Raw genomic sequence first — 57,671 nt, 5'->3', positions numbered from 1 at the left:
GTGATAGTAGTTGCTTAATTACATGCAAAGAATTGACATGTTCAGAAAATAGAGAATACGTTCAAGTTAAGGATGAGCGAGGAGAAACTATTTTACTTCATACAGTTGATTTTTTAGTAGAAGGTTTTATTTGCGTTCAATTTATAAATAATAAAGGTGAAATTTGTTCTAAATATATTTTTCCATTTTCTGAAGTTGAAACTGTCCTTTTATGTGCCCCTCCCGATACAGAAATTAATTCTAGAATAATCGATGTTAATTGCAGAACTCATATTATTCCGTCATCTTCGTTTTATAACAACACAAATTGCATAGAGTTGGTTATAATGCTTTCGATTTGTCAAAGCATCTATTCCTATAATAAGGTCATCATTGAACTTATGGCCACTCTTTGTCAACCACGTAAAATTACTGATTTGCATTCAGAAGTTCAGGAAAATGTTCCACTACAATCTTTAATTTCCCCACCAATTATATAGGTAAAAGTTCTCCCAAAGGATTTCGAAGATATTTTCCGAAAACCTTTGGTTATTTGATGCTAATAACATATTTTCATAAAGTACTTTCCTCTAATTCCTCTTTGCTTCTAGTTTTGTGTTTGTGCGCATTCATCACGTCATACCTTTAATAGTTTTATCGAAATACATTATGTATGCTAACGTAAAAAACTTTATACGGACGAGATTATCTTTGAAATAGAAAATCCCTCTTGTTCAAACTAGTTGAGAAGAAGGATGAGTAATTGCTTAACAAATATTACGTTTTAAGAGGACTAATCCAATAGCTACGAAAGCCACAATGGAACATACAATAAACATAAAGGCATACGATGAATACTGTACGACCACTCCCATTGCCAAACTCCCAAATGAAAATCCTAAATCATAAGTTGCAAGATAAACCCCTAGTAAAATATGTTTTTTCTTTTCTGGAATGGCAAACGATATGTAGGTCACAATTGTAGGATATAACATGGCAGATGCTAAACCATTAAACATAGCAGAGAGATAAATGAAGTAGCCAAGCTGTTCCCCGAAAGCTAGCATTGTTGTTCCAATGGTGGATGACAAAAGTACAAGTATAATGAAATTGGGATGCCAATGTCCGTCAGAGGGGATTCGTTTTCGCAAAATAAAACGACTTCCTACTACAACAAGCGCTTGGATAAATAAATATATTGCTAGATTCCCAAGATTGAACTTTAACATATATAGAGGTAAAAACGTCGATATTGCACCAATTATTGTAGAACCTAATATCATTGTAATAGCTGCAATAACGAGTCCTTTACTACTTGTCGTTTTTTTGACTGCACCAAGCAATTCTCGAAATGAGAAAGCAAGAACTGTCTTTTGATCTTGTGGTAAAGGAGCACGAATAAATAAAAGTAACGGCAAAATTGCCAATACGATAATACAACCAATTAAGTATTTTGCATCTAATTGTTGCCAAAGTATTATAGCCAATAAAGGACCATAGAGAGAAGGCATAACTGTTGAAAGAGTATACATTGACATGCCTTGTCCACGATCTTTATTTCTTAGCAAGTCACTTATGCCTAGTTGCATCGACATTGAAAAAAAGGCGAGTACGATTCCCTGCAACACTCGCACAACGTAAAGGCTATGAATACCAAATAATATATAAAGCGTAAGTGTGACAGCATGCCCTATTAAAAGCCATTTCATCATTTTTTTCACACTATACTTCGCAATCATCTGGCCTGCCCACGGTCTTAAGATCATACATACAAACATAGTGATGCCCATTATAAAGCCTATTTCACCTTCAGAAATACCACTTTTCTCAGCTTGCAGTGGGAAAATAATTGTTAAAATTGAAGACGCTGTGAAAAATAACATAGACAATAAGTAGAGTTGAAGCATTGCTAAAGAAAGTGGTGTAAAAGTACTTTCCATTAAACTACTATTTTTACCTGTCATGATGTTACGCCTACCTTTTACTTTATAACCTCACATTACATTCTCTATCATTCGAATGAGAATCATTTTCATTTAACGATATAGTAGTCTATTCTCTTTTTTTCGTCAATAACTTTTAATAATTTTTCAGAAGAGAAAAATACACCTAACCCAAGGTCTTTAGAGGAAAATATTTTCTTTAGTTTCCTCCAGGATTTCTTTCTTATTTACTATTTTATAAGAAAAACAAAACAGATTTGCCTCGTTTCTTTTCAATTTACAAACAAAGATATATGTATATAAAATAGATAAAAAAGTAGTTATGGGGGTGGAGTAATGCATAAAAGCAATAGTTCATTCATTGTAGCGTCTACAAATATTATCATTATATCTTTAGCCCAAATTCTTTATTGGACATTCCTAGAAGACTCAATAAATATGATGATTTATCAATTTTTACTTTTCCCATTTACCTTAGTGTTGATTAATATAATTTTTTGGTTTAGCAAATTTAAACTACAGTTTTATCAACACGCACTTTTTGCCTACGCTGCGTTCTTTAGTTCGATTATTATGACGTTTATTGCAGTTCTATCAACTCCTGCTCAAGAATTGCCACCAGGCGAAATTGTATTATTTGCAGATGTGTTATTTGTTGTCATTACAATAACAATACAGATGATTATCTTGTTGTTATTAAATTCCATAATTTATGTGATTTATAGACTCTATCATTCTCGAAATAAAATTTTTAATTAAGGTTGATAATATGTCAATAATGTCCCTTTAGTATTAAAAGCATTAATACATAAAAAAAGCACCAAATGAAGCATGATATGCTCCCAGGTGTAGGCAAATAAAATTTTGAGAGCATATCAATTGTGATAGTGAGGTGCTTTCAAATTAGCTCCTCTTTACTTCCAAAAGGTATTTACTTTGTATTACATAGCAGTTGTATTTTTAATGGAGGACATCAGTATTATTTGTAATTACAATGTTTTCTTTACTAATATTTGCTTCCTCCGAATCTTGTTTGAAAACATTGATGATCCCATCTACTACGTTTTGAATAATTTGGTCATCAAATGTTGACTCCGTGCGTAGCACAACTGAACATGTTATTTCTTGATTCTTTGTATCGCCTATATTTGATTCAGAGGTTGCCGAAACTAGCACATCTTCACCTTTTAAACCTGTTTGTTCTGCTATGAGTGATTGTATATCTGCTTTTTTTTCGTCAAACCACTTCATTGTTTCTTCATCGACTTTTTCCATAATTGATACCTTCATTTCACCATTTGGCAATATCTCAGTCAATTCACTTGTAACCTCGGGTTTCGGTTTTGGTTGTCCAATAAGATAGTACGATACAGCAAAAGTCACAGGAAGCATAGAAAATAGTATTGTTTTTTTAGATTTGCTATTCATCGATATCACACCTTTTTAATTTACTTGATATGAATAGTTAACTACTAAAGTTCCACCGACAAGGCTTCCTAATGAAACATCATTGAAATTTATAGTTTTATCCGCTAGAAGAACACGTTTATATGAGATATATCCTCCCGTACTTACAATAATATTATTGTTATTTCTTATGTAGGTGTTATTATTTCCTACGCTATAGCCAGAAGGAGGTGTACCAATTATAGAAACATTATTTACCGTTATTCTATATACATCTTTTCCAGGAGCAATTGGACTACCGGTAGTATAATTCACAGTATATATAGTTACATCTCCAGAGCCTACTATGTTCGTAAGTCTTAAACTATAATTATAATTTGTATTTGCTTTAATAGAATCTCTACTACTACCAATTGCTCTTGTTCTTAAAACCTCTTGATTAGAAATTTCAGCATTTACAATAACCCCTTCTCCAACTGGAATATCATAAACTAATGAAGGTTGATTATTAAAATCTTGATTTGCATGTTCATTTAAGTAGTCAAATACAATTCCTATTCTTCTATCAATTTCTTCTTGATCAATATCAATATCATTTTCATTCCCATAATTGACTTCCGAGGAAATTGATTCTGCTAAAGCTTTATTTTCTCCTATACCTATTGAAACTAATAATAAAAGTAATACAAACATGAATTTTTTCATAAATTTTTCACTCCTATATTTTTACTTTAAGGATGTTTACGTTATTTCTTTACTTTTTATAGATTCTAGTAGAGAAATAGTATCACTAGGCAAATTTGTATTTTTCTAATGTACTCCGCTACACATCATTTGTGTAAAAGCGATAGAAGACAAACAACTAAAAAAATTCATTTACTTAAGTTTAACTACTATTAAATTTCAAATGAATCATCATACCTATTCAAACTCCTTTCAATTTTTTTAATAATTTATCAGAAATTTTTTGTTTTTTCAATTAATAATAGAGGGAAATTATTAAATTTTTTTCACTTTGATAAACTTAAGTTAAGTGCAACTCAGGAGCTGCATATACAATCGAAGATGATAATAACCGATTTTTCGATATTCTAATACAAACTAAAGATCTTACTTATACTACTGATTCAAACATGTAGTCCTCCACCTCCTCAAGATAAAATAGCAATACACACCACACCAACTCCTGGTCTATCAACATATAAAATCCATGTCATTATTACTCGGGGTATGCTATGGTAAATTATCGAAACAATTATATTAAAGGTGGATAATTATGTTAGAAGTAAGTGAAAGTAAGTTAGCACAATATGTTGTACATTATGTAAGCGAAACCCTTGTTTTAGGAGAGGAAGGATTTTCTCAACCTGAGGTCATGCTAGAAGCAGCGTTTACACAATTAGCATTTAACAAACTAGACTTTGAGCAGCAATATGAATTTTTTCATGAATCAAATATTGGATTAAATGAAGTGTATACGTACGTGAAAGCCATTTTTGATGAGGAAGCTAGTTTCCTTGAACAGTCCAAACATATTGCCACGCACTTACATAGTGCATCTGGTCATCCAAATATTAAAAGCGGCGAGTTATTTATTGGACTATTTGACAATTGTTTTATGTCGACAGAAGTAAAGAAAGTTATTGCCATTGTCAAAATTGAAGAAAAAGAAATGTTTTTAGATGTAAAAAATGAACAAAATAAAGTGACTGTCAATGGCATCGACGGCATTAATGTAAAGAAAATCAATAATATGGCCGTCATTGTAGATATGGGGGCAGACGAAGCGCCAGTTGTCTTTATGAAAACGAAAAAGAAAGAAGATGTCGTTTACTGGCAAGAACGTTTTTTGAAAGTTAAAGTAGCTGATGAACATTATCATAAAACAAACTTAGCATTAACTGAATGTAAAAAATATATTTTAAAAGAAGAGAGTTTTACCAATCCCGAAAAGTTAGGCCTTTTAAACAAAACGCTCGATTATTTCCGTAGTGAAGAAGAATTTCAAGTAAACGACTATATTGAAACTGTATTTGAATCAGCAGATTCAACGCAAAAAGATATTATTGTGAATTCAGTCAAGCCCTACGAAACTGTAATTTCCGAAAGTGCCATTGCAAAAGCTGAGAAAAGCTATAAACGTAAAATCAAACTGGATTCCGCGATTGAAATTCAAGTGAACGTCCGTGATATTGAGCAAATGGATGAGCTAATTGAAGTTGGCTTTGATGAGGAAACAAATCGCAAATTTTATAAAATCTATTTTAATGAAGAAGTATAATCCGAAATAAGAGTCTGAGACAAAAGAGAAAAAGTGTAAGATTGACTGCAATCAATCCTACACTTTTTGTATTGCTGTTGATTTCCGCTACAGCGGGTCTACTGGCGATTCACTGGCTTTTAGTGGCGATTTCTCCTGCCTTACCGGCGATTCACCAGCTTCTATCGGCGGTTTCTCCTGCTTTACCGGCGGTTCATGAACTTCTATCGGCGGGTTTCTCCTGCTTTACCGGCGTTTCATGAACTTCTATCGGCGGGTTTCTCCTGCCTTACCGGCGTTTCTTGAACTTCTATCGGCGGTTTCTCCTGCTTTACCGGCGTTTCATGAACTTCTATCGGCGGTTTCTCCTGCCTTACCGGCGATTCACGGACTTCTATCGGCGATTTCCCCTGCTTTACCGGCGTTTCATGAACTTCTATCGACGGTTTCTCCTGCTTTATCGGCGATTTACTTATCGCTGCCAGCTCTTTTGCATCTTCCGTATATACACAATTTGACCGATATGGTAGGCATTATGCGTTGTCACATTCCCCAATACTTGCCACCAATTTGCATTAAAATACCCTTTTACTTCGCTTTCAAGCTGTTGTTCTGATAATAATTCTTGCCAATATAAAAGGACTGTTAATAGCTGTTGCTGAAGTTCAACGAATGTTTTATTTTCTGAAATGGTAAATGTACTGTCATTACTCCCTACCGCCTGAACTGCATGTATACTATTTTCTTTATATCTCGTTTGCCACGTTTCATTCCAATAAAGTAAATGCTGTACAATTTCAGCAATACTATTACTTTCCTCACTTACCTTCCAAGAAGCTTCTTCCTCTGTCAGATTTTTAACAGCCTCTGTCAAAGGGACGTACCAGCTTGGATCGTTTGCATTCGCTAACAACTGATCGGATAAAACATCTTTTAGGTGAAACATTTACCCAACTCCTTCTTTTCCTTAATGTTAATCATTCGCTTTGAGATGGGAATCCCCTCTTTCTTAAGATGAACCTAAGTCAAAAAGATGCTCAAAAAGGATTTCCTCCCTTTTGAACATCTGTAATTTATTTTAATGGAATCTTCAATTCAATATTTTGACCAATAGGATTGAAGAAATAGTCTATTAATATTTTCGCTTTACCATCGTAATTTTTAAAGGTCTCCGTTGCGTATAGGTACTCATCATCATCTGAGTATGAGCCTCCTGCAAATTCTAACACCGTGCCATCTGCTTTTAGAGCACTCTCAAAGAACATATGGCGCTCGCGATTATCCCATTTCTTTGCTGCAGTTTTTAGGCTTTGTTGCTCTACAGATATATCCCAATCTAAATAATCTGGTTTTGAAATTATTTTCTGTGTAGCAAAATCAACTTCGATAAAATCCTCACCCTTTGGCACTGCTTGTACAGCACCAATTATAAGCTTCAATGACTCTGGATCATCGAAATAATTACTTTGCAAATATACCGTGAATTTTCCATTGGAATTATTTCTGTATATTGATGAGCGATTTCTATCTGTTTCTCTACGCTCACCACTTTCCGTCACGACTGCAATATCTTCCAGTGCTATTATTTGCATTGTATTTTCCTCGTCAACTTCAATATCGAGTGCCAATTTTAGTGGACTACGGCGAATTTGTTTAATCGTAAGTTTCTGACCTTGGACATCTACAGTACGATTCGCATTAAAAACTTTTTCCTGTGCGATTTCGTTTTGTAGTGAAAACGGTATTGTTATTTCAATGTTCCCTTTATCTTTATCATTAAAATGAAAAACAGCTTTAAAATCCTTTGAAGTATAGGCGATTGGCTCTGAAAAACTATATTCAACTGAAGAAGAGATCTTTGTTTGGTTACTTGCATTCTGCGTAAAGGAACAACCACATTCAATTTCATCATCTCCTTGGAACAATTGGACTTTCTCCAAAAATAATTCAAATGGAGCATCAGCGTCATAGTAAAGAACAAGACCCGAATGATCTGCAATTACGCCTTGCAATGTAAGCGATAGGTCATTTTTTGTCTGGGTCTCATTGATTTCTTCATAGTAATTATTATCCACTATATCCTTTATCCCTTTATCTCTTGCAACCGCAGATACAATCGCTTGAAAGCCAGGTATTTTTGCAATTTGACTTGCAATTGTTGGCGATACGCGAATTGAAAATAAAAGACTTAGACAACACAAAAATACGATTGCAACCGAAACGATGCGCTTCTTTTTTCTTTTTTCTCTCTTCACTTTACGAAATGTATCCATTCGGATTTGATGAAGTTTATCTTTTGGAACGTCAATCGGTAGTTTACTCATAGCCAGTCCTCCTTTTCTCTTGCGAAGGTTCTAAGTTTTTTTAGAATGTGATGAAGCTTAGACTTTACAGTACCCTCAGGAATATGATTGAGTTCGGCAATTTCTTTATTTTTTAGTTGCTGAAAATATTTCATATAGACGAGTTGCTGCTCTGATAAGGTTAATTGCTCTAACAATTTCTCAATATCTGAGTAAATGGCCCATTCAAATAAGTGATATTCTTCAATTTGAACGGTTTGTTGGCGTTTACGTAAATGATCTTTACAACAATTGATTAAGACACGCACGAGCCATGTTCTGGCATATTCGTGCTGTTGAACGGTATGCATTTTTTTAAGTGCCTTATAAACTAGCTCCTGCATTACGTCTAAAGCGTCTTGCTCATTTTTCATATATGTAAAAGCCATGCGATATAAAATATCTTCATCCATTTCAATAAGAGAAAGTATCGCTTGATGATCCCCACATATAGCACGCTGTGTGATTTCAAATTCCATCCTTTTCGCCTCCTTCCTTCATTAGACTGTAAAATACTTCACTTCGTTCAAATATTTTAAAATATTTATTATGTAAGAAGACATAAACTATTTGGTAAATAAAAAAATCCATTTCAAAAAGTCTTTAAAATGGATTCCTCTATAACTTAGCTATATTTTAATTTCCTAATATCCTCAATTAGTATTTCTACATCTTCCTTTTTAGTTGCCCAGCTAGTACAAAATCTTACAACACTTTGCGTAGCATCGAACTGTTCCCAAAAGGAAAATGAATAGTTCTTACCTAATTTAGTTAACACATCATTCGGTAAAATAGGAAACTGTTGATTTGTTTTCGAATCATATCTTAATGAATAACCTTCTTCAACAAATGCCTCTCGGATCATCATCGCCAGTTCCACAGCATGATTAGAAATCTCATAGTATAAGCCATCTTCAAACAATGTTTCAAACTGGATTCCTAACAGTCTCCCCTTAGCGAGCATTCCTCCATTTTGTTTGATAAAATAGCGAAAATCCTTTTTAAGACTATCATTTACGATGACAACTGCTTCCCCAAACATTGCACCTACTTTCGTTCCACCGATATAGAATACATCGCAAAGTTGAGCAATATCTTCTAAGGATAAATCGCTATCTTTGGACACAAGACCATATCCTAATCGAGCTCCATCCATAACCAATGGCAAACTACATTGTCGGCAAACTTTGCTTAACTCCTCTAATTCGGATTTACTGTAAGTCGTCCCATTCTCGCTAGGATGAGATATGTAAACTAAGCCTGGCTGAACCATATGTTCATGCGTGACATCATTCCAATGCGCATCATATAATTCTTTTACTTGTTGTGCTGTAATTTTGCCATCATCACTCGGTAAAGTAAGTACTTTATGACCTGTGGCTTCAATTGCGCCTGTTTCATGTACAGCAATATGACCTGTAATAGCAGCAACTGCACCTTGATGTGGACGCAAAATGGACGCGATAATTGTCGTATTCGTTTGAGTTCCTCCAACTAAGAAGTGCACATCTGCCTTGTCTGCACCACACGCTTTTCGAATGTAAGATCTGGCTTTATCACAATGTTCATCCATTCCATAACCAGGTGTCTGCTCTTCATTCGTTTCGATTAGTCGGTTCAGAATTTGCTTATGAGCACCTTCTGCATAATCACTTTCAAAACGTATCATTTTATATTTCCTCCAACATATTTAATTTCTTTAGAATCATTAACATAGAGGCATGTATTTCGTTAATCTCCATTGGTGACAAACCTTGCAGTAATTTCACGATTTGTTCATCAGATTTCTCATTGAGTTGATCAAATAAAGCAAGCCCTTTAGGTGTCAATCGAATCAATTTTGTTCTGTTATCCAGTATCGATGATTCTTTACTAATTAGTCCATCATTACTAAGCTTAGTAATGATTCTGCTCATGTAACTGCGATCAATATTTAGATTTTCAACTAAATTGTTTGAAATACACTGTTCCAACAAACCAATCTCAACAATTACTCGTGCCTCTGTAAAAGAATAACCTGTATCCAAAACATGTTTATCTAATAACCCAAGTAAATTCGTATAAAACCGATTGAATTGCCGTATATCAGCGATAATATTTTCATTTACGTTCATATTCGCATTCCTTTATTTGTGGACTATGTCAACAAATATTAATGAATTTAGTGGACTATGTCAACATTTTTTGAAGTAATAAGGTATCATTTGTTCAATAAAAAAAGAGCTGCTTATGCAACTCAATGATTTGCGTTTATAAAGTAGACTAGGTGATCAGTCCATTTGTCGTTCTCGTAGATGAAACCTTTCCTTGTACATTCATAGACCATTCCAACACTTTCTGCCAATTTTATAGACGGTATATTATCAATATTTATGTGAGCTTCTATTCGATGATAATTTAATTTTTCAAACGCTAAATCAATCGCTGCTTTTACAGCCTCTTTACCATAACCTTGTCTCCAAAATTGGTTATGGATTGTATAACCGAATCTAGCCCATTGAAATTCTCTCCTCATAATTGTCGAAAAGTCTATAAAGCCAATATGAGTATTATCGACTTTTCTAAACACACCAAATATATATACTTTGTCATCAACAGCCAGTTGAAAATGTTCTGTAACTAAATCATGAAACCATTCTTTCGTACAAATACTCATATCTATTTTACCTTCATCGTATTTATGCTGAGAAGGTAAACGATTTTAATATTGGGAAAGCCAAGTAGAATAATCTTCCTCTTCTATTAATCGAATAACTAATCTTTCTGTTTCGGTTTTTATCTTATTCAATCAAACACCTCACTCCTTATTTATAAAATTCTCCACTTTCCATAAATACCCTTCCTCCCAAACCTTCACCTGTTGTCGCCAAAAAATGGACCTCACGATAGTGAAGTCCATTAATATACTATTTAAAAACCGAATTTCATATAATAGTTATTTCTACGTTACTCCTTCTTTCGGCCAATTCTAGAAATAAGATCCACTGCCCCTAACAACGATGGTATTAAAATCGGCAACATTATAAAGCTTAGTAAGAAAAGACCGAGTATAACAGTCATGGCTACTTCTATTAGCGTAATGACCCCTGAAGGAATCAATGCCGCAAACGTACCGCCTAGAATAATAGCTGCTGAAATCACAACACCACCGATATGCCGTGCTGCATTGACAATCGCTTCTGTAGAATGACCTCCCGACTCTTTATAACGCATCATTAAGAAGATACTGTAGTCAACGCCTAACGCTACAATCATGATGAAACTAAAGAACGGTACATTCCATCCTAGCTCACTTACATTTAATAATTGGCCACTTATTAACTCACTCATTCCAAGTGAAGTAAAATATGCTAATACTAATGATGCTATAATAAAAATTGGTTTCAAAACTGAACGAGTAATGATGATTAGAATAATCCCAATCCCAATTAGCATAATAGTTGCTGTTCGGGTGAAATCCCCACTCGCAATCTCTTCAAGATCTACATTTTGAGATGTTTTTCCTCCGATTGCTACCTTCACATTACTTAGCTCACCGTTTTTGATAAAAGCCTGCACTTCGTTGTCTACTCGCTTAATAATTGTCATTGCTTCTTTTGAATATGGATTAACGTCTAATATGATACTGATTTTAGCAATTTTTCGATTATCAGACATATACATATTCAACGATTTTTGAAACTCATCACTTTCTAAAACTTCTTGCGGAATATAGAATTTCTCAGAAGCATTTGATTCACTAAGACCCGATAAATAATCTCGGGCATCGGTTAAACCTGTGCTAATTTCATTTAAGCCTTCCGTACTTTCTGTTAATCCCGACTGTAAAGATTGCATTTTATCTGCTAAATCAGTTAGTCCTGTAAGTAGTTGTTCTTGCCCCTCATTAATAGTCGTCAAACCTGACTCAAGGGCAGGTGTTTGACTTCCAATTTGTCTGGAACCGTCAGCAGCTGATTGCAATCCTTGCTTTAAGCTCGATGAACCTTCATATAGTTGATTCACACCAGTTTGTAATTGTGAGAAACCAGTGCTTACTTTGGCGAGTGAAGCATTTGCTTCTCCAAATGATTTCATTACCTCATTATGCTGTGCTCTCAATGCTTGTAGTTCCTCTGATAATTGTCCTAGCTGCCACTTTCCAGCTGAAGCAATCTCAAGTGTCGTTTGTACATTCACATCATTAGACAACTCTGGTTTTGATTGTACTAAAGCGTTCATTAACGCTTCAATTTGTTCATAGCCATTTTGTGCATTTTCAATGGTTTGACTAATATTTGAAAAATAGGTATTATATGAGGTTAAACCCTTTTCGATTTCCGTATAACCATTCAATACTTGTGACATCGACACCGATAAAATATTCATATTTTCTTTTACAGATGCTAAACCATTTTCTAAATCTTGAGCACCACTTGCGCCAGCACCTACACCGTTCGATAATTGATTTACGGCATTCCCTAAACTAGAAACACCTTTTTTCACTTCATTTGTTCCATTAATTAATTTTTGGATATTTTGTACACTACTTGTGTCTGTTTGGTTGAAATGTTGCTCGGCTGAGGCCAACCCAGTATTTATTTTATCAACACCGTCATTCGCATCGCCTAGACCATTATTTAATGCTTTTGTTTGCTCTGAAATATATAAGTCATCTATTTTTTCTCCTGTTGGACGAGTTACAGTCATTACTTCAGATACACCGTCGACCCGTGATATTTGTTCAGCCAGTTCATCTAATGCTTGTAATGATTTTGCATTATCCAATGCATCCTCGGACTGAATAACAAGGCTAGCTGGTGAAGAAAATCCAGAAGGATAGTGCGCTTCAATAACATTGATTCCTTGCTTAGAAGCAAAACTATCATCTACTTCCAACAAATCATTGTAATTTAGCGCATTACTATAATTAATGACAAATGGAACACACAGAATAGCTATAAAGACTAGAACTAGTAAAGGTCTTAAAACAGACGTCTTAGCTAAATATCCCCAGATTTTACTATCACTATGTCCATTAAACGTTTTAACCGGCCAAAACATCTTCTTCCCTAGTAATGCCATAAAAAATGGATTTAAGGTCATTAAAACTAGTACAAGTACAGCTACCCCTATCGCTACAGCTGAACTTGCTTGGTATAAACTAAATTCCGCTAAAAGAAGGGTCATAAAACCTATAAACACTGCAAGTGCACTATACAGGACAGTTTTTCCAGCAGTTTTATATGTTACTCGAACTGCTGTCCAAGTATCTTCTTGCTTCACCAGCTCTTCTTTGAATCGTGTGAATAGTAATATATTATAATCCGTTCCGATACCGAATAAGATTACGACTAAAAACACTTGCGTGAAATTAGAGAAAGGGTAATTAAACTGATTTACTAAGTGCGCAATGATTCCTAGCGATACTAAATAAGAGACTCCTACAGATATAAGGGAGATGAGCGGCACTATTGGAGATCGGAATACAAGAATGAGCACAGCAATAATAAAAATAATCGCGATTACTTCTGTTTTCTTAATGCCTTCTTGCGTTGATTGCACAAAATCTTCCATTACAAGACTGTTTCCCGTCAAATATGTGTCTACTTTCTTATTATCTACAATTTTATAAAGTTCCTTTGTTACCTCAGATATTTCCCTATCAATTTTCTCTACTGAAAGCTGTGCTAAGATAGTAGTTTTATCTTGAGAAATGAGTTGATTAGCTGTTTGTTCATTATCTAAATGCGTTACAATATCATTAATACCAAGCTGTAATCGTTTATTTTTTAATTCATCAATTATATTTCCTACATCTTCTTTTTGTTCCTCTGTAAATGCTTTATCATTACCACTATTAAAGACAACGATAATTTGATAACTTTCTCCATTACCTTCATCCATTTGATTAAGCATATCCTCCGCTAGATTACTTTGGGCACTTTCAGGAATCGTAATTTGTCCTTTTTCTCTTACCAATTGATCTAAATTCGGCATCGTCGCAACAATAATAACTGTAACTGCTATCCATATAACGAACGAAGCTAATCGCCAATTCACTACTTTCTTCATGATTATCTCTCTCACTTTCAGTTCACTAAATAAAGGTTTATTTTGTTTTTTTTAAGTCATCACAAAATCGTACAAGTGTATACTTTTGATTATAGATACAGTATACTTAGCCTCATAAATGGGAGCAATGTTCAATTTTCGCCTATATGTACAACTTTGAACATTTCCTTATAATAATGTTCAACTTTTAAAAAAATTTTAGGAGAGAAAATAAATGAGTGGGAAAGCAGAATACAAAAGCGCTATTCGATCAAGAAAAATGATTAGGCACGCATTTATTGAATTAGTGTTGGAAAAGGATTTTGAAAAGATAACTGTTAAAAATATTGTAGAAAAAGCTGAAATAAGTAGAGGGACATTTTATGCCCATTACGCGGATATCTTAGCTGTCATCGAAGAAATTGAAAATGAAATCATGGGGAAAATGTTGGAGTATCTCAATGATTTTAGAGCCATCGAATTAATTCAAAATCCTATGCCATTTTTACTTAAAATGAACGACTTTTTACAGCAAGATATTGAATTTTATCGAAAGTTAGTTTTTGTACAACAGGCACCTTGCTTTGTAGTGAAACTAAAAGACGTTCTTGTAGAGAAAATAATGAGTTATAAAGAAACAATTCAATCCGAACAAGAACGTCAAGAATTTATGTTACGTGTTCATTTTTTAGTAGGTGGGCAAATGTCGGTGTATCAGGACTGGTTAGCAGGAAAAATCGTCTGTTCTTTAAAAGAGCTAACAGAGTCTGTTAGCGAAATTATGATTCAGGGCTTTCAAACTTATACTTTGAAATAAAATGCTATACATATCAGGAAAGAAGCTGTGAGTGCAGCTTCTTTTAAGTTGTATTAGCAACTTGAGATTTATTTGGATTAAGTCCATTAAAGTCGTCGAATTTCCAATTTATGTTTATCTTTTGTAGTGGTAAGTCTCATTGGGTCATTTTTTCAAAGCGTTGCTAAAATTTCCTTTGCAATTTCATCAAGTTCTTCTGCAAGTTCATTTTCTGTAGGGTTTTGGGCTACCCTTATTAAGTACCCTTTAAACTTACCTCTTGACTCTAATGGCAATTCAATAACTAAAAAGTGAAGAATAAACCACTTCCAGTTATCATCATCTGAAGATAAAACAGCATGCACATGGGGGACAATTTCCTTAGGAAACGTTAATAGAATCTCCAATACGCCTGGTGCAACTGGCCAGTTCATATCCTGCGTAAATACGAGTAGCTCAGGCAATAAAGACACTAGTATATTGCTATCCAGTTTTTTAATTTCTTCAACCTTATCGATATCATGTTTATTTCTTGGGAGGAAAACTTCAAACTCTTCCAAATTCAGCACTCCTTCGGTTCTTGTACATAGCAATTATTATTGTACTCGGCTGCTCCGTTAACTGGGCGCTATAAACGCAGTTAATTAATCAACCATTTCCCAAAATTGAGATGCCGATTTGGAAACTTGTTGGCCCTTTAATTTAACTAATACAGGCTCTAGATGAAAATCAAATTGTTTCAATTCAAAAAGCGTTGTATGTTCTAAAAATGGTGATGTGTAATCCATTCTTGGAATAACGGATAATCCTAATCCTCTACTAACAAGTGCCTCAACCATCCTCAAATCTTTACACTCAATAATGATATTTGGCTTAACCTGATGTTCATCAAACACTTTGAAGAGGTCTTCATGAAAGGAGAGGCCTTCCATTGATCCTAGCATTATGAATGGAAACTGGGCAATCTGTTCAATCGTCACATGCTGTGCTGAAAAAGATGTTGCCCAACTTTTAGGGATAATCACAGCGGTTGGATGTTCTTTTAATTTTTTCATCTCATACTGTTCGTTATTGCCCAAGCGTAAAAGTAAGGCAACATCAATCTCTCTTTGCTCGAGTCTTTTTAATAATTCTTCTGAATTCCCTGTTACTATATTCATCTTAACATTCGGATAGTGTGTTCTAAACATACTGACATAGTCAATAAGCATGTTCGAACATGAAGATGATACACCAATGCTTACTGTTCCTCCTATACCTTGTTCAATTTCTTGAATTCTCTGCTTTACATCTTGCATTTGCATTAACATTTGATTGGCATATTGATATAGTATTTCACCTGTTTCTGTCAGCTCCCATTTTTGACGATACCGATGAATTAATGTTGTGCCTAAATCATTTTCAAGCTTTTTTAACAACTGACTAAGCGGGGGTTGCGATATGTAGCACTTCTGCTGCTTTCGAAATACTTCCTTGTTTCACAATTTCTTTGAAGTAATATAGTTGTCGAAAATCCATTTCATCTCTCCGTTATATGTTTTTTAATATGATTAGTTTATCATATATATATTTTTCATATCTTGAATTTGGCATTATAATTCTATATATAGTGCTTATATTAAATAGGAAGTGAGAGATATGATGAATCATCAGATTAAAACCTTGAAGCGTATCATTTTGTACGTGCTCGGGTTATTTTTTATGTCGATTGGTATTAGCCTGTCTATTCAAGCAGGATTTGGCGTATCGCCTGTATCATCTTTAGCATATGCAAGTACACTAACGACTGGTTTATCGGTTGGTGTGACAATGGCACTTGCAAATGTTTTGTACATTATTATTCAAGTAATAATAAGCAAACGAATGGCGTTAACTGAATTTGCAGGTCAATTCATAATTTCGTTTTTATTTGGGTTCTTAATGGATGCAGCGCTCTCTGTTGTACAACTTTTCCCTACACCTGAAACAATCTTTACTCGAATTGTATTTTTAATTATTAGCTTATTTGTTATAGCAGTCGGGTTAATGGGTTATACAACTGTCAAACTTCCATTAATGCCGTACGATGCGTTAACTTACGCAATTAGTGAAAAATTTAAAATAAAATTTGGTAGAGCAAAAATTTCTATCGATTTAATAAATATTTGTGTGGCTGGTGGAATCTGTGTAATTTTCATTCATTCATTAGGCTCAATTGGAATCGGTACACTTATTGCCGCCTATTTTATCGGTAAAATTTTAGGTTGGATACTACCAAAATATCAACTACCTCTTCAACAGTGGATATTTAAAGCAGAGAGGACTTCCCATGGATTTATACAGGAAAAGGAGAATGTGTAATTGTAGATGTACATTTAGTAAATAGGCATATTTTATTTCAATGCCAAGCCATTATGTAGCACAAAATCTACATTATAGAGGTTGAAAGGATGGATGCGGGAGGAAGGTCGATAAACTATGATGCCTTGAGCCCTTGTAATGTTCAGGCACCTATAGTTTGCATCTTCACCATTTGTTTCTTATTAATTTTGAACGGTTTGATTTGCGACTATATCTTTGGTCGTATCACTCTTTTTTGTATAGTATGAAAACAAAAAACATCCCCCTATTGCTATGAAACTCCCTATTCCTTGTATCCAGCTCATTTTTTCACCTAATAGTAGAAAAGCTAAAATGGCAGTAAATATTGGATTAAAATTTAGGAAAACGCCTGATGTTGTTGAACCTATATTGTAAACACACATATTCCAAAATAGCATACATACGACTGTTGCTAATACGCCTGTGTAAAGAATTCCACCAATGAAAGAAGTATCTATATGGGAAACAGTAAATCTAGGTATGCTTATTGGTAAAAGCATTATTAGTCCAAAAATAGCTGAGTATAAAGTAGACATTAAAGCCGAAGTTTTGGCCATAGCCCACTTACTACAAATTGTATAAATTCCCCATATACATACTGCAGCAAGCATCCACAAATCTCCTGTATTAAACTTCAATGATAACAAGTAGTCTATTTTCCCTTTTGATAGTACAAGAATGACACCACAAAAGGAAACACTCATTGCAACAATTTGTAGCATATTCAATTTCTCTTTCAAAAATATAGCGGAACAAGCAGCGATGGAAATCATATTTAAAGTAGATATTAAGCCAACATTTGTTGCAGTTGTCTGCTCTAATGCTAAAAACTGTAGAAGGTTAAATAGAACAACACCTGTTAACCCCATTAAAACTAAAGGAAGTATTGCATTTTTTGGAGGCAAAATCTTTTTTTCTTTCCACCATACAATAGGCACAAGACAAATGACGGCGATCATCCATCTCAAAGTCGTCAGGGTGATAGGTGAAGCATGTTCAACAAGCGTTTTACTAACAACAAAACTTCCTGCCCAAAATAAACAAGTTGAAAGCAACAAGACATAATACTTCTTCACCTTTTATTCCCCCTTCTTCCAAACAGATTTATTCTTCTACAGGTTCTTTAGGACCTTGCAACTCTAATTGATAAAAATCTAAATCTAGCCAACTATTAAATTTAAAACCTGCTTTTTTAATAGTACCTGAATAGACAAAGCCAAAGTTTTTATGCATATCAATGCTTTTCTCATTTTGAGCATCAATTCCAGCAATTAATGTCATGTATTCTCTTTCCGTTGCAATAGCTATTAATTCTTTAAGCAATGCCGTTCCAATTCCATTTTTTCTATAGTTTTTATCTACATAAATAGAATGCTCAATCGAATATTTATAAGCTGGCCACGCTCTAAAAGGACCAAATGTCGCAAAGCCTACCACTTTTTTATCTAGCTCATATACGAGTATGGGATTTCCCTCCTGCATCTTTTGGTCATACCAACTTTGTCGATTTTCCAGAGTTTGGGGTTTATATGTGTATACAGCAGTCGTATGGAGAATTGCATCATTATAAATGTTTAAAATGTCCATTAAGTCCTTTGGCGTTGCTTCTCTTATCATGTTTTTTCTCCCTTTCTTTTTCGCTTTATTTGTAATCCTCCTTTTATATTAAATCTCTTCATTCATAAGGTAAAATTGAACTTTTTATCCCCTTGCTATAGACTAAAGTTATAGCAAAAAAAAGAAGAGTGGGTGAGGAAATGACATTTCAGCAATTTCGTTATCTTGTAGAGATTGCCAAACATAATTCAATTAGTAAAGCCGCTTCAGCACTTTTCGTAACACAACCTAGTATTAGTAAATCAGTGCGTGATTTGGAAGCTGAGCTAGGGATTACAATTTTAGATCGAACGAACAAAGGGGTAGTGTTTACAAAGGAAGGAACTGAATTATTGTTTTATGCGAAAATGCTACTGGAACAAACGGAGGCTGTTAAACATCATTTTGATAAAGACAAGAAAATGGGCCTAACGAAGTTTTCTATTTCATCACAACATTATGGCTTTGCAATTGAAGCTGTTGCGAATTTAATGGAACATTTTAAAGAACGAAAATATGAGCTGGCAGTTCGTGAAGGTAAATCTACAGACGTTATTGATGACATCTATTCAAGCAGAAGTATTATTGGTATTTTATCTGTAAGCGAATTAAATAAACACTTTTTTGACCGTCATTTCATCTCCAAAGCTTTACTATTTACTCCACTGACTTCATTGAAGCAGCACGTCTTTTTACGCAAAGAACATCCTTTAGCTCATTTTCAAACGATTACATTTGAACAATTACGAGACTATCCTTATTTAAGCTACCAGCAGGATGATATGCTTTTACATTTTGCAGAAGAAACACTCCATGTCAATAATATTGAAAAGCTAGTCTATGTAACAGATCGTGGCACGATGAATAACCTATTGTCTAATACGAATGGATATAACCTTGGAACAGGTTGCATCGTGAATAATTATATGAATCCCAACGTCATCTCGATTCCATTAGAAGAAAGTCATCTAATTCAAGTAGGATATGTGAAGCGAAATGATGTATTTTTGCCAGAAGAGCTTCTAATATATCTCGACTTTGTAAAATTAGCATTGGAAAAATCGATGCCTAAAGAAAATTAAAACGCTCTTTCTTTTACTGAAAGAGCGCTATGATGCGTAGTAAAGCCCCAGTCAAACATTCATTAATCTAAAAAAAGAGCTGCACATGCAACTCAGTTTTTTTATAAGATAGTGCCCAGCTGATTGTATAAAAATATCAGTAGCTTGTTAAAAATACTTTTCCATTCGTTTTTTTAGTCGATTCAACAGCGTCAATCGCCTTGTTAAAATCCGACAAGTCATACTTCGAATCGACCATTTTTAAACGTAATTTTTTTCCTTCTATTAGCTTTATCAAATGATTAAAAGTTTCTTGCCATTTACTTGTTGAGACATTTTTATTCCAATGCCGTAAATGAAATATATTCGCATTCACTTTTGCTTGATTGACAATAGCTGCCCAATTTACTTGTATCCCAGATAAAAGACCAATAGTTAAAAATTGACCATTAGGGTGGACACTGAAAGCTAATTCATTGCCATCTGTACCTCCAATAGAATCGATTGCAGCATCTACACCCATTCCGTTTGTTAATTCCATAACGGTTTCAATTAGAGCACTTTTTGAGGTATCAATTACAGCAGAAGCTCCAAGTTGAAGTAATTCCTCTGTATAGTCATTATTTCTTGTCACTGCAATCAATTGAAAACCCAAAATATTAGCAAATTGCGCAATAACATGTCCAATAGCAGAACCACATGCATTCACTAATAAAACATCATTTGGTTTTAACTTTAAAACTTCCGAACAAACCACCCACGCAGTAACTGGATTGATATACATTTGGGCAGCTGTAAAATCATCAATAGAATCAGGTATAGGAACGACAAATTCTGCCGAAGTCTTTACAACCTCTTGCCATGTACCTTCCCCTCGTAAAGGTAATACTCGTTTACCAATAAGATTTTTCGAAACAAAAGGACCTACATCTTCTACAATCCCAACTCCTTCATAACCAGGTATGTTTGGTAATGAAATACGATGCGCATACGATCCTCTAATTGGAATTAAATCAGAAGGATTAATAGGTCGAACCAACATTCTTACAAGCACTTCATTATCTTTAGGTGGTTCAATCGTTTTATATTCAATTGTTAACACTTCTTTAGGACAGCCAAATTCGTTGAATTCAATATACTTTGCATCCATATTATTAAGGCTCCTTACATTTTGAAAAAGTTTGAGTACAATAGATTCTTTTACGACCAGTCTATTTTAGCAAGTTAAGCTTGTTTCGTAGACATCACTTTAAATCTCTGTAGTTTCATAAAGACGGGTTAGCCTCTTTTCTTTTCGTACTTCTAACACTTGTGGTATAAAAATACCTAATAAAATACAAACAATTCCAAGCCATTGCAAAGGAGAAACGACTTCATGAACAAGAGTAATAGACGCGATAACCGCTGTTGGTAGTTCGACAGCTCCTAAAATTGTTCCAAGGCCTGTCCCGACTTTTGGTATACCAGTGGAAAAACAAATGACTGGTATTACGACACCAAAGAAACCTAGGATTAATGCATATTTCCATAATCCAGCCTGCAGTGTACCATCAATCAAGTAAGTCGGGGGGAAAACTAAGCAAACAAATAGTGTTGCACTCGTTGTCATTAGAAAGCTTTTTGAATAGATTGGTACTTCGGTGGAAACACGTCCACTTGCAAATATATAGAGAGAAAAGGTTATAGCTGCTAGTAACCCAAATATTATTCCTTTAATAGATAATTGCTGCCCTAATCCTTCAAATACCCCTCCAGCAAACAACGTTCCTACAAATAAGATAATAATCGAAATGACCTTTTCACGACTTGGAACAGTTTTATTAGCAATTGCTTCAATTAGAACACCCATCCATGTGAATTGAAATAACAACACAATAGCAATAGATGCAGGTAGTTCTTTTACAGATAGCCCGTAAAAAATACTTGTTAAACTCATTGTTATCCCAACTGCTAACAGTGATAATATATTTTTAAAAGATACTTTATGACGTGAAAAACAAATAACGAGTAATAATAGTCCAAACCAGCCAAATACATACTGTCCACCTAAAAGTTCAGGAAAGGTAAATCCGTTTGAAAATCCAACTTTTAGAATGGAAGATAGGACCCCATAGCTACAGGCACCTAATAAAACCACTAAAGAAAACTTCAATTTTTCCAAAAAAAATCCCTCCAAAAAATAAAAAATCTCGTCGTCTATAAATAGACGACGAGCGAATGAAACAGAGTTAAAACTCTACAAAATTCCGCCACTCACGAACTCGTGAATGTTTGCTTATAAAATTAGGACAATTATATTCAAATATTTTCTAAGTGTCAACACTATTTGAGTTATTTTGCACAATAGCTTTAGAATAATAATTGATTAATAAGTTTCATTAAACTTTTATGATTAGTTAAAGGAACCACGTTTAACTAATCCACTTAAGTACATCCTTAGTACTAAAGAGACCAATAAAATGCGCCTTATGGCTTTGGGACCCCATTGGTGGAATAAGAAAAATTAGTCTTGATAGCAAGTCTCATAATCATCTTTCATTAACAAGCTTTTACAAGCCAACCCATTTTCATGATAAATTTCTTTTTCAACTTTTAATTCGATACTTCTATTTGAATTCGGAAAATTAGGTTCATCATTAAGAATGTACAGGGTATCTGTATCGAGCCACTTCATAGCAAAATTACTTTTTGCATCACTATAATAAATAATTTGTACTTTATCATTCTCAATATTATTTGTAATTTCCACCCATACATTAACACCACCTGCTGCACCACCAAATGGCTCGTAATAAGCATTAGCAGTATACTTTTCTGTAGGGGATATGACAGGTCCGGGTCCCTTTTGGACGAATTCTCTGTCTATTTCACTAAATGTAAAAAAATATGTTTCATATAGATAAATGGACGAAACTAAAGCAATCCCAGATAGCGTTGCCAACAGCATTTTTTTAGGAAAAGGTTTCTTTTTAATGAAGGCAATTATTATGTTAGTACATAAAATTAAAAATAAAATAATAGTTATAAATGCAATTAAGAGACCGAATAAAATTAAAATAATAATCCTCCTTTCTTAAGCTCAAACACAATCATTTCATATAATAATTCCTTCAATATCCCACCTTTTAACAACTCTTCTATTTACATTTCTCCATTTTCCCTTTTCAGCTAACTTGCCTCGTTAACACAAGAAGCGATTGCTCTAATTGAACAATCGCACTCCTTTAAATGAAATGTTACTTAAGTATTCAGTAACGTATTCCTGAGAGATCCTTACTAATTTATCTTATAAAATAGTTTTCAAAATCGTTAAGATAATGCCTATGAAAAATCCGCATACAGCTCCATTCACTCGTATCCATTGTAGATCCTTACCAATGTTATTTTCCATCATATTAATAAGTGTTTCGTTATCCAATTTTTCCAGATTTTCTTTCACAAGAACGCCTATTTTTGAATGGTTCTTATCAAGATAATATATAATTTGATTTTGAATCCAATTTTCAATACTTTCCATTTTCTTAGGTGTTTCTAGTATGTTATTTATAAAGCTTCGAATAAATGAAATGATATACCTTTCAATAAATTCTTCATCTTCAGCTAGAACTATCAACTTTTTCTGTAGTTGCTTTAAAATCTCAGTAATTTGATCTATCGAGCTCCAATTGTTTACTTGTGTATCCTTCCAATTATTAATTTCAACCATTAATTCTTCCTTATCAGGTAAGCCTTCTAACTCTTCGCGAATTCGGGAAAGAATCAAATGCCTATATGGGTTATCCTCTCTTTGTAAAAGAGTGATTCTTTTAAGAATAAATGGTTGAAGCATATTCCCTAACTTTTCCTCATTTACTAAATTGCGAAAAGAACTAATAGCCAACTTTAAAAAACCCTCTGCTTCGATATTATCAAGTAATTGTTTGGCTATTACTCCTATTTTTTGCTTTGTCTCTTCTTTTGACATCCACTTTTCGATTTCTGTCAAGCTATAGTTCAAAGCTTTTTCATCTAATTTTTCGTTTAGTGCTAGGGTAATCGTAGATTGAAGAATTTTTTCTACTTTTAAAGCGTGAAGATATTCCTTTACCTCTTTTTCAATAGACGGAGCTATTTTTTCTAAATTTGCAAAGCTGATTATCTCCTTAAGAATCGAACTAATTCTTCTTTTCAAAGTTGCTGCTGACAATTCTTTCTCAGCAATTTGTAGGAGTTTATCTGCAAATTGAATTTGTTTGATTTTCGCTATAATACTTTCTTTAGTCAGCCAATCTTTTTCAAGCATAGATATAAGAGCTGTAATCATTCTATCTCGGTTTTTTGGAAGCAATGCCGTATGTGGAATCGGGATACCCAGAGGATGTCGAAAAAGAGCTGTAACAGCAAACCAATCTGCCAGTCCACCAACTAATCCTGCCTCAAATCCACCTTGCAATAATCGACCCATAAAGGTCTCTTGAAAAGGAATCGTTATAAGAAAACCTGCACCCATAACGCCTAAAGAAATTTTCGCTAAATAATTTGATTTTTTTCCGTTTTTCATCAATGTAATCAACCTTTTAAATTATTCTTGATACAAATTTGTTTTAATTAAATTTTGAATTTTAGTATTTACATTTGTCGTTTTTCCTCTGTTTTTAAAAACCGCACTTACTTATGATATTGTTCACCGAAACTAATATTAAATTCTTTATAAAAATAAAATTTTATAACGTCAACTATTCAAAAGAGTATCTCTAGCCGAGTTCAAAAAAGCCTCGATGGCAGGCGAAATCCATTTCTCTTCATGCCAAAACATTTGGGTTGCAAATGATGTGGCTGTCAAATCCCACGGCAACGGGACCAATTCTCCCCTACTTACTTCTGCTGTCACGGCCATTTCAGGCAATATGGCAATGCCCATTCCTATTATCGCACATTGTTTAATCGCCTCGGCGCTGTTAAATTCTAATTCGGTAATTCCACCCATGCCTTTTTGCGAAAGACTTCGTTCAAAAAACGTGCGATAGGAGCATCCCTTCTCCGTCAACAAAAAGGTCTCACCATTAAAATCACCAATAACTAACTCAGTACGTGCAGCCAAAGGATGATCAGGTGATGCCAATAAATAAAAGGGCTCATCCAGCATTTTTTCTCCGCAAAATCCTATTTCACCCTTGTCCTCATCAAGCATAAAAATAATATCCGCGTCCCCTTCCCGCAAGCTCTGTTTAAGGTTCGAATGAGCAAGCGGCCGAAACATAAGTCGAATTCCTGGATAGCGTAAGCGAAAGCGGCGTAGTACTGCTGGAAGCCGATACGCGCACAATGTTTCATCCGCACTGATGATCACCGTACCCGTCACCTCGCCAGATTGCTTAACGGCATGCTGCGCTTCTTCAAGTTCACTCAATATGTCTGCTACATAGCCGAGAAAACGTCTCCCTGCATCTGTCAGAATCACTTTTTTACCTAGTCTGTCCACTAGCTTGACACCTAGTTCTTCCTCCAATGCCTTCATCTGCATCGTAACCGTTGAGGGGACATAGTTTTGCACTTCTGCAGCGCGGCTAAAATTGAGTGTGGAAGCAAGCGTATAAAAGGTCTTTAGTTGGCGTAATTCCATCTTACCTACCACCCCTTAGTTCAAAAATAATGAACGTTCTATTCAAAAACGTTTCTTTGACTTAACAATAGCACCATCGTACAGTTATCACAAGAAAGGCAATCCATCTTTAACTATGAAAAGGAGTTTTTTACATGAAAGATTATGAACTTTACGAACTAGGTGATATTTTGTTGCAATCTGGTGACACTCTGCCAAATGCCATTCTCGCCTACAAAACATACGGAACACTAAATGCAGAAAAAAATAATGTAATTGTTTATCCTACCTGGTTTGCAGGTCTACATACCGATAATGAATGGCTAATTGGAACTGGCAAGGCACTGGATCCAGAAAAGTATTTCATCATCATACCGAATATGCTTGGCAATGGATTATCCTCTTCACCAAGCAATACGCCACCACCTTATCATCAAGCGAATTTTCCACTAATTTCGATTTATGATAACGTGCGACTACAGCATCAATTGGTTACTCAAAAGTTTGGTATTACAAAAATTGCACTCGTTGTTGGCTGGTCACTAGGTGCTGTGCAGACCTTTCAATGGGGAGCAAGTTATCCCGATATGATCGAACGAATCGCTCCATTCGGTGGTACTGCCATGACCCGACCACATGCAAAGGTTGTATTTGAAGGAATGATTGCTGCCCTTCAGGCTGATTCTAACTGGAAGAATGGCTTTTACACACAGCAACCTACAGCAGGATTGGCAGCCATGGGGCGAGTCTATGCAGCTTGGGGCTTCTCGCAGGCTTATTATTTGGAACAGCTTTATCAGCAAGAAGGCTACCAAACACTCGAGAAATACCTTGTAGACTACTGGGATCAAGTGTTTTTGACCTTTGATGCCAATGACCTGATCACCATGTTACGTACCGGAATGACTGGCAATATTTGCGCAAATCCAGCATATGACGGCGATTTTGAACTTGCTTTAAGTAAGATTACAGCACGGGCGTTGGTCATGCCAGGAAGTACAGATCTTTTCTTTCCCCCCCAGGACAACAAATATGAGGTACAACAAATGCCAAATGCCCACTTTCTCCCGATTGAATCGAAGTGGGGGCATTGCGCAGGAATTGGACAGCATGATCCAGATTCCGTATTTATAGATAAAAACCTAAAAATGTTACTACTTGAATAAAATCTTCAAACACTTGATTTCCCTTGCATGGGAAGCTGTCTACTTCCATTATGTTATAGATTGAGAGTGATATTTTTTAAAAACCAGTAAGTTTACTAGGCTAAGTAAAGTATTCTTAAAAACATTCACTATTATGATCAGATTGGAACTTTGCTTGTACAGCCTGTGTTGCTTTAGCAAAATAGATTGTGAAAAATAACTATCAGATTTAGGAACGAACTTGGTAGAGAAATATATTTACCATTATCTACAACAGAAGAAGCACTATTACTGGAAATACAAATTCCAATTGCAAATAGATAACTAGAGGAGGGGTGGTTGAGCTGAAAAAAAATCTGATCATCTATGTGCTAGCACTTGCTGTTTTTCTCATCGGAACTGTTGAATACATTATTACAGGAGTAATTGAAATGACCGCCGTAGACTTTGGAGTATCTATTTCTGAAGCTGGGTTATTGGTGACTGTATTTGCTCTCGCAGCAGCCATTGTCGCTCCAATTTTAATCGCTCTTACGATAAATGTTGACCGCAAAAAGTTGCTTTTGGTTACTCTAAGTGTGTTCATTGCTAGCAATGGACTAATGTTTATAAGCCCTTCTTATGAAACAGCATTATTGATACGAATAATTCAAGGGGTTAGCGGAGGAATCGCTACAGTGGTAGCCATGGCAGTAGCTACTCGACTAGTGGAAAAAGAAAAAAGAGGCCGTACTATTGGTATTATTTTGATGGGCCTAAGCAGCTCACTCGTGCTAGGTGTTCCAATCGGCACATTTTTTAGCGAGATTTTTGGTTGGAGAGTTTTATTTGTTTTGATTGGTTTATTAACCATTCTTCCATTGCTTTTCATCTATAAAAAGGTTCCGGTAATCAAAGAGGAAGAAGCTGTTACCCTAAGGATGCAGCTTTCCATTTTAAAAGATTCAAAAATTTTAACTGCCTTGGCTATTACTTTATTTTATATTGGTGGATACGCTACACTATTTACTTATATTACGCCTTTCCTGCAAGCCACATCTACTCTTTCCATAACTGAAATTAGTGGCATTCTATTCCTGGCAGGAATCTGCAGCTTCATCGGATCAAGAGTGGGCGGGCAATTGGCAGATGCAAAAGGATCGAGATTCACAATTTGTCTCGGATTGCTTTTACAGGGACTAACGCTTATTGTATTCGCTATAGCTGGAGTCAATCTCTTTGTCTTGATCTTCGTTTTAATGATTTTTATGTTAGCAACATGGAGTATTTCCCCTGCCCAACAGCTTTTTCTATTCACTCTAGTGCCTCGAAATCCGGACATTGCCCTAAGCGTAAATACGTCCTTTATTCAATTTGGCTTTGCGCTTGGATCTGGATTAGGTGGGCTTGTCATCAGTCGTACCTCTATTCTAACTTTGAATTGGGTTGGTTTGGGTGCTGTAAGCATCGCTTTACTTCTTGCCATCTTGCTTTTTAAAAAAATGAATAGTGGAATTAAAACTACTATTCATCTCTAAAGAAAATGAAATAGCCCCAATATGCCTACACCCTTCCTTTATATTGAAATACCAGGTTAATCATCGGCATATTCAAATATAGGTAGGGTGTTTTTATAATAGCAGAAATTTTAATATTTCAATCTTCTGGCGGTCAATTTTTACACCACGCATTTCAATGTAAATGCAACTATGTACTTTTTCAATTAACACCCCCATTTTTGCACGAGCAATTATTGTTGCAACGATTGAATCTTAAAGATTTTTTGTGTAATAATATCTTTTACCCGTTAGCGGATAATCATGAAGTACAAATTCTTCTTTATAGCCTAGCTTGACGTAAAAATCAGGTGCTTGAAAACTAAACGTATTGAGGAAGGCGTATTTGCATCCTCTATTAATAGCAATCTTCTCAACTTTCCTCATCAATTCAGTACCAATATGCTGACCTCGCAGTTCTTCACTTACCCATAAATACTCTACTTCTAACCAATTTCCATGTGTCTCACCAATTAAACCTGCAACTCTATTTCCTTCTTCATCCTCTACAAATAGGCCAATATCTTTTACTAATTTATCTTCAATGTTCTCAAGATTGTATTTTAATAACTGTTGAAAAATATGTTCTTTTTCCTCTTTCGTAACCTTTTCTGATTCAATGTATTTCATTTTTTTCGCCTCCTATTTGTGATTCGTTAACTGTTTAAAGAAGAAACTTCTTTTTTAAAATACTCCTGCCGTTTTGCTGCTGTTACAGCCTTCAATGCTATTAACCCTAATAAGAAAAAGGCGATCGAGCCTATTAACCCTATAGGACGGATTGACGTTAATTCAGCAGCTAAACCTATTAAAACTGTTAAAGCAACAATGAAACCTGCTTCTATAACACTAAATATACTTCCGAATCTTCCCATCATCCCTACAGGAACATGATTTTGGTAGAACGTCAAATATCCTGTATTAGCAAACGTTACAGCAAATCCTATTAAAAATACACTAGGTGCTGCACTAAAAAAGCCGTTCGAACTATAAAGTACGAGATAACCTATTGATGTAAAAATGGTACCAATACCTATTAATAGATTAACTGCCAGTTGTTTCGAAAATACTGAATTAATAATTGATCCAATTATTATGCCAGCTCCAAAAATACTTAATAAAAACCCATAATTGGTGTCTGATATTAAAAGTACACCTTTAGCAAAGGCTGCCTCGAGAGAATCTATTGCAGTCATGAATATCGTAGTACCACTAAATAATAAATATATCTTTGTGATAAAGGTATTGCCCTTACTGAAATTAATAACAACCCGAAAATCATTTTTTATTAAATCCCACGTAAATCTTTGCACTTCTGTTTCTTTGAGTTTTGTTTCAACATTAGGTAGCATCATTATAATTAGTGCTGAAAAAAATAAAGCGACTGCATTGATATGGATGGCGGTATATGGGGTACCCATCCAAAATAAAATCCCAGCAATGGCAGGGCCTATTAGTGAACCACAAGAGTTGATAAAACTACGTAGTGCATTAAAACGTTGCCGATCTTTTTCTGGTATTAGTTTCGTCATGTAAACCATAGAGGTAGGTTGAAAAATAGCACTTCCCATATTAATGATAAACGCTAGTACATACACGTAAATAAATGAAGGTAAAAAAGGTATTAACGCAATACAGATTGCTCTGAAAATATCTAAACCCATCATTAGAAGCCGTGTATTAACCCGATCAATTAAGCTTCCTGCCCAAGCATTCGAACAAATCGTTGCAATGGGGCCGAGTATATATAAAAAAGCAATTGCAAGTGGGGAACCTGTTTCATTCAATAGAATTAAATTCAGTGCGATTAGGTAAACCCAAGCACCGACATTTGAAATACCTATTCCCCCTAATAGTATTAAAGGATATTTCCATCTGGACATCATCACCACTCCTATTTTATTTGTTGTTAAACAAAATAAAAAAACTCACCCCCAAGATTTTTATCTTGGGGGCGAGTCATATCGCGGTGCCACCCCAGTTCATTTCTACATTGCTGCAGAAGCCTTATCAAGTACAGCTGTGTGAATAAGTCACCAGCGATACTCTATCTCGTTAACGTGAGAAGACGTTGCATCATCATTGTTCCTACAAATCCAATGCACAGCTCCAAGGCTTGTTTCAACACATTTCCTATCCCTCTTTTTCAGCTTCCAGAGGTCTCTGTAGATAGTACGCATGTTTACTCTTCTTTTCATAGCTTTTTATATGTAATTTTGTAAATCTTATACTATTTTAAATCGAAATTCAATACAAAAACGGCTATTTATTATTAAAACCCAACTTATTTTTATTGAACTAATATGCTTCTTCCGTGTTAGTTCAATAAGAAACTATCCCATATTTTTTCATCAACCCTAAAAAAACCTTCGTGCGAACATGCTGCTAGTAGACATTGATCATCTTGATAAAACATTAAATCCTCTGGTAATTCCGGTGTAATCCACCCAAAAAGTGAGTCGCTACGTTGCTTTAGAAATTGTGTGGTAACGTTATTTAAATGAAAATAATAAATATATGCTGTACCTTCACCCAGCACTGTTGTCTCCCACTTTCGTTGAATTTTTCTTTCGATAATCTGGTCTTTAATTTCTGCTATTAATTCATCAACAAAGGCTAGTCTCAATTGTTCATCATCCATTAATTGTCTATTCTCTACGAACGCAAAACGGTTACATCTTGTTGCTAAAAACTCGATAAGATGTTGATATCGTTTTCCTTCAACTTTTTCTGTAATCATTATCAATTTTAAATCCCCCTCATTTTTTGATTGGCTATCACAATACCTTCTTTGCCATCAATAACCAAATTATAGCATTCACTCTAAAATACCATATTTTATAGTAGACTGTGAGCATTACATATTAAGTTGATTGGAGCGGAGGACGGGCGACTCCTGCTGGAACGCACAGTACGTAAGACGCAACAGACCGCGCGTTAGCGAGGGTTGGGCTTACGGTGTGCCCGCGGAAAGCCCCCGTTCGTAGCGAAAATCAACGGCAGGAGACATCACTTCAATATTAATTTTAAATAAAAAAGGACTGTAGACAAACTCGAAAATCTTCGAGTTTGTCTACAGTCTGAGCTTGGTAGTAAAACATACCAAGTTGTTTTCTTTATTGCGCATTTAGTGAACATAACAGTCGGCTATGAACAGCACCTTCAACGTGTGCGTTGCTCAAAATTTATTAGTACATTACTTTTGTGTACGTCTTCAGCACATTTTAAATACCTTTTCTCCTCACTTTAAGTGAATGTTCAATGATTAAGTCAAGTAGCTTATGATAAGGAATACCCGCTCCTTGTGCACTTTTTGGTAGCAAACTATTTTTCGTCATCCCTGGTAATGTATTAACTTCCATCACATAAGGGATACCATTTTGAATCATCATGTCGATTCGGGCGTAAACACTACATTTCAATGAATTATAGCAAGTCATAGCAGCTAAAGAGACACGTGCCTGTGTTTCGGGAGGGAGTTGAACTACCTCTTCAATCGTAGCCACATCATTATATTTGGAGGTATAATCAAAAAACTCTCCCTGATGACGAATCGAAATCACCGGTAAAAGCTTTCCATCCAAAATGGAACATGTAATTTCCTCTCCCATAATTAGCTTTTCAATTATCACTTCGGAATCCCATTTGAATACTTCTGCAATTGCTGGCTTTAGTGTTTCTTTATCATAAACAATTTTTACTCCCACACTTGAACCGCCTGAATTAGGTTTTACAACTAGCGGGAAACCCATATTGTCTAGTTCATCCTTAAGTTCTTCCATGTTCGTAAGGTGAATCCAATCCGGTGTTTGCACGCCTTCAAAGCGGATGATTTTTTTTGAGATATTTTTATCCATACATAAGCTGCTGGATAGGATGCTACTCCCTGTATATGGAACTCCCATAGTTTCAAGAGTACCTTGAATAGTGCCATCCTCACCGAATTTGCCATGCAGCGCCAGTAGTGCAATGTCAAGATTGTTTACCTTTTCCACTAATTCTTCTTTGTTCTCTATGTGAATCGGTACAATTTCATATTTATGTTTATCTAAATGTGCGATCATTTCTTCACCTGTCATAATCGAAACTTGTTTCTCAGAAGAAATTCCTCCCATAATTACGCCAACTCTCATTTTTCTAGCCCCCCATAATTATTTTTTAACGTTTCCCCAATGATTTTTAAGCCCTGAATAATCTCTCTTTCATTCAACCGAGAAAATCCTAATCGTAAAGTATGGTTTCCACTGCTGTCCGTATGAAAAACATTTCCTGGTATGAAAACAACGCCTCTTTGATAACATTTTTCTAAAAGCTTTCGTGAATCAATGTGGTCTTCAAGTTCTATAAAAATGTGAAGTCCTCCGTCACCCGTTATTCGTTTGAAAGGAATAAATTGCTTACAATAATGAACGGTTAATTCATACTTTTTCTTATAGACAGATTTAGCTTTTTTTATATACTTCTCAAAGTATCCATCAATCAAATATTGATATAACACAGCTTGATCTAATGTGGACGTATGAATTGTTCGAGCTCTTTTCATACTTTCTAAGTAATTAATTAAATCTTTATCTGCCAATATCCAGCCAATCCGTAAACCAGGAAAAAGAATTTTAGAGAAGCTGCTAATATAAATAACATTATTACCTTGTCCGGCAAAGGACGCCAATGATGCGAGATGTGACCCTGAATAACGTAATTCTTCATTAAATCCATTTTCAATGATAGGAAGCTGATATGCAGAAAACAAATCCATGATTTCTTTCCTTTTTTTTGAAGACGTTACGATTCCAGTGGGATTATGGTAGGACGGAATTAAGTACGCAAAATCATATTCTTTTTTTGATAGCATTGTTTCCAGTTGACTAATATTGACACCATCATTATCCATTTCGATTCCATCAATTTCGAAGCCATGTAATCGAAAGAGCTTAAGAGCAGAGTCATTGGTTGGATTTTCACAAATAACACGACCGCTCTTTTTATTTAAAGACGATAAAATGAGATCCAGACCTTCCGTGAACCCATTGGTAATTAAAATATCTTTATTTCGAGTGTCTACTCCTTTAATTTCCATGTAGCGAAGCAAGTATTCGATAAGTGGTTTATAGCCCTTTGCATATCCATAGTTAAGAACAATATCTCCTTCAATGGACATTCGATTTAAAAAAGCCCGTTTGAAATTTTCTATATCAAAAAGCTTTTCATCGGGTGCGATGCTATTAAACGAAATAATTTCCTTATTCCAGCGTACACCTTGCTTTTTTAGGTCCAATTCATCCGCCAAAAAGGTTTGCTCGTTAACTTTTTCAGTCCAATTTAACTGGATGGATGGGGATTTGATTATCTCAACATGACTGACAAAGTTTCCCTTTCCCTTTACCGCATAGATAAGCCCTTCTTGTTCCAGATCCGCATAAGCTGTTAGAACAGTATTTCGGCTAATTGATAATAAAGAACAGAGTTCACGAGTGGATGGAAGCTTTTGGTGCTCAAGTAAATGCCCGTTGGTTATCATTCTTTTTAAATATTCCTTAAGTTGTATATATACAGGACGGCCTTCCGTAATCTTAAAATCGTTAAACACTCCATTCATCTCCTTGCTAACATTTTTACATTCCTGCACTGATTTCAAAAGGTCCACCCAATATGTATTTTTACTGTCTTGTGGTAGCTGAGTGGAACTAACATGTTTTTAAATAGGCAATTATTCATTTCATTTTAATACAATATATAGAAACTTGAAATTTAAGTAATTATTATTACAGTGTTTCTAGTGAAATTGGAAAAACTTTAATATGCTATTCAGGTTGAACATGATAATAATTATGGAATTATATCTGACCTTATTCATGAAGAAAGAGCCTTTCCTTATCCAAGGAAAGCGCCCAATTGTGGAAGATTCAGATTAGTTTTTCCATAAACCGTTTGTGTCTAGGAAAGAATATCTTTTTCAATTCTCATTCTAAAATGGGTCAATAACTTCTTTTAGTTTTATAAATAAGAAAAGCTTTTCTAACAAATCCTTTGGGAGATCGTTTTCAACTTGGTATCCCTCGATGATTGCTTTTGTAATACAGCTTCCATATTCAATGATGTTCCCACCATCGACAAATGCATACTCTATCGCACTATATATTGGAACAGTTCTTAAAAATCAATCATTGACAGTTTTAAATGACACTAACTCCAACCACTCGATAGCCTCCCTATGTGTGTAGTGTATGAATCAACATACTGGTGCTGGTCTGTTAAATATGAAATAGGCTCGATTCCCATTTAGTGGAATCGAGCCCCTTTTTTTATATCATTTTTCAACTGTTGCTTTATTAAACTAAAGCACCTGAATGTTTATTACCTGAAGATAACGATATACCGTCCTCACATTTGGAAATCAGTGTATTGAAGATTGAATATTTCGTTCCTCACACTCGAAAGGTTCTTCGCATGAGAAAACTTCATGGAAAAATCCCTTATATGGTATATCTTCTTCGAGGCATTTTATGCTATATGACAACTCTTCATCACACGCCAGCTCTTCACCGCTGTTCCGCATAACCTCGAAAGCATCTATAATATTTTCCATAACAGTAACTTGAATAAATAAGGACAGATTATTCAACATCGAATCTTCGATTTTGGTTTCAGATGTGTATCCCTCGAGTACTGTTTTAAAATAATCATCCATAAAGTCTTTTCGTTTATCCGCATCTGGTTCGAATTGTATCCAGCCCAATCCAAGCATCCAGGCATTTGCCAAATCATACATATACCAACAGAAACAAGAGTTATCGAAATCAAATACAGTGATTTGCCCAGTATCAAAGTCAATCATATAATTACCATCATTGTAATCAAAATGTACCATACCGTATGACTCAGAGTTCTTGTCCAACCCTTCTAATGCTGTAAGGAGCTCAACCATCTTCTCCTTAAGCAGTGGTAACGTATCCGGTATCAGATTGTCAATATACTCGGCATTGTATTTATCAAAGAAACTATATCGGCGATGAACAGGAGCATAGCCTTTCGACAATTGGTGCAGCTTCCCGAGAACTTTGCCGCAGTTATAATAGTATTCCGTAATTGGAACTCCTTCGCGATACTGATAATGATTTTCGACAAGCATTTTTCCCCTAGCCTTTTCAAACAGGCAGACAAAAAAGGTGTGATTATTATGAGTAATCTCTTCCAGCAGATTCCCCTTCCGAGAGCTAATCACTTTCGAGACATTACCGCCATGCTCGAATAAATATTGAATATATTCAACTTCTCCCAGCAAATCCTCTCGGCTCCTGTCATTTAAAAAGGCGATTCTGAGTATTTTTGCACTAGCGCCTTCTTTCTCACAGTTATAAACGACATTCCGCCCTCCGTCATGAGCATTAATTAAACTTATTTCATAGCCTTCCAACTCGTACAACTCTGAAACTAGTGGACTTAAATAAGCTTCGTATATTTTAGCAACTTCATTATAGGTCATATATCTTCTCCCTTAGCTCTATATTAGTTAAAAACACTGTTAGTAATAATCTGAAGGATCTGCAACCTTTGTGCATCAGTTCAAAATTAACTAAATTCTGATTACAAAATTTTATAAGTTGATCTTTAAATATTCCAACATCCCCTTTTTCTATTAAAATAATTGACTAATTTAACTTTACTTACATTTCTCTACAATCCATCTTTAACATTAACACAAATACCATTTTTAGAAAAATATGTTTTTTAATAACCTGACCTTTTTACCGAAAAAGGCTCAATTCATCTTCAACAATCGCGCCTGATTGTGGGAAATTATAAGCATTTTCCTTGTTTAACTATAGCCCTCAGTTACTTCAATAAGTACATACTTTATTCAATAAAGGTAATAATACAATTTATTATGTAAAGACCTTAAAGAGGTGTATTTAGGAACATGAAAAAGATAATACTCGTTTTACTCCTATCCCTTGCACTAATTACATCTTTTCAAACAACAACTGTTTCATTGTCTGAACCGATGCAGGATTCTAACGAGCTAAGATTAGAGGATATGCTCATGCTCATGCTTACTCCTTATATTGAAAAAGATTTGAATAGCTATTATTATCCGAAGATTTTTAAGGATGTTTCACCACATGTTACTCCATGGAAAATTGAAGTTATTGAAACTAGAAGAGTAAATGATTTTCGTGGCTTTATATTGCAAATTACATTTGAAATTGAACCTACAGATGGTGGTCAGTATATCCCTCTGGGGAAGGACTGAATGACCTATGAAATATCTTATGGGCCTGATGTTAAACTGATAGATCACACTCACCTTAAGACGTATAAATATCCACCAGAATAATCTGGGGCATTGGAATAAAGTTTGATTAGAAAAACTTCACAAACCTATATTCAAAAATAAAAGACTCTCCTCTACACAAATGTCAGCAAAGGAAAGTCTTATTAAGTAATATCTATGTTGTTCAACCATCGCGCCCGATTGTGGAATATTAAGTCATTGATACTGCTCTTAACTAGTGTAAATACTTTTGTCTTTTAGTTAAGCAGATGTACCTCTTATTTTCCAGTAAAAACAAAGTCTCCGAACTAGAAGAACAAAGACTTTGTTTTAATTTTATTTTTTTAGTGTATCAATTAGTAACTTCAATGCTTCAATGATTGGTGTTACGGGACGTTGGAGTAAAGCCTCCAAATCATTACTTTCTATTTCTAAAACACCATCGCGAACCGAAGCTTTTGTTGCTGTTAACATAGGAATCATTACTTCTGGCATTCCCGCATTCTTTAAGAAAGCTGCGAATCCTGCATCATCAACGTGCTTTACTGCTACATCTTTCTCTATTACTTTGCCAATTTCTGTGGCTAAATCATCATAAGTCATTGGTTTCCCAGACAATTCGTATACTCTGTTCTCATGACCTTCTCCAGCTAATACGGCTGCAGCAGCATCAGCATAGTCGTTACGAAGAGCAAACCCCATTTTACCTTCACCTGCGTTAGTTACAATTGGAGCGCCTGCTAAACATGCTTTGATTGTACTTAATTCCGTTTCTAAGTATAAATTGTTGCGTAAAATACAATATGGTATGCCACTCTCCATAATTGCTTCTTCTGTTGCTTTATGCGCCAATCCCATAGCAAGTTTTGTCTCATCAGCTTTTGTTCCACTTGTATATGCTAAAAGTTTCACGTTTGCACGTTTTGCTGCGTTAATTGCATTTACATGTTGCGCAATTCGTTTTTCATTTACTGGCTCTGTTGTAGAAATAATTAATACGCGATCAATGCCCTCAAACGCTTTATTTAAAGAACCCGGTTCATTGAAATCTGCCTGTCTTACCTCAACGCCACAAGCACGCAAGTGTTCTGCCTTAGCTGTATCCCGAACACTCGCCACTATTTGATCTGCTGGTACATATTTTAATAATGTTTCAACAACTCTGTTACCCAATGCTCCTGTTGCACCTGTTACTAAAATCTTCATCTATTTATCCTCCTATTTATTGATCTTTGATATTTTCCCAACAAGTGTTGTAAAAATAGTGTACAACCTATTTTTAACAACGTACACCAACAAAATACACACTGTGTTGAAAAATCCAACAGAATGTAATTATTGATGGAAAAGTAGCACAAAAAAAGTAGATACGGTTAAATCGTATCTACTTTAAATTAATATTTATATGAGAATTAGGTTTTATAATGTTCATTAACTTAGGAACAGCCGAATGAAGGGATTCTTCCCCCTGAATACATGCTGTTGCAACTCCGTATATCCCCCAACTCCAAAAGGTAGCAGTGACAAAGTGATTAGGATGTTCTCCATATTGTTTAGTTAATAAAAGGTGAAGTGATTGAGTTAAATGTTTTTTTATTTCTGATTCAACTTTTGGTTTGAAAGCATCGTAGGCTCGTTGACAACTTAATGATAGTCCTGTTTGAGAATGGATTATTGCTTCAAGTATTATTATAATCGTTTTTTCATTAATACTTTCTTGTTCTTCAATTTCCTTAAAAACTTTATTGGTGATTACTTCTTTTTGTATAGCATCAATCAAATCAAATTTATCCGTAAAATGATAATAAAAAGTAGATCGATTAATTTTTGCTTCCTCTGCTATATCTCCAATGGAGATTTGTTCAAAGCTTTTTTGCTTTGCAAGTGCATAAAACGCATCAATAATGGACTGTCTAGTGTGCTGTAAACGGGGATCTTGTTTTTTCATAATTTCTCCTATTGCAATGTTTAAAAGTGAATTTTTATATTCATTCTATTATATACTTTTTCAACAATTGTTGTAATAATACGACGGCTGTAATGTTCAATATTAAATACTCGTTGCAGGCTAGACCTTATAACCATATAATCCTACCCAATTTATTCAACAATATGGCCCTTTAATGAAAACGAACACTGATCCTTATTACAGAATCGCGCTAGATAATTGAATAAGAATCATCTTCTATTTAGTTGGTTTTTAGTTCAACAGCAAACCTTTACTCCCGTCGTTCGCTCATCTTCTATTTTCGTATATATAACCCATTTTCTTCTATTATCTCATTGCACTTATCGAAACCTAATGTTGTTTTACAATAAATAGGAAAAGATAAATCCCAATTACCGATTATGACTGTATCAAGAAGAGGAAAGAAAAAATTTGTAAAATATAGCTCATTCGCGGAAAGTTTCGTTAAAAAGATTAGGGCTTCAACATCATCTATTTTGTAAATCCCCTTGTTGTTAGAAAATAACTTTCGAAAAAATTTTGCCTCTTCTCGATTTAAACAGCTTAATAAATACTTGAAATCTTCTTTTCTCATCCCTTTATTAATGATTACATACACCTGATTCTCTTGTAGATGAAAAAGATCAGTAAAGGCACTAACAAACTTTGGGCAGTACTTTACATTATGGCTTCTCCCTAATAACTCACTTGCCTCTTCTTCAGTAAGAACACGATTGAATACATCCATAATCCCAATATGACGGTAAAACTTACTTGGCTCTTCAAGATGATGAGTATTAAATTTTTTAAACTTCGAATGTAGCATATTGATTTCTTCATTTGTTGCCAATGTTAACTTCATAATCTTACCTCTATTTAATTTTCTTCCATTTTAACACCTTATTGCACTAACCTGCACCGTTAGTTGAACAAGCACTATATTAACTCACAGTACATTTCATATCTCCCTAAAAACTCCTGTATTTCTTTTATTATAGTTTGCATATCTCCATCCCCATCCACAGCCATTTCATAATCAGCGTCTAATCCATTTATTTTTGAAAATATATCATCTTCAATATTTCGTTGCCAAGCTAATCTATACATCAAAGTAACCACTTGCTGAATATCAATTTCTTTTTTCTCAAATGATTTGTATAGAAGACCTAAAATAACTTTCAATGCAGTTTCTACGCGATTTCCTCTTGTGATTTCACTTAAAAGAACTATAACGTCATCGATTTTTTTATTACTCGATAACGAAACTTCGTAAAATTGATAAGGTATTTCAGAAGAGTCCAATTGTAAAATCATTAAATCAACCCATTCAACTACTTTAGGAAGTTTAAATTACCCTATTCCCAAGCCAAGTTCATATACAGCCACTTTTTCCGATAGGTTCAACATATTTCACTTCACCACTCACAAAATAATTTGTTTTAATTTTAGCATATTTTACTTCAACTAAACTGCCCCGTTAGCTTAAGTACATTGTTTCACAAACTTACATCAAGATTAACATAAAATCTTATTTTTAATTTAGAAGTGTTATTTAATTAAATGGCCCTTTAATGCAAACGAGCGCTGATCCTTATTACAGAATCGCACCCGATTGCGGTATATTTCAGTTTACTTTTTAGCCAATTTTATAATCTCATTTGCAACTACTACTTCAGTGCCGGACAACCCTACAGAACAAAACAGTGTCATATCCCTGTTTGAGGTCCTACCGACTTTTTCCCTGTCACGACATCTGAAAGCTGTACAATATTATTTTCATACGGCGTATCAACTAAAAAATGAGGTGTTGAATAGGCATTTAACTGTTCAAGGGAATCAGTCGTAATCACGGAACTTTGGCTCGCTATCTCGATAGGAATCTCACTTCCGTTTATCGACTTCGGTCCAACGGTATTGATATGTACACCTTGCTTTAACCACTCTACTTCAAGTACTGGAGAAAGGCTATTTGTAGCACAAATAACAATATCAGCATTTTCAACACATTTTTTTGGTGAATCCACTGGAAAAACCTCAATGCCAAGTTTTTCAGTCATCTCCCCGGCAAATTTCATTCGACTTTGCTCATTTCGGCTATATACCTGAATCTGCTTAATATCGCGAATTGCTACGGCTGCTTCTAATTGGGTACGAGCTTGTGCGCCTGTTCCGATAACAGCCAACTGTGTCGCATCTGGACGAGACATGGCTTTAATAGCAACACCGCCAATTGCCCCTGTTCGAATAGCGCCAAGTGAATTACCTATAATTATTCCCTTGAATACTCCCGTTTCGGAATCGAATACGGAAACTAATTGTTCATGTCCTGGGTCATCATTTGAGTAGGTATCGTAAACTCGAAATCCTGTTACTTTTGAAATACCTGTAGCAGCTCCCGCAGTGAAAACCAAGTTTCCATTCTCTGTTTCTAAACTAAAATGTGGAGGGGAAACAAGGCTGCCATTTGCCTTCTCATAAAAAACACGTTCAATTGCGTAATAGACTCCATTTGTGTGAACTTTAAAACGTCTGAATCTGTTAAAACTTGATATGACATATCTCTCATCCCTTCACCTTCAAATAATATTATGTGAAATCGTTATGCGGCAAAATGGCCCGATTATGGTGCATTGCTATGCGACAAAAGCGCCCGATTGTTGAAGATCGTTTTTCTTATTGAACTAACGCTCTATTCGTTAAGTGTAACTCTTCACAATTACTTGATATTATATAGGTGAATAGAAAGATAAATTAAAATTAGTTTAGTAGTTGTAAAAGTAGGTTATTTATATTATTCTCTTATAATTTTTCGAAAAGGAGAGTTTATGAAAAAGATTATTGTTTTTGTATTAACGATATTTATATTATTCTCAGGATTCGCAACACAAAGTTATGCGTTGTCAGATTCGAAATCTGCGGCAATACAAGCGTTGCTAGATGATGCCTCTCGTATATCAGGTGTGCCGGGAATGTCAATCTCAATACTTGCTGATGATGAAGTGTTCTACTTTTCTTCAGGGTATGCAGACCGTGAAAAGGGGTTGTCTGCAAGTGAAAATACACTCTATGAGTTAGCTTCGGTCAGTAAAGCTTTTACCGGTATGGGTATTATGCTGTTGGAAGAACAAGGGCTGCTCTCAATGACTGACCCTGTCCAAAAATATTTACCTTGGTTTACGTTAAAGTATCAAGGGAAACCTGTTGATATGCAAAGCCTTACACTAAATAACTTTCTTCACCATACCAGTGGTCTAACAAATATTAGGCATACTCAAAATATTCCACAAGGCAATACACCGGATATGTTGCAAAAGACTGTGGAAATGCTCGTAGATGCTGAATTGGCGTTCCCTCCCGGTGAACAGTATAACTATGGAACCGTTAATTATGACGTATTGGGTTTGGTTATTGAGATTGTGTCGCGACAAAGCTATGAAGACTTTATGAGGGAACAGGTATTTCAGCCGTTAGGTCTTCACCAGACGTATGCTTATAAAGAAGATGCTCAAGCCACTGGACAGTTGGCACAGGGCTACCGTACTTCCTTTTTTATGACAACTCCATTTAAAGCTCCGGATTATGCGGGGAATAAACCCGCAGGCTACATCATTTCTAATACAAAAGATATGGCGCGTTGGATGGGTATACAGATGGGTATTGTGCAGGACATACCCGAAATATTTCACACGGTTATCGAAAAATCACATAGGGGTGATATGTCTGTTTCGGCTGTCAACGATATGCATTATGCGGCAGGCTGGTCGGTAAACGCCGACCAAACGATTATAGAACACACTGGGGGCAATCCAAATTTCAGAACCGAAGTAGCCATACTGCTAAATGAACGAACAGCCGTCTGCTTGCTGAGCAACGGTGCAAATACAAATATAAACCTGGTACTAAAAGTTAAAGATATATTAGACGGCAATCTAACTCAGTCATATGAAATAAGCGGCACACAGCTTTTGGATATCACTTTGTCGTCTATCACAATTATTCTTTGCCTATTGGCCGTTTTGTTATTTCTCTTAGGATTACGCAGAAGGAAAACGAATGAGCGGCAGCCAATGACAAAAAAGAGAATAATCGTAACAATTATTTTCCTGATCGCTACGATTGCCCTGGGTATACTGTGCTGTGCTTTAGATTGGTCAACGATACTTATTTGGCGAACATATAGTGTTCTTACAGCTTTGATTTCGTCAGCATTATTAACAGCAAGCATTACATGGTTTGTATACACTCACCGATAAAATACCTTGCTCCCAAGATAAGCAAAATGTTAAGTAATTAAATTTCAATTCAATTTATCGGTATGCTTAATTTGAAAAACATAAGACACTTCGGTGTCTTTTTTAATATCATCGACAATTTTCCCAGCCAAACCTAATTACTATTACTTCCACTAACTTGTTCGTTCGGAATAAGGATTTTTAAACAACTATATTATTTTTTAAATGACTTTATTGTAAATTAAACAACAATATTATTTTTGCACAAGCGTCGTTAGGTAACATTTCTTAAAAAGACTGTTATTCAACAATCTGGCCCGATTGTTGAATAAACTACTTTATTATTAATAGTACACCGTTTTATTGGATTACCTAAGATGAGAATATTCAACTATAAAATTTCTTAAAATAAAATAAAGCATAAACTTTCCATTTGGAAATTTATGCTTTACGGTACAATTTAACATAACCCCTTTGTTATAATTAATCCATTTTTCCATAACCCTTTCTACAGCACGATTTTGCCACTAAAACCAGATACAAAAACACTCACTTCAGTTACTATATATCCCAATTTTGTTGTTCATGTCCTTACATGTAAACAAGATCTTTTTACGACGACTGTAACAGAAGATAACTTTATTTTTATAGAATTCCATACCTATTCATTTCATGTAATTTTATTTTAATTATTTCCTTTTAAAATACAAAAAATCATTAAGGACTTTCTATCCTTAATGACTTTTCTAATTATCTAACTTCCAAATCCGCTTCTAAAATTTTATCTAATACGGTCCATATTTTAATATTTGTGCAATAATAACGGAAATAATCCCGATTCCATACTGTACTAAAATTAATGGCCATACCCACTTTGCCCAACGACTCCAAGGAATTTTAGCTAATGAAAGCGCTGCCATGAAATATCCCGATGTAGGGAAAATTATATTACCAATTCCATCTGCCATGGAAAAGGAAAGAACTGCTGTTTGTCGGGTTACTCCTAGTAAATCTGCAAGAGGTGCCATAATAGGCATAGTTAATGCAGCCTGGCCACTTCCTGATGGAACAACAAAGTGAATGAAGGATTGGAGAATAAACATTCCTGCTGAACTAAATACAGGTGGAACATGTTGAAGAGCAGATGATGTATGATATAAAATTGTATCAATAATATGCCCCTGCTCTAAGACAATTAGAGTAGCTCTTGATACCCCAATTACCAATGCTCCAGTAATTAAACCTGCTGCCCCATTCATAAAGGATTGAACTATTTGATCACTTGAAAGTTTCCCTAAAATCCCCATAATAATTCCTGACAAAATAAATAAACTAGCAATTTCAGTGATATACCATTGAAATTTAATAACACCAATAACTAAAACTACAAAGTTAAACAAAAAATATCCAAGAACCAATTTATGTTTTTTTTCAAGAACTATATTTGAGTCAATTATTTTTTCTAATCCTATAGTTTGATAGTCAGCAAAATATCCTAATGAACGTTCTCTTTTGACTTTCATTGCATGTCTATAGACAAACCCTACAGCAATAACATACATAAGAATAAACAGTATGATTCTATACATCATTCCTGAGAAAATTGGGAGTCCTGCAATTCCTTGAGCAATCCCCACAGTAAAAGGATTCATTATGGCAGTTGTAAAGCCAATTGAAGCTCCAATCAACACTATTGCTGCACCGGTAAGTACATCAAAACCTAGAGCAATTGCAAGAGGAATAAGGATTGGAATATAAACAAGCGTTTCTTCCGACATACCCATAAGAGATCCACCTAAAGCGAAAAATAACATCATTACTGGGATTAGCCATTTTTCTTTATTAGCCAACTTTCTTGATACAACTACCATTAAGGTTTCAATTGTACCTGTAGCTGTGAGTACACCAAATGCTCCTCCAATTATTAAAACAAAAAAGATAATATCTGCGGCACTAACCATCCCAGAATGTATTGCCTTGAAAAAATCGAAGAATGATGCTGGTGATTTATCAACATATTTAAATGAATCTGAATCTACTATCTCTCGACCATTAAAATCTATCCTTGCATACTCTCCTGCTGGAATAATATGCGTAAATACAGTAGCAACCAGCAAAACAATTAATAGAAGAACATATACATTAATTGTTCTTGATTTTTTTATTTCTTTTTTTGAAGTTTTTTGCTGAACGTGACTCATGATGATTCCTCCCCCTATACCATTAAAACTAAATTCTATTTACTGACTATTATTTATTTTCAGTAAATTATTTTTAAAAAAACACTGAACTCATACACTCCTAATGTTTTTTTATCAAATGAAGACGATATAGTTTTTGCTTTTAAGAAAATTTTAAAAAACTCCCTTAGTTATAATCACATTTAATAGATGTATATATAGAAAAAATATTAAATGAGAATTAGATTTTATTAAAATAAATCACCCCCTTACAGCCAATCTATAAACTAGATATTTCAACAAGAAATTCTAAAAAACTATTGAAGTGCAAATAATATTTCGAGGTACCCCCCCTTGTTTATGACCTGGTAAAATATATTTATCGATAGTTCTTTACAATATCAATTAACAATTGAATTGCAGTTGGAAAAACACCTTCATCAATATCGAAACGTGGATGGTGATGAGGATAATTACTCTTTTCACTACCCATCCCTACAAAAATAAAAGCCCCTGGTTTTTCTAATAAATAATGTGAGAAATCTTCACCAGCCATTACTGGATCGATAAGTTTGATGACTTCTTTACCAAATGAATCTTGAATAACTTTTTCAACAAACTTAGAATCATTTAGGTCATTCACCAGTGGTGGTGTCCCTAAGAAATAATTAACTTCTCCAGAAGCTCCAAAGGATTCACAGATCCCTGCCGTTAATTGAATAATTTGTTCCCTCATTATTTTTACTGTTTCAGGCGTTAAGGCTCGTACTGTGCCAAAAACTTTCGCAGAATCAGGTATAATATTAAACGTTGTTCCAGCTTCTATTTTTCCAATTGAAATTACACCAGGATGTACTGGATTTAAAGTTCTACTGATAATTGATTGCAATGCCTGAATTAAATATGTGGAAATATATATAGGATCAATAGTTTCATGAGGTGCAGCTCCATGTCCTCCTTTTCCTTTAATAATAATTTCAAATTCATCAGCAGAGGCCATCATTGAGCCATATGTAAAACCCATTTTCCCTCTTTCTTCTCCTTGCCATAAATGCAGACCAAATATTGAATCAACATTATTTAGAACACCTTGATCTATTAATGCTTTTGCTCCACTTGGAGTCATTTCTTCAGAAGACTGAAAGATAAAAATAACATTATGTTCAATTTTTTCTCTATTTGTTGAAAGCCATTCTGCTACCGCTAATAGAACAGCAACATGACCATCATGTCCACATGCATGCGCCACTCCAGGTACTTTTGAAATATAGGGCTTGTCCCCTTCTTCCATTATTGGTAGTGCATCAATATCAGCTCTTAATGCAATAGTTTTATCACCTTTTGAACCTTTTAAAAAACCTACAACACTAGGTTCATCAAAATCCAATAACTCAATATTAAATGTTAGTAGCTTTTCTTGAATAAATTTAGAAGTTTTATATTCTTGTCCTGATAATTCTGGGTATTGATGTAAATATCTCCTAGTTTCAATAGTCCGGGATATTAAATCATCACTTAAAACCGTGTTGTTCATGTAACATTCCTCCAAATTGAATAAGATTTACGAAAGTACTAATAATAGTTTTAAGAATCACTATGTTTAATTTTTATAAATAGTTATAATTAAAGAAGTATATTTTGTTATCTATAACTATTTTTCTATAGACTAGTAACCTAAAAACTATAAAAAGTATTTAGTTTAGTTGTATTTACAACTAAATTCTTTTTAAAAAAATATACTCCATACAAAAAAACCTATTTTAGTTGTATTTACAACGAAATCCTAATAAAAAAAATAATAATATCTTTAATAAAACCTGTGAAAATTTCTATTTAGTTGCATTTACAACTAAATAGTGATGAAAAAAAGAACTTTCTGAATTAATGAAAATTTCTTGAACACATTCATGAGTATAAGGGATTTTTTTTTAGTTGTAAATACAACATAACATTTTTTTTGAATTACATCAGGGGGAAAAAAATGATAGAGATACTTCGCGAAATTGGAATGATTGCTAGATGCTTGGATTCTATTAGTAATATAGAATTTAAAGAATTGCATTTATCTAAAGGACAATATTTATATCTTGTAAGAATTTGTGAGAATCCTGGTATTATTCAAGAGAAACTATCAGAAATGATTAAAGTTGATAAAACCACTGTTGCTCATGCAGTAAAAAAATTAGAAGCACAAGGATTTGTAGAAAAAAAGGACGATTTTGAAAATAAAAAAATTAAAAGGTTATACCCTACTAAGAAAGGTGAAGACATTTATCTTTTATTAAAACGAGAAGAAGAACATTCCGACATAGTTGCACATAGAGGGATTGATAAAGAAGAAGCACAAGCTGTTTTAAAAACATTAAAAAAAATAAGAAGAAATATAGAGATTGATTGGGAGTTACTAAAAAAAGGTGAAGAGAGAAAATATTAAAAAATTCACCAAGAGAAAACACATAGTAAAAAGCTAACTGATATTAATAATATATATTCATAAGAAAAATATTATTAATTTTATTTAACTTAGTACTTTGTACAATCCCCTTCTACCGTTTCATTTATTAATATTATTTAAAATATTATTGCTAAACTAAAAAATCTATGTTATTTTAATTTTTAAGTTATAAAACAAATAATATGATGCTTGTATTTTCCCCCGGGTTAATACATTTAAAGCACTGGATTTCACTCCGTTAGGGCCTTTTTAGGAGGAGTGAGATTCAGTGCTTTATTGTCTTTTTTAGGGTAAAAGCCACTTTGAATCTAAAAAAGAGGGATTTATAACTTATAAATTTTTAAAAAATAAAATTTCATGTACCTAGAAAGGGGCTAATTTAATGTTTGAAATTCGTATACTTAGTAAGGAAGATGTAAAAAAATTAATTTCAATCCAACAAGTTATAGAAGTTGTTGAAAGTGTCTATAAAGCAAAGAGTGATGGCTTAACAGATGTATGGCCAACAGTATTTTATGAATTCAACCGAGGTAAAGCAGATTTAGATATTAAATCAGGTTACTTAAAAAGTAAGCAACTTTTCGGGCATAAAACTGTCACATGGTTTGGAGATAATACCGAAAAAGGAATTCCAACACTAATTGGTATGATTGCTGTATTTGATGCAGAAACTGGTATGCCAATAGGTATGACAGATGCTGCTTATATTACTGGTATGAGAACTGGAGCAGCTGGTGCATTAGGTGCTAAATATTTGGCTAGAGAAGACGCAGAAAACTTATTAATTGTGGGTGCTGGAAATCAAGCTATCTTCCAAATTGCGGCTACATTGACAACAATACCTACGATTAAAAAAGTACGAGTAGCTTCACAGCAACTAGCCAATGCAAATAGTTTTGTTGAAGGAATTTCTCAACAACTTAAACATCAATTCGGAATTAACGTTGATAATATTGAATTCGAAGCTGTAGATGATTTAGAACAAGCTGTAAATAATAGTCATATTATCATTACAGTTACCCCTTCAAGAAACCCAATCATCAGAAAAGAATGGTTGCAAAAAGGAACTCACATTTCTTGTATTGGAGCTGATATGGAAGGAAAGCAAGAAATAGATCCTGAAATACTGCCTTCTTCCTTAATTTTTGTAGACGATATGACGCATTGCAAAGAGGTTGGTGAAATAGAAATTCCTCTTAAGCAAGGCATTATAAATGAAACAAAAATCATCGGAGAATTAGGCGATTTAATAGTTGGTAAAGTTAAGGGAAGAACAAGTAACGATCAAATAACAATTTTTGATGCTACCGGCATGGCACTTTTAGATATTGCTACAGCTGATTTGGCACTAAAGGAAGCAGAAAAAAATAAACTTGGTTCAAAAACTAATATTTAAAAGGAGATAAAATTATGAGTTTACAATTTAAAGAAATCCAAGAAGCTTACACACGTATTAAGAAGTATGTACCCACTACACCCTTAGAAGAATCTTATTATTTAGGGAATCAAAATCAACGCTATTTCTTTAAACTTGAATCATTTCAAAGAGCAAAAAGTTTTAAAATTCGTGGTGCATTAAATAAAATGATGACTCTAACCACAGAAGAAAAAGAACGTGGTATTGGAACTATTTCTTCTGGAAATCACGGAAGCTCTGTTAGTTATGCAGCTTCAATCCTTGGTATCAAAAATGCAAAAGTTATTGTTCCTAAAAATACACCTCAAAGTAAAATAGATAAAATTAAATATTTTGGTGCTGATGTTATGCTGATGGGAAATAGTTATGATGAGGCACATGCTCTCGGAATGACTTATATAGAAGAAAATGGTCTTACATTTATAGATGCATATTATAGCGATCCCAAAATATATGCTGGTCAAGGAACAGTTGCTATAGAAATTTTAGAACAAAAGCCTGATATAGATACGATTGTTGTACCAATTGGTGGTGGTGGCTTGATAACAGGCATTGCAGTTGCCGCTAAATCAATTAAGCCAGATATACGTATTATTGGTGTGCAAACAGAAGCATGCCCAGCAATGATAAATTCTTATAGAGATAAAACCTTTTACGAAGAATACCCAAGTGAAGAGTCAATCTGTGATGCTTTAATTGGAGGTATAGGAAAGTTAAGTTATGAAATAGCTAAAGATTATGTTGATGAATTTCTTATGGTTTCAGAAGAGTCAATTGCCAAAGCTGTTAGTTTTATGGCAAAGGAAGAAAAGTATATTGCAGAAGCTGCAAGTTCTACGACTGTAGCTGCAATAATGGAACACAGAGAAAAAATTGGTGGTCAAAATATAGCACTTGTTATATCAGGTGGAAATATTGATGGAAAACTCTTAACGTCTATTATGGCGAAGTATTAATAAATATAAAGAAACCTCTCCAGACAGGATATAAATTTTCACTGATTTAACTCGTTTGATTTTACTTTAAAAAAAGGAAAATATTAGATATTTTCTTTTGATTCAAGCTAGAAGGATACCAAGTATTATCATATTTTTATTAAATAAAAATATAACGGATTTGGAAACATTCTATTTTCTAAATCTATAATATTAAAATGACACTAAACCAAATAAACTTTTGTGTTTAGTGTCGTTTGATCGTATAATTTTTCAGAAAATTCTATTAAGTTTAATCTTAATTTAAATACTAATTAACGACCATTACGGTTAATGGTCCCTACTTTGCAGCTGGCTTAAAAAAATAATCTTAAAAGAATAAAGGGCATTCCCTTAGTAAAAACAGGTACTGTCCCTTTATATCAATTTATTCTTTTTGTGCGATTTTGACATAAAACATCGATAAAAACACTAGAGTTACTTGAAGAATAAAATTATTTGTAAATTCGCTTTTTTCTGACGGTGCCCTACTTTTGTCTTTCTAGATAATTTAAACTAATTCGTTAGTTCATTAACTTCAACACACTAATATGTGTTTTACTTTCCTCAACAATCTGGCCCTATAACAGAAAAGACAACCACTTTTACATGGGTGTCTTGAATTACTAAGGGTTTGATTTCAAAAGTATTTACTGTAATAGTCTTGTCTTATTTTTCCGCTTAACTGAGCATATATCTTTGTAGTCTCACTCTTTTCATGCCCAAGTAAACTTTGGATAACATCTATTGGCGCACCGTTATTAATCATATGAGTTGCAAAGCTGTGTCGTAATTGATGCGGGTGTATACTCTTTTTTATTCCAGCCCGATTTGATACGCGCTTAATAATATATCTTAAATTATCAATGCTCATACGCCTTTTAGGCTTTCTGTCCGTAATAAACAAACAAGGAACTTCATCCTCCCGTTCATCTAAATACCTTTTTAACCAAATGGAGCAGCGAGTATTAAAGTATACTTCTCTTTCTTTATCACCTTTCCCTTGTACAATGACGGAATTTGTTCGAAAATCAATATCATCACTCACGATCTAATTTTACTACCTCCCCAATACGGCAGCCGGTTGAATACATAAACTCAAATAGCGCATTTTCCATCGTTGATTGACAAGCTTCCCTTAGATGTTCGATCTCTAATTCCGAGAGAAACTTAGGAATTCTTTTACCTAATTTCGGCTCTTTCAATTTAGCAGCAGGATTTTTTAGAATATATCCCTCTTCATGTGACCATCTAAATAGTGATTTAACACAACGAATCCTATGCCCTAAACTGGATGGCTTTAAGTGTTCTCCTGACTGTATTAAGTAATCTTTTAATTTTTCTGTACTAAATCCGTTCATATCAATATCACCAAAAAATCGCAATAAAAGATTGTATTGAAAATAATATGTTTTTAATGTAAGTGTTGAATACCCCTCTATTTTTTTATCTTGTTGGTATTATTTCCACGCTTCGGATAATAACATTTATCTTTCACTCCACTCTCCTACTAAGTTAAATCTAGTATTCTATATTCTATTATGTTCAGAGAGAGGCTGTTTCATACAGTGATTATTCAATAAGCTAATATATTGATAATTTCCAAAGCATTTTTAACCAGAAAATAGAAAATGGGGCCTTCCCCTATTTCTAGGAAAGCGCAAGACACGCTACTGGCCTTGGACTCTCCATTGTAAAAATCCTTGTGGAGCAAATGAATGGGCATGTATCTGCCGCCTATGTTAACAATAAGTTAACGATCGAATTGACGTTTCCTCTTAAGGATGTACATCCACAATAAACAGCTTAATATGTACGGCAAAGGCACGGCTCGATTTGAGTCGTGTTTTTATTATCTTCTGTTACTATAGACAAACCAAAAATGCACAAACCCGTTAAGGCTTGTGCGTTTTCATTTCATCAATAAATGTTCATGCAACACTGACTAAATACGTACCAGGAGGGGCATATGATTGCCTCTCAAAGCATTGATACCACTGTTTTTTAATTTAGGTTGTGTAGGAACTTTCATAAAAGATTGTTATTAAATAATATGGCCCTTTAATAAAAACGAGCGCTGATTCTTGTTACAGAATCGCGCCCGATTGTTGAACAACGAATATAAAGCCTTTTTACCACATAGCCTCGATATTTAACTTTGATACGGTTCGCCGAGATGTGGCTAAGTGAGGTTTTTTACTTTAAATCTATAATTGTGCATTTGCGAATTTCATATAGCCGCAACTTCACTTTGACTCAACAAAACGAATACTATTGTGGTAGCTATCTACTACAAGAAGGGATCCTTCAGGTAATACTAAAATGTCCGTTGGGTAGTATAGTGGACTTTTACTGCCGCTAGTTCCTCCGACAACGGTTGTTACTTTGCCATTCGACAAGTAGCGAATGGCATGATTTAAAGTATCTGTAATTAAAAGTCCACCGTCATTTGTAATCGCTAAACCTTTTGGAAAATTAAATTGAGCGGATAACGCTAAGCCATTTTTGTAATCTCCATCAGCATACAAATTAGTAGATTTGGAAATTGTGCTACTTTTAGTAACGTTCCCAGCAACAGTTGAAACTGTATTAGAAGCAAAATCAATATACCGAATAAGCTGATTCCCACTATCGCTTACATACAAGTTCCCTTTTTTGTCTATCACAAGGGCAGAGGGTTCATTAAATTTTGCGTCCACTAGTTTTCCATCTGCAAAATCTCCAGCTAATTCTATTTCTCCTTCTTCTATTTGTGCCACTCTATCGGAATAAGCATTTAACGTGCTAACTTTTCCATTTGTATCAATCTTTCGGATAACGTGGTTTAATGTATCCGCCACATACAACGTTCCATCCTTTGCAACTGCAACATCTTGAGGATTATTAAACCTCGCTTGCATGCCATCTTGATTGCCGATAAAACCATCCCCTGCAACTGTTGCCACGTTACCATCTTTCGTAATCTTACGAATAACATTGTTGTTGGCATCAGCAATGAAAATCGTATCATTTTTATCTACTGCCATTCCCATAGGATTGTTAAATACCGACATTTCTTTCTTGTCATCATGCCAGCCACCTAGAGGGTTACCATGCGTATCGGTATCAAATGTTATGCCCGCATAAGTAGAGACAACGTTACTTTTGATCATTCGTATTGTTTGATTTTTACTATCTGCAACTAAAATAGAACCGTCTGATAGTGAAACAATACTATTTGGCTTACGGAATGAAGTAGCTTCTGCTTTGCCATTTGCACTACTATATTCCCCATTACCTGCAAAATTAGAGACAGAAACGCCATCCTTCAAATAAGCCGGCAAAACTAATTCATCCTGCCTCGAACTACTTGCAAATACAGTAATTGATGAGAATAATAAAGCCGCCGTTATTGCGGGGGAAACAAATAATTTCATACACTTATTCTTCACTAGATATCCCTTTCTTTCATCATGGAGTAGGAACTAAATCTTCTATAGGATTCTCTGTTTGAAAGTTGATCGTTTTATTGGCTAGAACATTCGAACTTTCATCTAATGCTAAAATTTCTAGTATATAAGACTTTCCTGACTGTAACTCATCGTCAGTAAAATTATAGACATCCATTATTTCATCGTACGTTTTTACTAATTCTCCATTTAAGTAAACTTCATATATAGTAGCATTAACATAATGAGCCCAGTGTACTTTTATATAATTAGTACCAACACTTAATTCCTCTATAACTAGTTCTGAAACGATAGGTATTTCAACTAGTCGCTCAACAGCATTTTTTATCGCTTCTGTTTTTTCTACTTTTTCACTATCATTTGTTTCATTCATAGCTAGTGCCGCTACTAATCTTTCCCAAGTATCCGGGGTATAGCGTATTGAATTTGTTGGGATGCTAGACTTGGCAATCATTAAATTATGGTCAATAACCGTTATTAATCCAGCTACAGCTAATTTAATAGCTTCTGTTTTCTCTATTTTTTCACTGTTACTTGTCTCTCTCAGTCCTAATGCAAATACTATTCGGCTCCAACTTTCCTCGGTATAACGCTCCGAAGATATGGGAACTGTTGCTTTTACTTTTGCAAGATTAGTATCTATATCTGATGTAACTGGACCAGGGTTTTCACTTGGTTGTGATGGTGATGTAGGAACAGGAGCTTCTGCTTCTGCTTTTGATTTAGAATCTGATGCCGCTTCTTCTTGTTTCTTCTTTTCTAATTCCAATGCTTTTAATCTTTCTTCTAATGCCTTTCTTTTTTCTTCATCCAGCTTTAGTTGTAGATTTTCTAGTGCTTTTTTTCGCGCAGCTTCTTCCACTGCTTTCTTCTGCTCTTCTTGCTTCCTAAGCTGTTCTTGTAGCTTATTTAAAATATCTTGGTTCTGTTGCTTTAATTGTTCTTGCTTTTGTTTTTCTTCCTCTTGTTTTTTCTTTCTTTCCTCTTCAAGCTTTTGAAGGAGTGCCATTTTTTCTTTTTCTGCATCCGTTAACTGTAGTGGTAGTGTTTTATCCAAATCGAGGTCAAAGTTTATATTGTATTGTTCCTTTAGTTTTTTTATTAATTTTTCAATTTCCTGTTGGCTTATTTTTTTCTGTTGAATAGCTTCATTTACTATATTACCGACAAGGTTTTGTAAGTTTTGGTTAAGTCGATTTATTTCTTCTTTATTTAATTGTTGCCCCTGTTGAAGTTCTGCTATATATTGTTCATTCTCTTTATCTATGGCCGCTTTACTCCGAAGTATCGCTTCTATTAAAGTCGGGTCCATATTTCTTATAAGACTATATAAATCAACGATATTCACATCTCCGCTATTATTTAATAATTGTTGACTTGGAAACACAAAAGTACTATCTCCACTTCCCTGATTATTTGGGCTCACATTAACAATTCCTGATCCAACAAAAACTGAAGAATTACCTGTATTTGGATCAACGCCTACAAAAAAGTTTGTCCCTTTCACATTCATTGTAGAAGAGGGCGTTCCTATTTCAAATTTATCTTTTGAATGTTTTAAAGGTGTTACTTTTGCCCAAATGGAACCGTTCCACATTGTTAGCTTAGTGCGTTTATTTTCTTTAGCTTCATCTAAATTAACTATAGAAAATTCCGTATTTTCACTAACAGTAATTTCATCATTCGTATCTGGAATAATTAATCTCAAACTAGCATACGGATTTGTTGAAATTCGATCTCCTTGTTGCAATGTCATGCCCTCATATGCCCGTATTAACTTAACACCAGCACTTTTTTGAATCATAACAGTTCCGCGGACTTCCTCAATTTTAATACTTCTATTGGTTGCCGCTTCCGCATCAATAACGCAATATTTAGAAAAAATAACACACAACATGATGATAGGAATAAACAGAATAAATAGTTTTTTACTATACGATTTTATTTGCATACTTTCCTCCTTAGAAATAATTTTTACTAAATAAAATAGTTTTCCATTAATTTTAACTAATTTCCCCTAACTACAATACTAACAAATGTTAATGTTTGTTAAATAAATTTGATTAACATAAAAGCATTTATATTAAAGTTTATATTTTAACTAAATTAAATAGCCCTACTAAAGACAAATTTCTATACTCATTCAATGCCCTAAATCGCTCTAGTGGATTTACGAAGTATGCTGTAACTTCTGACAATGATATTAAAATATTTTATTCATATTGCTGAAGAAAACTTTACAATGGAATCTAAAAAAAGTCTTAGTTAAAATGATTATCGTATTCCGCTCAAGATGCGTTTCCGAAACTTATGTAATTTCAATGGGCTTAACAGAACCACCTAGAACACTAACGTTCTAGGTGGTCATATTAACTTAAATATTGAGTCCATTTATGTTCCGGTTCGTGCAGTTTTATATAGTAGAAACCCTCTCGTTTAGCACAAATACTGATCAAAACAAGTGGGTTTCGTTTTGTTTGAGCAAAATTTTTATAAAAGAGATTGATTAACACGCTTCGTTTTTGTAAAACTGCTTCTACAGGTAGGAATGTTCCCAATTAAAAACTACACATGTTGCGGCGTTATCCTTGCAAGCCATACATGTGTAGTTTCTATTTATTTATTGACTATTCTTTCGGTTGCAGCCGACTCGATTTCTCCAATAGCCCAATGGGTAGAAGGGACATCACTAAATGTAGACATTGGGATGTCTTCTAAAACTGGACGTTCGAATAATTGGTTAAGTACTTTCACAGCTTGTGCACGTGTTAAGGAACCGTTTGGATTAAATGTCGTTTCACTATTACCCGTCATAATTCCCGATTCACTCACTTGTTCGATTGCACTTGCGGCCCAGTGGGTTGATGAAACGTCTGTATAGGATTTGGCTTTTCCAGAGACATGGCAGATTATTTTTGATGGCTCCTTTACACATCCAGTTTCGAGCCAATGAGTTACTACAGTGGCCATTTGTGCACGTGTAATTGTGCCGTTTGGATTAAATGTCGTTTCCGTTGTGCCATTAAATAAACCTGTTTGCTTCACTACTTCAATCGCATCTTTTGAATGGTGGTAGATTGTATCTTTAAAAGAACTATTCATAGTTGTTGGGATGTCTCCGTTGGTTAAAAAACGCGCTAACATCGTTGCCATTTGTGCACGTGTCACAGGGGCATTTGGTTTGAATGAGCCATCAGGGTACCCCTGGATGTAGGGTGCTAATCGGTTCACTTCTTCATCTTGCGCTTCTGAAGTATAAAGTAGACTAAATGTTGAGAAGTGATCTACTTCAAACTGGAACCCTTTCACACCTGGTTCAAATTCAACAATACGTCCTCGTTTTACTTCTGCTGTTCCGTTACTATGCTCAATATAAACGACTAATGATGCTATTTGCTCCTCTGTCGCATCAGCTGGGATTGGTAAAGTGACTATTACTGGTCTACTTTGCAGATTCGTTTTTATTGCGACTGTATCCCCTAATAGGTTAACGGACATTTTATTTGTTATAAAATCTTGTACTTTCTGATTTTGAGCAGCGTTTTCTTCGATTACTTTCCGTTCTGTTTGCTCAATAGGAGCGATTCGGAAAAATAGATTGTCTGTAAAATCATTTAATGATGTATGTGGAACACGTATTGTGGCGTTTGCTAATTGAATGAACAAGTCTACTTTCTGTTTTGCCAAATATTCAACGGCAGCACGTTGCACTGTCAGTGTTGTATCGACATTAGCTGCTTCTGCTGGGAAAATAACACCGACAACTCGCTCTTTCTCGCTCGTCAATTGCTGAATAATCGCCTGTACATTTTCTAAGGTTACGTTACCCAGATAGCTTATTTCGCCATTTTCCACAACACGCTGTATCAAAATTTGATGCGATGGCGATGGCGATGGCGGTGACGGGTTCAGGCCTGATGTACCTGCTGGCAATAGTGTGTAACTCTCACTCATAATAGGACTGTTGGGAATACCTACTTTTATCGCAATCGCTTTAATTGTCATATCACTTGTTACACTGATAGGCGATGTATAAGGAGTAGAAGTATTACTTGGCGTACTACCATCTGTTGTGTAATAGATTGTTGCTCCCACTGTAGCGGTTGATAACGTTATAGTTGTACCGGACGTTACAGTTCCGCCACGTATATTCGCAGTAGGTGTTTCTGCTGGCATTATCGTGTAGCTCTCGCTCATAACTTGGCTGTCTGGAGTGCCTGCCTTGACTGCGATTGCCTTGATTGTTATATTGCTCGTTACGCTAATTGGCGATGTGTAAGGTATAGAAGCATTACTTGGCGTACTACCATCTGTTGTGTAATAGATTGTTGCCCCCACTGTAGCGGTTGATAACGTTATAGTTGTACCGGACGTTACAGTTCCGCCACGTATATTCGCAGTAGGTGTTTCCGCTGGTATTATCGTGTAGCTCTCGCTCATAACTTGGCTATCTGGAGTGCCTGCCTTGACTGCGATTGCCTTGATTGTTATATTGCTCGTTACGCTAATTGGTGATGTGTAAGGTATAGAAGCATTACTTGGCGTACTACCATCTGTTGTGTAATAGATTGTTGCTCCCACTGTAGAGGTCGATAACTCTACAGTTGTGCCGGACGTTACAGTTCCGCCACGTATATTCGCAGTAGGTGTTTCCGCTGGTATTATCGTGTAGCTCTCGCTCATAACTTGGCTATCTGGAGTGCCT

General features: G+C 34.7%; 46 protein-coding genes, 5 pseudogenes and 1 other annotated feature (1 of these 52 running past the window's edge). Of the genes and pseudogenes, 13 read left to right on the top strand and 38 right to left on the bottom strand.

The features are described from left to right. On the top strand, positions 1-479 hold the final stretch of the coding sequence (locus tag ACIQXW_RS01890; RefSeq protein WP_402759576.1) for a BMQ_0737 family morphogenetic spore coat protein. It extends 493 nt beyond the left edge of the window; only the last 479 of its 972 coding nucleotides appear in the window; the start codon falls outside the window, past its left edge; it ends in the stop codon at positions 477-479. 267 nt (positions 480-746) lie between these two features. Here the strand turns inward: ACIQXW_RS01890 and cntE are convergent, their stop codons facing one another. Continuing rightward, positions 747-1,943: a staphylopine family metallophore export MFS transporter CntE gene (gene cntE / locus ACIQXW_RS01885; RefSeq protein ID WP_402759574.1), complete on the bottom strand. Its 1,197-nt coding sequence runs from the start codon at positions 1,941-1,943 to the stop codon at positions 747-749. Positions 1,944-2,258: 315 nt separating this feature from the next. Between cntE and ACIQXW_RS01880 the strand changes: the two genes are divergently transcribed. Then, positions 2,259-2,681 (top strand): hypothetical protein, encoded by a 423-nt coding sequence (locus ACIQXW_RS01880; protein ID WP_402759572.1) that lies wholly within the window; start codon positions 2,259-2,261, stop codon positions 2,679-2,681. A gap of 201 nt (positions 2,682-2,882) precedes the next feature. On the opposite strand, the gene ACIQXW_RS01875 is transcribed toward ACIQXW_RS01880, so the two are convergent. Both ACIQXW_RS01875 and ACIQXW_RS01870 read right to left on the bottom strand, forming a co-directional pair. Beyond that, the gene (locus tag ACIQXW_RS01875) at positions 2,883-3,350 is read right to left on the bottom strand and encodes a hypothetical protein (RefSeq protein ID WP_401019034.1); all 468 of its coding nucleotides are present in this window, start codon (positions 3,348-3,350) and stop codon (positions 2,883-2,885) included. A gap of 15 nt (positions 3,351-3,365) precedes the next feature. Then, on the bottom strand, positions 3,366-4,034 hold the full coding sequence (locus tag ACIQXW_RS01870; protein WP_401019035.1) for a hypothetical protein: 669 nt from the start codon (positions 4,032-4,034) through the stop codon (positions 3,366-3,368). Positions 4,035-4,605: 571 nt separating this feature from the next. Here ACIQXW_RS01870 and ACIQXW_RS01865 point away from each other — a divergent pair. Next, positions 4,606-5,610 carry a nucleoid-associated protein gene (locus ACIQXW_RS01865; protein WP_402759570.1) on the top strand — a complete coding sequence of 335 codons (1,005 nt, stop codon included), beginning with the start codon at positions 4,606-4,608 and terminating at the stop codon, positions 5,608-5,610. A 451-nt stretch (positions 5,611-6,061) separates the two neighbouring features. Here ACIQXW_RS01865 and ACIQXW_RS01860 read toward each other — a convergent pair whose 3' ends face one another. From ACIQXW_RS01860 to ACIQXW_RS01830, 7 genes and pseudogenes are all read right to left on the bottom strand, one after another. After that, the gene (locus ACIQXW_RS01860; protein WP_402759568.1) at positions 6,062-6,535 is read right to left on the bottom strand and encodes a DinB family protein; all 474 of its coding nucleotides are present in this window, start codon (positions 6,533-6,535) and stop codon (positions 6,062-6,064) included. 127 nt (positions 6,536-6,662) lie between these two features. Beyond that, on the bottom strand, positions 6,663-7,913 hold the full coding sequence (locus ACIQXW_RS01855; protein ID WP_402759566.1) for a DUF4179 domain-containing protein: 1,251 nt from the start codon (positions 7,911-7,913) through the stop codon (positions 6,663-6,665). Then, the gene (locus tag ACIQXW_RS01850; RefSeq protein ID WP_402759564.1) at positions 7,910-8,410 is read right to left on the bottom strand and encodes a sigma-70 family RNA polymerase sigma factor; all 501 of its coding nucleotides are present in this window, start codon (positions 8,408-8,410) and stop codon (positions 7,910-7,912) included. Before ACIQXW_RS01850 ends, ACIQXW_RS01855 begins: the two co-directional genes overlap by 4 nt. A gap of 146 nt (positions 8,411-8,556) precedes the next feature. After that, positions 8,557-9,600, bottom strand: a complete 1,044-nt coding sequence (locus ACIQXW_RS01845; RefSeq protein WP_402759562.1) for a threonine aldolase family protein — start codon at positions 9,598-9,600, stop codon at positions 8,557-8,559. A 1-nt stretch (position 9,601) separates the two neighbouring features. Then, positions 9,602-10,045, bottom strand: a complete 444-nt coding sequence (locus ACIQXW_RS01840; RefSeq protein WP_402759560.1) for a MarR family winged helix-turn-helix transcriptional regulator — start codon at positions 10,043-10,045, stop codon at positions 9,602-9,604. Positions 10,046-10,167: 122 nt separating this feature from the next. Next, positions 10,168-10,719: pseudogene (locus ACIQXW_RS01835) on the bottom strand (GNAT family N-acetyltransferase). 158 nt (positions 10,720-10,877) lie between these two features. Next, positions 10,878-13,985, bottom strand: coding sequence for an MMPL family transporter (locus tag ACIQXW_RS01830; RefSeq protein WP_402759558.1), 3,108 nt, complete (start codon positions 13,983-13,985; stop codon positions 10,878-10,880). Positions 13,986-14,199: 214 nt separating this feature from the next. Here ACIQXW_RS01830 and ACIQXW_RS01825 point away from each other — a divergent pair, with 214 nt between their 5' ends. Next, entirely contained in the window at positions 14,200-14,781 is a 582-nt protein-coding gene (locus tag ACIQXW_RS01825) for a TetR/AcrR family transcriptional regulator (RefSeq protein WP_401019049.1), read from the top strand. Positions 14,782-14,933: 152 nt separating this feature from the next. Here ACIQXW_RS01825 and ACIQXW_RS01820 read toward each other — a convergent pair whose 3' ends face one another. The 3 genes and pseudogenes from ACIQXW_RS01820 to ACIQXW_RS01810 all read right to left on the bottom strand — a co-directional run. After that, on the bottom strand, positions 14,934-15,329 hold the full coding sequence (locus ACIQXW_RS01820; protein ID WP_402759556.1) for a DUF5071 domain-containing protein: 396 nt from the start codon (positions 15,327-15,329) through the stop codon (positions 14,934-14,936). 75 nt (positions 15,330-15,404) lie between these two features. Further along, positions 15,405-15,971: a LysR family transcriptional regulator substrate-binding protein gene (locus tag ACIQXW_RS01815; RefSeq protein WP_402762417.1), complete on the bottom strand. Its 567-nt coding sequence runs from the start codon at positions 15,969-15,971 to the stop codon at positions 15,405-15,407. A 183-nt stretch (positions 15,972-16,154) separates the two neighbouring features. Next, positions 16,155-16,212: pseudogene (locus tag ACIQXW_RS01810) on the bottom strand (hypothetical protein); the annotation flags it as partial. 189 nt (positions 16,213-16,401) lie between these two features. Between ACIQXW_RS01810 and ACIQXW_RS01805 the strand changes: the two are divergent. Next, positions 16,402-17,100: a YczE/YyaS/YitT family protein gene (locus ACIQXW_RS01805; protein WP_402762414.1), complete on the top strand. Its 699-nt coding sequence runs from the start codon at positions 16,402-16,404 to the stop codon at positions 17,098-17,100. Between the two features lie 182 nt (positions 17,101-17,282). On the opposite strand, the gene ACIQXW_RS01800 is transcribed toward ACIQXW_RS01805, so the two are convergent. Next, on the bottom strand, positions 17,283-18,197 hold the full coding sequence (locus ACIQXW_RS01800) for a DMT family transporter (RefSeq protein WP_402759554.1): 915 nt from the start codon (positions 18,195-18,197) through the stop codon (positions 17,283-17,285). Between the two features lie 28 nt (positions 18,198-18,225). After that, complete coding sequence (locus ACIQXW_RS01795; protein ID WP_402759552.1) at positions 18,226-18,738, bottom strand: GNAT family N-acetyltransferase; 513 nt, start codon at positions 18,736-18,738, stop codon at positions 18,226-18,228. Between the two features lie 140 nt (positions 18,739-18,878). On the opposite strand from ACIQXW_RS01795, the gene ACIQXW_RS01790 reads away from it, so the two are divergent. Continuing rightward, positions 18,879-19,799, top strand: coding sequence for a LysR family transcriptional regulator (locus ACIQXW_RS01790; RefSeq protein ID WP_340825644.1), 921 nt, complete (start codon positions 18,879-18,881; stop codon positions 19,797-19,799). A gap of 136 nt (positions 19,800-19,935) precedes the next feature. Here the strand turns inward: ACIQXW_RS01790 and ACIQXW_RS01785 are convergent, their stop codons facing one another. The 5 genes from ACIQXW_RS01785 to ACIQXW_RS01765 all read right to left on the bottom strand — a co-directional run bounded on the left by ACIQXW_RS01785 (position 19,936) and on the right by ACIQXW_RS01765 (position 25,380). Next, positions 19,936-20,928 carry a zinc-dependent alcohol dehydrogenase family protein gene (locus tag ACIQXW_RS01785; RefSeq protein WP_402759550.1) on the bottom strand — a complete coding sequence of 331 codons (993 nt, stop codon included), beginning with the start codon at positions 20,926-20,928 and terminating at the stop codon, positions 19,936-19,938. Positions 20,929-21,027: 99 nt separating this feature from the next. Then, positions 21,028-21,939 (bottom strand): EamA family transporter, encoded by a 912-nt coding sequence (locus ACIQXW_RS01780; RefSeq protein WP_401019057.1) that lies wholly within the window; start codon positions 21,937-21,939, stop codon positions 21,028-21,030. Between the two features lie 342 nt (positions 21,940-22,281). After that, positions 22,282-22,719 (bottom strand): DUF5412 family protein, encoded by a 438-nt coding sequence (locus ACIQXW_RS01775; protein WP_340825650.1) that lies wholly within the window; start codon positions 22,717-22,719, stop codon positions 22,282-22,284. Between the two features lie 345 nt (positions 22,720-23,064). Further along, positions 23,065-24,318, bottom strand: coding sequence for a DUF445 domain-containing protein (locus tag ACIQXW_RS01770; protein WP_402759548.1), 1,254 nt, complete (start codon positions 24,316-24,318; stop codon positions 23,065-23,067). Between the two features lie 171 nt (positions 24,319-24,489). Continuing rightward, positions 24,490-25,380 carry a LysR family transcriptional regulator gene (locus ACIQXW_RS01765; protein ID WP_402759546.1) on the bottom strand — a complete coding sequence of 297 codons (891 nt, stop codon included), beginning with the start codon at positions 25,378-25,380 and terminating at the stop codon, positions 24,490-24,492. Positions 25,381-25,514: 134 nt separating this feature from the next. On the opposite strand from ACIQXW_RS01765, the gene ACIQXW_RS01760 reads away from it, so the two are divergent. Together ACIQXW_RS01760 and ACIQXW_RS01755 are read left to right on the top strand one after the other, a co-directional pair. Further along, on the top strand, positions 25,515-26,525 hold the full coding sequence (locus tag ACIQXW_RS01760; protein ID WP_402759545.1) for an alpha/beta fold hydrolase: 1,011 nt from the start codon (positions 25,515-25,517) through the stop codon (positions 26,523-26,525). A gap of 323 nt (positions 26,526-26,848) precedes the next feature. Then, positions 26,849-28,021, top strand: coding sequence for an MFS transporter (locus tag ACIQXW_RS01755; protein WP_402762411.1), 1,173 nt, complete (start codon positions 26,849-26,851; stop codon positions 28,019-28,021). A gap of 234 nt (positions 28,022-28,255) precedes the next feature. Here the strand turns inward: ACIQXW_RS01755 and ACIQXW_RS01750 are convergent, their stop codons facing one another. From ACIQXW_RS01750 to ACIQXW_RS01720, 7 genes and pseudogenes are all read right to left on the bottom strand, one after another. Next, positions 28,256-28,669 carry a GNAT family N-acetyltransferase gene (locus tag ACIQXW_RS01750; protein ID WP_340825655.1) on the bottom strand — a complete coding sequence of 138 codons (414 nt, stop codon included), beginning with the start codon at positions 28,667-28,669 and terminating at the stop codon, positions 28,256-28,258. Between the two features lie 26 nt (positions 28,670-28,695). Next, positions 28,696-29,922, bottom strand: a complete 1,227-nt coding sequence (locus ACIQXW_RS01745; protein WP_402759543.1) for an MFS transporter — start codon at positions 29,920-29,922, stop codon at positions 28,696-28,698. A 64-nt stretch (positions 29,923-29,986) separates the two neighbouring features. Then, positions 29,987-30,246, bottom strand: a binding site (T-box leader). A gap of 110 nt (positions 30,247-30,356) precedes the next feature. Next, on the bottom strand, positions 30,357-30,779 hold the full coding sequence (locus tag ACIQXW_RS01740; RefSeq protein ID WP_402762408.1) for a stage III sporulation protein AH: 423 nt from the start codon (positions 30,777-30,779) through the stop codon (positions 30,357-30,359). 484 nt (positions 30,780-31,263) lie between these two features. After that, positions 31,264-32,172: a D-alanine--D-alanine ligase gene (locus tag ACIQXW_RS01735; RefSeq protein ID WP_402759541.1), complete on the bottom strand. Its 909-nt coding sequence runs from the start codon at positions 32,170-32,172 to the stop codon at positions 31,264-31,266. Continuing rightward, positions 32,169-33,626, bottom strand: coding sequence for a MocR-like pyridoxine biosynthesis transcription factor PdxR (gene pdxR, locus ACIQXW_RS01730; RefSeq protein ID WP_402762406.1), 1,458 nt, complete (start codon positions 33,624-33,626; stop codon positions 32,169-32,171). Before pdxR ends, ACIQXW_RS01735 begins: the two co-directional genes overlap by 4 nt. A gap of 387 nt (positions 33,627-34,013) precedes the next feature. Next, positions 34,014-34,184: pseudogene (locus ACIQXW_RS01725) on the bottom strand (protein kinase); the annotation flags it as partial. 249 nt (positions 34,185-34,433) lie between these two features. Next, positions 34,434-35,522 (bottom strand): phosphotransferase enzyme family protein, encoded by a 1,089-nt coding sequence (locus ACIQXW_RS01720; RefSeq protein WP_402759539.1) that lies wholly within the window; start codon positions 35,520-35,522, stop codon positions 34,434-34,436. 435 nt (positions 35,523-35,957) lie between these two features. Between ACIQXW_RS01720 and ACIQXW_RS01715 the strand changes: the two are divergent. Then, positions 35,958-36,374 (top strand): annotated as a pseudogene (locus tag ACIQXW_RS01715) (DUF3888 domain-containing protein). A 273-nt stretch (positions 36,375-36,647) separates the two neighbouring features. On the opposite strand, the gene ACIQXW_RS01710 reads toward ACIQXW_RS01715, so the two are convergent. The 5 genes from ACIQXW_RS01710 to ACIQXW_RS01690 form a co-directional block, all read right to left on the bottom strand. After that, complete coding sequence (locus ACIQXW_RS01710) at positions 36,648-37,517, bottom strand: SDR family oxidoreductase (protein WP_402759537.1); 870 nt, start codon at positions 37,515-37,517, stop codon at positions 36,648-36,650. Positions 37,518-37,695: 178 nt separating this feature from the next. Then, positions 37,696-38,259, bottom strand: a complete 564-nt coding sequence (locus ACIQXW_RS01705; RefSeq protein ID WP_402759535.1) for a TetR/AcrR family transcriptional regulator — start codon at positions 38,257-38,259, stop codon at positions 37,696-37,698. A 295-nt stretch (positions 38,260-38,554) separates the two neighbouring features. Continuing rightward, positions 38,555-39,121, bottom strand: coding sequence for a hypothetical protein (locus tag ACIQXW_RS01700; RefSeq protein ID WP_402759533.1), 567 nt, complete (start codon positions 39,119-39,121; stop codon positions 38,555-38,557). A 74-nt stretch (positions 39,122-39,195) separates the two neighbouring features. After that, complete coding sequence (locus tag ACIQXW_RS01695; RefSeq protein WP_402759531.1) at positions 39,196-39,573, bottom strand: hypothetical protein; 378 nt, start codon at positions 39,571-39,573, stop codon at positions 39,196-39,198. Between the two features lie 392 nt (positions 39,574-39,965). Beyond that, positions 39,966-40,751, bottom strand: coding sequence for an ornithine cyclodeaminase family protein (locus tag ACIQXW_RS01690; RefSeq protein ID WP_402762403.1), 786 nt, complete (start codon positions 40,749-40,751; stop codon positions 39,966-39,968). Between the two features lie 333 nt (positions 40,752-41,084). On the opposite strand from ACIQXW_RS01690, the gene ACIQXW_RS01685 reads away from it, so the two are divergent. Then, positions 41,085-42,512 (top strand): serine hydrolase domain-containing protein, encoded by a 1,428-nt coding sequence (locus ACIQXW_RS01685; protein WP_328200671.1) that lies wholly within the window; start codon positions 41,085-41,087, stop codon positions 42,510-42,512. A gap of 764 nt (positions 42,513-43,276) precedes the next feature. Here the strand turns inward: ACIQXW_RS01685 and ACIQXW_RS01680 are convergent. Next, on the bottom strand, positions 43,277-44,692 hold the full coding sequence (locus ACIQXW_RS01680; RefSeq protein WP_402759529.1) for a YfcC family protein: 1,416 nt from the start codon (positions 44,690-44,692) through the stop codon (positions 43,277-43,279). 358 nt (positions 44,693-45,050) lie between these two features. Further along, a complete protein-coding gene (locus ACIQXW_RS01675; protein ID WP_340825662.1) occupies positions 45,051-46,205 on the bottom strand; it encodes a M20 metallopeptidase family protein in 1,155 nt (384 codons plus the stop codon). Positions 46,206-46,652: 447 nt separating this feature from the next. On the opposite strand from ACIQXW_RS01675, the gene ACIQXW_RS01670 reads away from it, so the two are divergent. From ACIQXW_RS01670 to ACIQXW_RS01660, 3 genes are all read left to right on the top strand, one after another. Beyond that, the gene (locus ACIQXW_RS01670) at positions 46,653-47,105 is read left to right on the top strand and encodes a MarR family winged helix-turn-helix transcriptional regulator (protein ID WP_340825663.1); all 453 of its coding nucleotides are present in this window, start codon (positions 46,653-46,655) and stop codon (positions 47,103-47,105) included. 403 nt (positions 47,106-47,508) lie between these two features. Beyond that, positions 47,509-48,522 carry an ornithine cyclodeaminase family protein gene (locus ACIQXW_RS01665; RefSeq protein WP_402759527.1) on the top strand — a complete coding sequence of 338 codons (1,014 nt, stop codon included), beginning with the start codon at positions 47,509-47,511 and terminating at the stop codon, positions 48,520-48,522. Between the two features lie 14 nt (positions 48,523-48,536). Next, positions 48,537-49,499, top strand: coding sequence for a threonine ammonia-lyase (locus tag ACIQXW_RS01660; RefSeq protein ID WP_340825665.1), 963 nt, complete (start codon positions 48,537-48,539; stop codon positions 49,497-49,499). Between the two features lie 658 nt (positions 49,500-50,157). Here ACIQXW_RS01660 and ACIQXW_RS01655 read toward each other — a convergent pair. From ACIQXW_RS01655 to ACIQXW_RS01640, 4 genes and pseudogenes are all read right to left on the bottom strand, one after another. Further along, a pseudogene (locus ACIQXW_RS01655) lies at positions 50,158-50,959 on the bottom strand (tyrosine-type recombinase/integrase). Between the two features lie 804 nt (positions 50,960-51,763). After that, entirely contained in the window at positions 51,764-52,933 is a 1,170-nt protein-coding gene (locus tag ACIQXW_RS01650) for an NHL domain-containing protein (RefSeq protein WP_402759525.1), read from the bottom strand. Between the two features lie 34 nt (positions 52,934-52,967). Then, the gene (locus ACIQXW_RS01645; RefSeq protein ID WP_402759523.1) at positions 52,968-54,917 is read right to left on the bottom strand and encodes a FecR domain-containing protein; all 1,950 of its coding nucleotides are present in this window, start codon (positions 54,915-54,917) and stop codon (positions 52,968-52,970) included. 665 nt (positions 54,918-55,582) lie between these two features. Then, positions 55,583-57,671 (bottom strand): chitobiase/beta-hexosaminidase C-terminal domain-containing protein (locus tag ACIQXW_RS01640; protein ID WP_402759521.1); only part of this gene is annotated, 2,089 nt, incomplete at its 5' end.

The organism is Lysinibacillus sp. NPDC097162 (genome assembly GCF_044762185.1).
Lineage (GTDB): Bacteria > Bacillota > Bacilli > Bacillales_A > Planococcaceae > Lysinibacillus.
This window is presented reverse-complemented; position numbering and strand designations above follow the sequence as displayed.

Bases quoted from the DNA above. Each gene is read 5' to 3' on its own strand.
- cntE (WP_402759574.1), bottom strand. From the start codon at position 1,943: ATGACAGGTAAAAATAGTAGTTTAATGGAAAGTACTTTTACACCACTT.
- ACIQXW_RS01880 (WP_402759572.1), top strand. From the start codon at position 2,259: ATGCATAAAAGCAATAGTTCATTCATTGTAGCGTCTACAAATATTATC.
- ACIQXW_RS01875 (WP_401019034.1), bottom strand. From the start codon at position 3,350: ATGAATAGCAAATCTAAAAAAACAATACTATTTTCTATGCTTCCTGTG.
- ACIQXW_RS01870 (WP_401019035.1), bottom strand. From the start codon at position 4,034: ATGAAAAAATTCATGTTTGTATTACTTTTATTATTAGTTTCAATAGGT.
- ACIQXW_RS01865 (WP_402759570.1), top strand. From the start codon at position 4,606: ATGTTAGAAGTAAGTGAAAGTAAGTTAGCACAATATGTTGTACATTAT.
- ACIQXW_RS01860 (WP_402759568.1), bottom strand. From the start codon at position 6,535: ATGTTTCACCTAAAAGATGTTTTATCCGATCAGTTGTTAGCGAATGCA.
- ACIQXW_RS01855 (WP_402759566.1), bottom strand. From the start codon at position 7,913: ATGAGTAAACTACCGATTGACGTTCCAAAAGATAAACTTCATCAAATC.
- ACIQXW_RS01850 (WP_402759564.1), bottom strand. From the start codon at position 8,410: ATGGAATTTGAAATCACACAGCGTGCTATATGTGGGGATCATCAAGCG.
- ACIQXW_RS01845 (WP_402759562.1), bottom strand. From the start codon at position 9,600: ATGATACGTTTTGAAAGTGATTATGCAGAAGGTGCTCATAAGCAAATT.
- ACIQXW_RS01840 (WP_402759560.1), bottom strand. From the start codon at position 10,045: ATGAACGTAAATGAAAATATTATCGCTGATATACGGCAATTCAATCGG.
- ACIQXW_RS01830 (WP_402759558.1), bottom strand. From the start codon at position 13,985: ATGAAGAAAGTAGTGAATTGGCGATTAGCTTCGTTCGTTATATGGATA.
- ACIQXW_RS01825 (WP_401019049.1), top strand. From the start codon at position 14,200: ATGAGTGGGAAAGCAGAATACAAAAGCGCTATTCGATCAAGAAAAATG.
- ACIQXW_RS01815 (WP_402762417.1), bottom strand. From the start codon at position 15,971: ATGCTTATTGACTATGTCAGTATGTTTAGAACACACTATCCGAATGTT.
- ACIQXW_RS01805 (WP_402762414.1), top strand. From the start codon at position 16,402: ATGAATCATCAGATTAAAACCTTGAAGCGTATCATTTTGTACGTGCTC.
- ACIQXW_RS01795 (WP_402759552.1), bottom strand. From the start codon at position 18,738: ATGATAAGAGAAGCAACGCCAAAGGACTTAATGGACATTTTAAACATT.
- ACIQXW_RS01790 (WP_340825644.1), top strand. From the start codon at position 18,879: ATGACATTTCAGCAATTTCGTTATCTTGTAGAGATTGCCAAACATAAT.
- ACIQXW_RS01785 (WP_402759550.1), bottom strand. From the start codon at position 20,928: ATGGATGCAAAGTATATTGAATTCAACGAATTTGGCTGTCCTAAAGAA.
- ACIQXW_RS01770 (WP_402759548.1), bottom strand. From the start codon at position 24,318: ATGAAAAACGGAAAAAAATCAAATTATTTAGCGAAAATTTCTTTAGGC.
- ACIQXW_RS01765 (WP_402759546.1), bottom strand. From the start codon at position 25,380: ATGGAATTACGCCAACTAAAGACCTTTTATACGCTTGCTTCCACACTC.
- ACIQXW_RS01760 (WP_402759545.1), top strand. From the start codon at position 25,515: ATGAAAGATTATGAACTTTACGAACTAGGTGATATTTTGTTGCAATCT.
- ACIQXW_RS01750 (WP_340825655.1), bottom strand. From the start codon at position 28,669: ATGAAATACATTGAATCAGAAAAGGTTACGAAAGAGGAAAAAGAACAT.
- ACIQXW_RS01745 (WP_402759543.1), bottom strand. From the start codon at position 29,922: ATGTCCAGATGGAAATATCCTTTAATACTATTAGGGGGAATAGGTATT.
- ACIQXW_RS01740 (WP_402762408.1), bottom strand. From the start codon at position 30,779: ATGATTACAGAAAAAGTTGAAGGAAAACGATATCAACATCTTATCGAG.
- ACIQXW_RS01735 (WP_402759541.1), bottom strand. From the start codon at position 32,172: ATGAGAGTTGGCGTAATTATGGGAGGAATTTCTTCTGAGAAACAAGTT.
- ACIQXW_RS01720 (WP_402759539.1), bottom strand. From the start codon at position 35,522: ATGACCTATAATGAAGTTGCTAAAATATACGAAGCTTATTTAAGTCCA.
- ACIQXW_RS01710 (WP_402759537.1), bottom strand. From the start codon at position 37,517: ATGAAGATTTTAGTAACAGGTGCAACAGGAGCATTGGGTAACAGAGTT.
- ACIQXW_RS01705 (WP_402759535.1), bottom strand. From the start codon at position 38,259: ATGAAAAAACAAGATCCCCGTTTACAGCACACTAGACAGTCCATTATT.
- ACIQXW_RS01700 (WP_402759533.1), bottom strand. From the start codon at position 39,121: ATGAAGTTAACATTGGCAACAAATGAAGAAATCAATATGCTACATTCG.
- ACIQXW_RS01695 (WP_402759531.1), bottom strand. From the start codon at position 39,573: ATGATTTTACAATTGGACTCTTCTGAAATACCTTATCAATTTTACGAA.
- ACIQXW_RS01685 (WP_328200671.1), top strand. From the start codon at position 41,085: ATGAAAAAGATTATTGTTTTTGTATTAACGATATTTATATTATTCTCA.
- ACIQXW_RS01680 (WP_402759529.1), bottom strand. From the start codon at position 44,692: ATGAGTCACGTTCAGCAAAAAACTTCAAAAAAAGAAATAAAAAAATCA.
- ACIQXW_RS01675 (WP_340825662.1), bottom strand. From the start codon at position 46,205: ATGAACAACACGGTTTTAAGTGATGATTTAATATCCCGGACTATTGAA.
- ACIQXW_RS01670 (WP_340825663.1), top strand. From the start codon at position 46,653: ATGATAGAGATACTTCGCGAAATTGGAATGATTGCTAGATGCTTGGAT.
- ACIQXW_RS01665 (WP_402759527.1), top strand. From the start codon at position 47,509: ATGTTTGAAATTCGTATACTTAGTAAGGAAGATGTAAAAAAATTAATT.
- ACIQXW_RS01660 (WP_340825665.1), top strand. From the start codon at position 48,537: ATGAGTTTACAATTTAAAGAAATCCAAGAAGCTTACACACGTATTAAG.
- ACIQXW_RS01650 (WP_402759525.1), bottom strand. From the start codon at position 52,933: ATGAAATTATTTGTTTCCCCCGCAATAACGGCGGCTTTATTATTCTCA.
- ACIQXW_RS01645 (WP_402759523.1), bottom strand. From the start codon at position 54,917: ATGCAAATAAAATCGTATAGTAAAAAACTATTTATTCTGTTTATTCCT.